Raw genomic sequence first — 56,587 nt, forward strand, 5'->3', positions numbered from 1 at the left:
ATATGGTAGCCGCCAACCCCGGTTAATTGACGCTCAACAAATCCAACAAGGTGCATCGTGATGTCTGCTCCTTGGCCTGCGGGGTGTTGGCGCAGATGATGTCGATGTTGAGTTCATAAAGGGCTCGTCCGAACTGCGTCAGGCCACTGGTTCTGTCCTTCTTGGAAGCATGGGTGGTGCGGAAGACGCCATGCTTGTCGCTATAGAAGGCGATCGGCTTGCCCCATTGCTGCAGGTAGGCCTTCGTCGCGTGCAGATAGTCGAAGGTGTTCTCCGATCCGGCGAAGCGTAAGTGCAACAGCTTGCCGGTGGCATCGTCGATATAGACGAGCAGGGCGCATTTGGGACCGCGGTTCTCGAACCACCAATGAAGCGAGCCGTCGATCTGAACGAGTTCGCCGAAACAATCGCGCCGGCCGCGCGGCTGGAAAACCCGCTTCTTGCGCTCGCGTCGCGACACCCAGAGGCCGACTTCCATCATCCACTGACGCAGCGTCTCCTTGCTGACGGCAATCCGGTGGCGTTCCAGCAGCTTCTCGGCGGCCAACGTAGGTCCAAAATCCCCGTAATGCTCACGCACCAGATCGAGCACCAGGTTGCGGAAATCCTCGCTATGACGCCGGTTGCTCGGACGGCCGCGCTTCTTCGACACGAGACCGTCGGCGCCGTCCAGGTCATAGGCCTGCAACAGCCGGTGGACCTGACTGCGGCTGAGACGAAGCAACGCGGCCGCCTCGACGACGGTCAGGCTGCCACCGCGAATCCGCTGTATGAGTTCAAGACGATGCAATTCCTTCTGCGACATGGTGATCAAACAAGACATGACGACTCCGAACGCTCATGGTCTCAACCACGCTTCACGTCGCCAGTCTTCCTTCCAAACGTTGACGTTTGACCAGCATCCCGAGAGGCGACGACTGTCGCATCTCTAACTGGCTCATATGTCGCATCTCTAAACTGCCGCTACATGCATACGTCGCATAAGATAGATTATGGAACACGGGGGTCATTTTGCCTGTGTTGCTTTTGGTACCGTAACGACCTTTTAGGCACCCCTGTGGAAACCCTGTAAAAGGTCATTCTGCCTGTTGCTTTTTTGTTTGCTGCGTCGGAGCTTGCCTAGCCAATGCGCCGTGAGGAAACATGCCCATCAATCTACAGTCTTCGTTCCTTCCACCATCGATGCGCGGTGTTGCTGCTGTCGGCTCATATGGAGCGCCACGGTTCTGGGCAACGATCTGGAGTGACGTGCTGAAAACCAAGCTGGAGCCGTCAACACGCCGCAAACATCTGTCAGCACTCGACCGGTTCTACGACGCGGTCGAGCGTCAGCACGGCAAAGATTGTCTCGACCAGTTCATTGCAGATGCAGACGCTGACGCCATTGAGGATTGCCTGATCGGCTTCCTGGCCCAGCTCCGAAATGAAGCCGCCGTCAGCCAGATCGACAAGTCCTCCACTTGGATATCAGCCATCAGCTTTGTAACGGACATGCTCCGATACTCCGGCAATGCATCGGGCGTAAGAGCCTCAGAAATGGAGGCAAAGCTCCTCCGGCTGGATACGTTGTATCGGCAACTTGCTCCAAACCCGGAAGCTCAGGACACGCCGATCCGTGCGTTGCCCCCACGGGTAATCGAAGACCTCTATGAAATCTTCCGACCAGACTCGCCGCGAAACCCGTTCAAGACGGAAACACTGCGTTGGCGAAATCTCCTGATCTTCATGCTGTTGCTGCGGCTTGGTTTACGTCGCGGCGAAGCAGCGTTGCTCCATGTGGCGTCGTTCAAGGAGGACTTCGATCCAGAGATCGGAAAAGCCGTTCATTGGTTGGATGTTGAAGAGACGAATGACGGCGATCCTCGCTACGAGCAGCCTAGCCTGAAAACGGAAGCATCGCGGCGGCAATTGCCACTCTCGTCTGAAATTGTGGAGTTGACGCAGTATTACGCTGGAAACTTCCGTGGTCGGGTGAACTACCCGCACCTCTTGATCTCCCAAAAAGCCAAACCACTGGCTTTGCGATCCTTCGGAAAAATGTTCGATGTGGCGACTGAGGCCCTCTCGGAGTCAGCGAAACAATCTTTGAAAAAACAAGGTCTTACTAACGTTTCCTGTCATGATTTGCGACATACGTCTGCGGTGGTCAGAATGCGGCGTTACCAGGACTCGGGATTGGACGTGGACAAGGCCCAGGAGAAGCTTCGCGTATTCTTTGGCTGGAAGAAATCGTCGGACATGCCCCGCCTTTACGCCAAGGCGTATTTTGAGACCAGCCTTGCCGAAGTCTGGGACGAGAAATTTGACACTTTTGTGGATGCACTGCGTCGCACGATCCCGGAGAACAATCATCAATGAGTAGAAGCGCCGTCAGCCTGGAGCCAGTTCTTCAGGACGAGATCATGCGTCTGGTTGTTACGTTGCCTCCGCTTCCGCCTGTGATCAGATACTTCGATGATTTCGACAATGAAATGAGGTCACTTAGGTTGGTGACCAATACCGACCACATCACCCTCAAATTAGATGGTGGCAACCATCTAATTGACCTCGACTTCATCAATCCTGCACAGCAGATATTGAAGCATGTCTTGGTCGATTGGTTCTCTCGGGTCGATCCGCACACGATCGCGGCGTACGCTCGACATCTTAGAAGCTACGGGCTTGGTCAAGGTCTAGCTTCTCTCCTTTACATGACCGCAGCTTCCTCTTTTGACGCACGAGCGCACTGGAATGCCGTTATTCTGCCTAGCAGTACCTCAGAGCAGAGTTGGGGTATCCGCGCCTATCTCCATTCGCTCTGTCGTTTGAATATCGGCCACTGGTCGCCACCTGCAGCATCCATCATTCGCGGTCTGAAAAGCCCCAAAGTCGACAAATACCGCGTCGTTCGCGCGGGTGAATGTTTTTTGCCACTCGATCAGCAGGCCATGATCGTCAACCACATCGACAGCATGTGCGGTAAGCTGGCCGTCGACCGCACGTCTCTCGACAATGAAGAGCTTCGCGACGCTTGCATGCTGGTCATGTCTTTCCAGTACGCGTTCCGGCCGGGCCAGATCGCCCGCATAGAACTTGCTGACGTCCGGCTCTTCTCGACGGGCGCGGTGCATGTTGCGGTGTCGATCATCAAGCAGAGGGACAACAGCAAGCGCATCCGCATTGCCCGCAAGGTCAAGCGCGAATGGGGTCCGCTCTTTAATGAGCTAGTCAGAAGGCGCGAAGCGGGAGTGCTTCAGCCGGAGGAGGGGGTGCCCCCTCGCCTGCTCTTCGGCCTCACCCCACAGGGCGTCAGCCGCGCCATCATGGAACTGACAGAAGAATTGACTGGTGACGCCTGGTCGCCTACCGATTTGAGGCACACAGCCGCCCAACGTCTAGCTGATGGTGGCATCTCTCATGCCGGTCTCACGGAGTTCATGGGGCAGACCAGCGACCGCATCGCCAACGTCTACTTCGACAAATCGCCCGCGCAGGCGCAACGGATCAACGAAGCGCTGGCGATCTCGCCGATCTATTCGAACCTCGCGAAGATCGCGAAGACGAAGACAATCGACAAGGCGATGCTGCTGGGCCTCCCGTCCGACCAGCAGATCGGAGCCGTGCCGCATGGCGTTCCCATCGCCGGTATCGGGGGCTGCGGGCTCGGCCAGAGCCTTTGTGCAAAGAACCCAGTCTTGGCCTGCTACACCTGTTCCAGGTTCATGCCGCTTGGCGAGCCTGAAATACACGAGGAGGTTCTCGAAAGCCTACGGCCAGTCGTCGTCGAGTTCGCCTCCGCCTCACGGAACAACAAGCAGTCTCCGGCATATGGTCAGCTCAAGGGCACTCTCGATGCGGTCCGACGCGTGGTGGAGGAACTGAGAGCAGACCGAGCAGGAGAGGATCGCCCATGAACCCCTCCTATGCCGAATATGTCGCAACGGCCAAATCGTTGGGGGCAGAGCGCGGGCTGATCTGGGACCTTGTCTTTGACCAGCACGGGAAGGTGAGCAAGGACACGCGTTGGAACCTGACGGAGCTCGTCGGAATGTTTCCACCGCCGACCATGTGGCTTGGTCAGGTTGGTGTCGATCAAAACTCGTTCGCGGCATTAAACAGGATCAGGAAGCGGATAAGGCAACAAGAGTTGATCCCTGCCCCAATGCCGAAGGTCTGGCGGGACCTTTATCAAGCCGTTCTCATCCATCAGCTCTTGGTTAAGAAGACAAAACCAATGAGCGCCTTGAAGGTCGCTAACCCGATCCGGCAGCTCGCTCCGGTCGCAGGCGATACGCCACCGTGGGCAGTGACGCCTGATCAGGTTCAGCAGGCCTATAATGCGTGCTTGCAGGGACAGGAATCCGGCAAGGTTGCACTCGACTTTACCACCATGGTTCGCAATATCCTCGACGGTCAGAAGCTCGCCGACACCCCGGCCCTCGTCCGGTTTTGCGCTCCCTACCCGACCGACGAAGCACAAGCGGCCCAACAGCAGGCGGATTCCGTCCGGAAACGCCAGAACGCGCACGGGGGTCGTCAGAGCCTGCGGCGGGAGTTGACGGAACGGAAGTCGTCCTCGAAGCTGCCAGACGAACGTGCCTTTTGGGAACTGGTCAGGATCGTCTTCACTGAGACACCACGCACCTTCTCCGATGTAATCCGCTTTGCCGCCTTCAAAGTCCAGATCATCATGGGCTTCCGGATTGGCGAAGCGGCTCTTCTTCCCGTGGACTGGAAACGATGGCGCGAATACCTGGATGCGGATGGGCGTCCCGCCGGGGAACGCGGTGGCTTCTCAAAATCGCTGATGATCCGACACTTCGCTGAGAAACAGGAAGAGGACGAAGGCCGTGATGGGCTGTCGTTCTACGAGAATACTCAGCATGTGCCGCCGATGTTCGAGGATGTCCTGATCGAAACGCTCGACCACATCGAGAAAATCACCGCTCCTTTGCGCGATAGGCTCAGGCTGCAGGCCGAAACCGGAAGGGTGTTCCCAGAGTACACCGAGGACGCCCTCATCCCCGCTTGGGAAATGTATGTACGGGTTACCGGCAACGTGAAATTTACACGTCCAGCATTACCCGAACCGGCCGTCGATAATTACCGGGAAACTTACGATCCCGACGTCCTGCGACACTTGCGAGATCATCAGCTCGCCTCGTCAGGTTTGTTCAACATTGCTCAAAGCCGATGGCTCTCTGCAGATCAAAAAAGCGCTCTGATCAGAGACGTCAACGGGATTCGCAGTTCAGGGAATATCGACTGGTCGACGGCGCGAATCCGTGTCGGCGACATGGAGGCCCACCTTGAGGCAAGTCGTGCCACCAAGAAATCTGACACGATGCCGACGACCCTGACTGACGGAACTCAGTTATATCCTCACGATCTACTCTTCATTATGCCTGTCAGAAACCTGATTGAAGGTAGGAACGATGGTCTGCTTGATCCGACGCTTTATTCTGCAATCGGCCGGATCGACAGTGGCGGTCTGAACAACGCGATCAGCGGCAAAGGAAGCGGTGACACCCTGTTCGAGCGGTATGGCCAGACTGATGAAGACCGGGCGCTGCGACTGACCTCGCACTCCCTTCGACACCTCCAGAACACTGAACTGTTCCGCCTCGGCGTCGCCGACACGATCATCACCAAAAAGTTCAATCGGCGTAGCGTCCAGCAGAGTTACGTTTACGACCATCGTAGTCTCGCCGAGGACCTTGCCGATATCGATCTTCCGCCGGAAGCCGAAGAGCGCCTTGGTGACAAGGCATTGCAGGTCTTCAAGCTCATCTCCGCGAACAAGGCCCGTGGTCCCGTCGTCGATGAGTTCCGTCGCGTCCAGCGCGAATACGGCGAGGAAGCAGCCTTCGACTACCTGAATGCCGAGGCGGACGGACTGCACGTCACGCCCTACGGCCTGTGCATGAACAGCTTCACCAGCGACCCCTGCCCCAAGCACCTCGAATGCTTCAACGGGTGTCTCCACCTGGCGCGGACGAACGTCATCAGCGAGCAGGAAAATCTGGAACGGATGCGGGACAAGTTCGCGACGGTGATCATCACACTGGAGGCCCTGCCTGAGGGCCGTCGCAACATCGGCTGGGCGAACCAGCTCACCCACGCCCGTATTCGGTACGAGAACATCGTGAAGGCGCTCGGCACGGAGCCGGGAATGCAAGTCTTCCCTGACGGCACTGACCTGTCCGTCACGGCCGAGCAGAAAGCTGGCACCACCATTATCGACACGATGAAGCGCCTGAGGGACCTCGATGATTGATAAGAGCCAAGTCCTTGAGGAACTGCTGGAGGCGATGATCGCCGAGGACGAGGACATTACCGTCCGCGCCGTATGCAGGCGGAGCGACGGTGTGTTCAAGCACGCGACCGACATCACCCGCAACGAGGCCCGCCATGGGATGGTGAAAGCTGCGATCACCAAGCAGGAAACCATCCGGACAGCCGTTAACCGATCCAGTAAGAAGTCCCGCGCGGAACTGGAGAAACTGGTGGCCATGAAGAATGCGGAGATCGCGCAGTTGCAGGCCGATAAGGAGCTGCTGATCGCTTCTCACCGTGCCATGATCCTTGCCGTCTCCGAGATGGGTGGCTTCGCGACATGGAAGCGGTTCTTCGAGCGATATCAGGCCACTGTTGATCGGCTGGAGGAAATGCGTAGCCTTCCCGAGGTCAACGTCATCAGCCTCTCGTCCCGGAGGGAGACCTGATGGCGCGAGGGACGGGCAAGAGCGGCGTCGAGGTCGCGCAGGAGCATGTCGAGGCTCTCCAAGAATATCTGGAGAACCTCGGTGACCAGCCGCTTCCCCGTTACGGCGGCGTCGAGCTGAACAAGAGCGCCATCGCCAAGGCCTGCGGCTTCGACCGGCAGGTGTTCCGCACCAATCCGAGGTGCGCCGAAATCCTGAGCAACGCAGACGACCGTGATCGCAAGGCCAACCTGACACGGCTCGAACAGGCGGAAGCGGACCGCGAACAGAAAGCCAAGGTGGACGGTAACCAGTTGGCGCTGGAAGAGGAGAACCTTCGACTGAAGGCCGAGAACGCTTCCCTTCGCCGCGAGTTGGACCGCATGAGGCGACTGAGCGCGGTGATCGCCGAGACTGGTAGACTTCCATGATTGGGTGTTTGAAGTCTGGTCCTCGGAGCCGCGCCGTCGTGGCCCCGACAGGCCGTGGGAGCTGGATCGCAGTGAATGAGGCACAGGGACCCGCGACGGCACGTCGTGGGTGGCCGCAGTGAACGGAGAGCCAGAGCCCATGGCAGGGGCCAATCAACGACGGGGTGGCGCAGAGGGGCAGACGTTCCTGGTCCTTGGTGAGCGTTCTGAGCAGTCTTCTTGGGAGCTGTCCATCACGTCCGTTCACGCCAGCCGGTTCGGCGACCACGTCATCATCGGCCGCGACGATACCGAGCAGCTTCGTCGCGCACTCGTTCTCTCGAAGAGGTCGCCGCGCGATCCGGCCGTTGGCGAGACGTGGCGTGTCACGGGCGCGATCCAACTCCATCCCGAGTATGGCCCACAGCTCCACGCCGAGGTGGCTTTGCCCCTCGTGACCAAAGGGCGGGCTATCATCCGCCACCTTGCCAGCGACAAGCGCTTCGTCGGGATCGGTTGGGCGACGGCGGAGAAGGTCTGGGAGCGCTTCGGCGAGACTATCTACGACATCATTCGGGATCGCGATCTCAAGGCCCTCGCGGAGGTCGTGGGCGCAGATCGGGCCGTCGCCATTGTCGACGGGTTCGGCATGCTCGCCGAGGAGGTCGAAATCTTCCGCTGGCTGGATCGATACGGCGTCTCGCCTCGTGTGGCGGGTGCTGCCGCCCGCGTCTGGGGTGTTGGAGCCATCGACCGCATCAAGGCCGACCCGTTCACGATGACATTGCTGGAGTCTTGGAAGGACGTCGACGCGAGAGCGCTGCGGCTGGGCGTTGCCCTGGATGATCCGAGGCGGTTGACGGCCGCCGTGGAGGAGGCGTTGGCGATCCGCTTCCGGGCAGGGAGCATGGCCTCCCCTTCCCCGGTTCTGAAACCTCTGGTGAAACGTCTGCTCGCACCTTGGACCGGCGATCCGACGACTGCCATCGATCTGGCCTTGAACAGCGGTCGCGTGGTGTCGCCAACCCCTGATCTTCTGCAGTCGAGAGCCTGCCGGTTCATGGAGGAAGAGGTCGCTCGACAGATCGGCGAGCGAATTGGTCGCGAAGTTCCGGGGTTCGAAGGCAAGCTGGTTGTCGAGGCAATGGCCAAGGTCGAGGCGGAGATCGGCTACGCCCTGGCCGACGCGCAGCGCGAGGCGGTCTTCATGGCCACGACCTGCGGCGTCTGTGTGATCAGCGGCGGCGCGGGCACGGGTAAGACGACCGTGGTCCGGGCGATCCTTGCCGCACTGGAGGCCATTCGCGACAATCTACCCGCTTCACAGCACCACGGCATGGAACACCTGCAAGTGGCTCTGGCGGGCCGCGCCGTCAGGCGGATTAGTGAAGCGACAGGTCGCCCAGCGAGCACTCTCTCGCGGCTGGTGCACGACATAGAGGATGCCGGTCGTCGTATCGAGGCGGGAACCGTCATCTTCGACGAGTCCTCGATGCTCGATACCCCATCAATTTATAGGGTGCTCGCTCAGTTGCCCATCGAGGTCAACCTGATCTTCATCGGCGATCCCGGCCAGCTCCCGCCTATCGGACCCGGTCTGCCCTTCCACACCATGGTCGAGGCGAAGAGCATACCCTCGGTCACTTTGGACATCGTACACCGACAGGACGACGCCACCGGCATTCCGGCAGTCGCATCTGCCGTGCGTACCGGAAAGGCGGTCGGTCTGCGGCGCTTCGATCCGAACGTTGCACTGACACCTGGCGTCTATCTCTTCCCAGCATCGAAGGACGACATGGCTGGAAAAACCATAGCGGCCTTCCGCGCGATGTGCGGGCGGGTACCAGCCTATGGCAAGACGGCCGCCCTGCACGAGATGGACGTCCAGATACTCACACAGGTGAAGAACGGCCTCGCCGGGTCGAAGGAGCTGAACCGCGCCATCGAGATCGAGTACATGGCCAGGCAGGCGAAGGTCGAGGACTGGGGTCTCAGCGTCGGATCGAAGATCATGTGGTTGAAGAACGACTACACCAAGGCTCCTCAGCTTGACCCCGAAGGAATGCCCGTTCTCGACAAGGTTACGGGCGATCCGGTCTGCGCGGGGTTCATGAACGGCTCTCTGGGCGTCGTCACGAAGCCCCATCCCAAGGGTGCCTGGGTGCGGTTCGACGATGGCGCTGAAGACGCGATCACCACCGCCGACCTTGAGAAGCTGACCCATGGATGGGCAATTAGCGTGCATAAGGCGCAGGGATCGGCCTTCCGGCGGGTGATCATTCCCGTCGTCCAGTCGAAGCTGCTGGACAGGACCATGCTTTACACCGCCATCACACGTTCCGTAGAGACCTTGGTGCTGGTCGGCGATCCAGACCTGCTCAACGAGGTCATCTCCAAGGCTCCGAGGGCCCTTGATCGATGCAACTGCTTACTGCTGGAAAATGGTGACACCGGCGCAACCTAATGTTGTCGATCCTCACGGAATCGCTAATATCCACCCCATTTAGGGGGGCGGATATGGTGGGCAATGGTGGTGATCTCTTAGGGGCAATCGAGGAGCCGGACGAAGCGCCAATCGAAGCGCAGGAACTCATCCCCGAAGAAACCCCTGAAAAGCGGCCGGTGAAGCGGCGACTTGGAAATACTCTCGACAAATGGGAGGTTCCGCTCGTCAAGGCGATGCTCGACAGGAAAGAGTATAACGACCAGGACATTCTTGCCTACTTCACCCGGCCGACCAGAACGGTAAACCACCGCCTGATCAGTGAGATTCGATCCGAAAAGAAGCACAAAGCGGTCAAGGCGGCCCATGGGGAAGCCCTCAATGAATTCCTGGCTACGTGGCCAGACGTAGATCATGAGACGGGCCTTAGCGTTCGAGGTGATGAGCTTCTCATCAAGGCTCGCGAAGCAATGATTGCAGCCGTACATATCTTCAACAGCGCTGGTCTTACATTCCGGGCCGAGTTGTTCGTGGTCAGCGCTATTATCTCTTGGACCTACCTCCTGCATGCTTGGTACAAGCGAGAGGGCGTCGAATACATCTACAAAGGGAAGAAAACCCCTCAGGGGCAAGACAGACACTGGGACCTCAGCCAGTGCCTCGATACTGGCAAGTGCCCCCTCCCCGAGGGCGTCAAGACGAATTTGCGCTTCCTTATCGGATTGCGAAACGAAATCGAGCATCAGTCCACCACTCGAATTGACGATGCCGTCGGAGCGGAACTGCAGGCCTGCTGCCTCAACTTCAACGACGCGCTGAAAAAACACTTTGGACACCAGTTTGGACTGGAAAAACGCCTGCCAATCGCTTTGCAGTTTGTCTCGTTTGGCATGGATCAGCGCACGGCACTGAAGAAGGCGTCGAGCTTACCTACGCACGTCTCCTCCTTTATAGCCGCGTTCGAGCATGACCTGACTGATGAACAGGTGAAAGACCCGGCATTCAGGCTGAAAGTCGCCTTCGTCCCCATTGCAGCCAAGAAGGCGGCAGGAGCTGATCAGGCTGTCGTGATGGTTCCGCCGGGATCGGACCTCGCCGACAAGGTCGAAGTGGTCTTCAAGGAGGTCAACCGAACCCGCTATATCCGACAGGAAATCCTGGAGAAGGTTGCAGAGGCAGGATTCCCTAAGTTCGGGTCTGGCGCTCACACCAAGCTAATGAACGCGCTTGATGCGAAGAATCCCGCTAGGGGATACGGTTGCGTTGGTGACTACAAAGCGCATTGGGTTTGGTTCGACAGATGGCTCGAAACGGTCTTGGAGCATTGCAAGGCCCATGCCGCCGAGTACCGATGATTGAAGGCGCTCGGTCGCGATCCAGCTATCAGGATGGCCTGCCTGCGGGAATTGGCGCGGCGGCCTCAACTGCCGCATCTACCAGTTCGAGGAACCCATCCACAAAGGACAGGAACTCGGCGAGGAAGGTGGGCGACACATCGAGCGCCTTGTCTCCGAACGTGAAGTGCTGATCCGCCGCCCGGAGTCCAAAATGCACCGTTCGCGTTGCACCGCCCTCGGTAATCGGCTGGGGCCGATTGCGCCCGCTCCCGTACAGCCGGTCCTCGACGTGTTCAAAATGGTTGCGGGCGTCCTTCAACAGTGAGAAGTCGCGGGAATCGACGTGGGACTTCACCTCGCCTCCCATGCGGTCCGCCGCCATCTTCATGAAGGCGACGATGCGGCACGCAGCCGTTAGAAAGAAGTGAAGCTCAACCAATGCAGAATCGTGTTCTCCAGCGCTCCAACGCGCCATGAAGGCCGCGTGTCGTTGTTCTGCGGCGCTACGATAACGGGGAACCCATCTCGATACGTCACCGGCAGCTCCACTCGGGTCCACCGTCTGAAATCCAGAGAACCGCCGCAGCAGTTCTCGCATCGCCTCTCCAGCATCTGACGATGTGACGCCCAATATGCGCCGGACAGATTCGGGTAAGTGCGTCATCTTTGAACAAGGTCAGTCACGTTGACTCCGAGACCGCTCAGGATGCAGTGCGCAAAGATCATTAGCGGACTCCCATAGCTGCTCCAATGCTGCTCGATCTTACCTCGTTCTTCTTCGCAGGCCGTGATCTCAGCCATTGGCAATACGACGGGTTCCCGGCCGGGAAAGGACAGAACCAGATAGACGGCTGCAGCTTCGATCATCTCCCCCTCCAACCGCAACGAGCATTTAAGGAGGAGATCATACTTGCTGAAATGTGCGTTGTCACAAGCACAAGCAGTACCGTAGTTGCAATTACCAGCAGGCAACGGAGTGCAACAGACGCACTCTAAACGTTGAGCAACAACGCGCTGCTGTGTTGCGTCGCTGGTCTGTGGCAGAAGCAACAAACCTACGTTTTTGCGCAGCGCAACACCACTTGTCCCGAATTCGTGGATTAGCCCGCCCCAGATAGCCCACAACTGCGGGAAATGTCTTTCACTCACTCACCCAGCTACAGAGCCGAAATTGCACTCTTTGGAACTAAACGCTGTGATCTAAAGTGGTCGTAAGTCGCATCGGATCAATGACTTATATAGGATCTCTGATATGGGACTTTATGCGTCTTCCGCCGACGGCCGGTCGATATCGAATTCCATGCGCATCATGTCGTAAGCCGGCTCGACGTGATCCGGCGTCTCCGCGCACACGGTCTCGTAATCCATCGGCACATGCATATGCGTGAGCACGGCGCGTTTCGGCCGCAGCCGGTTGATCCACACGAGCGACTGCACCAGGGACAAGTGACTCGGGTGAAATTTGTACTGCAGCGTGTCGATGACGAGCAGATCGAGTCCGCCGAGCTTCCCGACCGTTTCTGCCGGAAAGTCGCTGACGTCGCTGCAATAGGCAAAACCGCCGATACGGAAGCCGAGCGAATGGACGTTGCCGTGAAACTGCATCAGCGGCTCGAACGGGATCGGCCCGCCGGCGCCATGGATGGTCAACGGCGGCAGGTCGTCGGGAATAACGTATGGCTCGACGATCGGCGGATAGCCGCTGCCCGGCGGCGACTCCAGACAGTAGCGGAAGCCGTCGCGAATACGGGCCATCGTGAACGCATCGGCCCAGACCGGCACGCGCCTGCGATTCTCGATGACGAAACCGCGCAGATCGTCGATCCCGTGCAGATGGTCCGCATGGGCATGGGTGTAGAGCACGGCATCGATGTGGCGTACATTCGCCGCGATCATCTGGGCGCGGAAATCCGGGCCGGTGTCGATCACCACGGTCGTCTTGCCGCCGTCCGGCGCAAACTGTTCTACGAGCAAGGCCGCTCGCATGCGACGGTTGCGGGGGTTCGACGGATCGCAGGCGCCCCAATCACCGGTGATGCGCGGCACGCCCGGCGACGAGCCGCAGCCCAGAATGGTGAAGACCCGCCGAAACGCCATTTCAAAGCCTCGGCATCTTCGAGAAGATCCTGAAGGCGTTTTCAGTGGTGATTTCGGCAATCTCCTCGCTGGAGACGCCGATGGCTTGCGCCAGCACCTCGGCCGTGTGCGCCACGTAGGCCGGTTCGTTGCGCTTGCCGCGGAAGGGCTTCGGTGCCAAATAGGGCGCGTCCGTCTCGACGATCATCCGATCGCGCGGGACTGTCCTGGCTATGTCCCTCAGTTCCTCGGATTTCGGGAATGTCAGGATCCCCGAAAAGGACACATAGCCGCCGAGCTCGACGCCGATCCGGGCAAGGTCCGGGCCGGACGAGAAGCAATGGAGAAGGAAGGGGAAGGCGCCCTTCCCCGATTCCTCTGTTAGAATGGCAGCCATATCGTCGTCGGCCGACCTGCTATGGATGACGAGCGGCAGTCCGGTTGTTCGCGCTGCCGCGATATGCCGCCTCAATCCCTCCGCCTGCGCGTCGCGCGGCGCGTTGTCGTAAAAATAATCCAGCCCCGCCTCGCCGATCGCGACGACCTTGGGATGGGCGGAGAGCCGAACGAGATCGTCGGCCGTCACGTCCAGTTCCTCATCGGCATTATGCGGATGCGTGCCGACGGAACAGAAGACGTTCGGATATTTCTCGGCGATCGCGAGGATCGTGTCGAAACGTTTCACCCGGGTCGAAATCGTCACCATCTGCGCCACGCCGGCCTCGCGCGCGCGCTCGATGATTGCGTCGCGTTCGGCCTCAAAATCTGGAAAATCGAGGTGGCAATGGGTGTCGATCAGCATGCTTTCGTCTCGTTCAGGCTTCCGGCGCGACGTAGCGCGGGAAGACCGGCTTGGGTGCTTCGAGCGGCGTTCCGGACACGAGGCGCCCGGCTTCGCCGAGATGGGCGAAATCGCGACGGTCGGCCGGTAGGGCGACGAGATCCAGGAGTTTTCCCGCCGATTCCGGCATGAATGGCTGCAGAAGGATCGCGACCTGGCGAACGACCTCCGCCGTGACGTAAAGCACGGTTGCCATGCGGCTCGGATCGGTCTTCTTCAGCGCCCAGGGCTCCTGGCCTGCGAAGTAGCGGTCGGTCTCGGAAACGACGGCGATGATCGCCGCAAGTGCGCGATGAATGAGCTGCTTGCCCATTTCCTCGCGTGCGGTTTCGATCAGCGAGTCGGCGGCGGCGAGCATCGCCTTGTCTTCGTCGGTCAGCGGCCCACAGAGCGGAATCTGGCCGTCACAATTCTTGACGATCATCGACAGGGAACGGCTGGCGAGATTGCCGATACCGTTGGCGAGGTCGGAATTGATGCGGGTCGCTATCCCCTCCTCGCTGTAGCTGCCGTCCTGGCCGAACGAGACTTCGCGGAGGAAGAAATAGCGGATCTGATCGAGGCCGAAATGCTCGACCAGATTGAACGGATCGACCACATTGCCGAGCGACTTCGACATCTTCTCGCCCTTGTTGAGCAGGAATCCGTGAGCGAAGACGCGCTTGGGAAGCGGAAGACCGGCCGACATCAGGAATGCCGGCCAATAGACGGCGTGGAAACGGATGATGTCCTTGCCGATGACGTGGATGTTTGCGGGCCAGAACTTCGCGCGCGGACCTGTCGGATCTGTCAGATAGCCGGTGGCGGTGACGTAGTTGGTCAGCGCGTCGACCCACACATACATGACATGAGCGGGATCGTTCGGAACTTTGATTCCCCAGTCGAATGTGGTGCGCGAGACGGAGAGGTCCTTCAGGCCCGACTTGACGAAGGAAATGACCTCGTTGCGCCGTTCCGCCGGACCGATGAAGTCTGGATTTTCCTCGTAGTGTTTGAGGAGCTTGTCCTGGTAGGCGGACAGCCGGAAGAAGTAGCTCTCTTCCTCCACCCATTCCACAGGCGTTCCCTGCGGTCCGTATCGTACGCCGTCGCCGCGCAGTTCCGTTTCGTTTTCCTGGTAATAGGCCTCGTCTCGAACGGAATACCACCCGGCATAGGAATCCTTGTAAAGGTCGCCCGCCTCGCCCATGCGGACCCAGATCGCCTGCGAGGCCTCGTGGTGGCGCTGTTCGGTCGTGCGGATGAAATCGTCGTTGGAGGCGTTGAGCAGCCGCGCCATATTCTGGAACTCGGCCGAATTGCGGGCGGCCAGCTCCTGCGGAGAAATCCCTTCCCTCTTCGCCGTCTGCTGCATTTTCTGTCCATGCTCGTCCGTCCCAGTCAGGAAGAAGACCTCGCGCCCGTCAAGCCGCTGAAAGCGTGCCATGGCATCCGTCGCGATCAGCTCATAGGCATGACCGATATGCGGCTTGCCGTTCGGATAGGAAATCGCGGTGGTGATGTAGAACGGGGACGTATCTCTCATAGCGGGCTTCGATATCCTCGGGACAGAAACTATGGGGTGCTATTACCGCATCGCATTCGGGTAGGAAACCGGTAGATCACGTTGAATTTAGGCCGGAGCGACCTGACCATGGCCGTGAACCGTCTTCGAGGGGGAAAATTCGGGCTCCGCGGAAACCTCCCATACCCTTCTCCACCCGGAGCGCAAGAGAAAGCTTCTCTCCAGCCGCGGGGCTTCCCGCGATATCAGACGGGATTGACACGAAAGATCGTCTGGAACAAAACAAAAACAAACGGGGGGAGAGTGTGTGCTCAACGAACTCAGACGAAAATTCGAGAAAGCGTCGGCGGGCTATGCGGCGATGCATTCGATCAGCCGTGATCCGGATTGGTTTATATTGAAACTGCAGGAGGAAATGGGGGAACTGACGCAGGCCTGGAACAACGCCACAGGACGGGGGCGCGACCGGGAGGTCTCCCCGGAGACGCTGCGCCAGTCAATCGCCGACGAAACGGCCGATCTCCTCGGCCACGTTCTGCTCTTCGCCCACCACAACGATATAGACCTGGCTGCGGCAATCGAGCGAAAATGGAAGTTCGCTCCCGACCTATAGAGCTTCCTTGAGATCATCGAGGAGGGAAAGGACCGTCTGCTTGCGGTCGAGGTTATAGGCCGCGCTCAGCGTCAGGCGTTCGCCAACGGTGCTGGACAGCCTGGCGAACCGTTCGGCCGCGCCGACGTCGCCGGCGATCGCCGCCTCGCGAGCCATCCGCATGATGCGCCCCGACAGCAGCGACGAAAAGAAATCGAAGATCGTTTCGCTGTCCTTGCCCGAAAGCACGTCGGCCAGCTTGTGCATGTTCTTGCGAACGGCCGGGCCCTGCCCCGCCAGAATGTCTTCGAAAGCCTCGGCTATATCCAGCCCGCCATAATTGACGAGCTTCAGCGCCTCAGAAACGCTGCCGTTTGCGGCGGCGAGAACGCGCTCTGCATTCAGACCCGCGAGATCGAGCCCGAGATGCGCAAGCGCCTGGCGCAGGGCTTCCGTGTCCAGAGGCTTCAGCCGCAAAGGCAGGCAACGCGAGCGGATGGTCGGCAGGAGTTTTCCCGGCGCATGGGTGAGCACCAGAAACAGCGAACGGCGCGGCGGCTCCTCCAACATCTTCAAAATGGCATTGGCGGCGTTGCGGTTGAGATCGTCGGCCGGATCGATGATGACGATGCGCCAGTTTCCGGTGCCGGACGTCTGGCCGAAGAACTTGCCGGCACGGCGAACCTCGTCGACCGTGATCGCGCCCTTCGTCCTGCCCGTCTTTTCGTCCACTGGGCGCGCGAGATGCAGGAGATTGTGCGATGCGCCCGAACCGAGCTGTCTCGTGACGATAGAGGCGGGATCAGGGTCGGCAAGCCTTTCGGGGGCGTCTGCCGGATCCGGATGGCTCAGGACATGATTGGCGAAGCGGAAGGCGAGTGTGGCCTTGCCTATCCCCTCCGGCCCTTCGATCAGGATCGCGTGATGACCCTTTCCGGACCGGTAGCTCTGTGCGAGAAAGGCTTCCGCCTCCCGATGACCGAAGAGCTTGCTGTTCATCACGGGAGCAAGCGCGCCCTCCAGCACACCTGGCTGTTCCGGGGTCATGACGTCGCTTCCACATTCGAGGGTTGCGGCTTGCCCTCAAGCGGCAATAGCGCCTCGACGAGACTCAATACTTCGGCAGCGATCGCGGTCGGCGGACGGTTGGCATCGACGACGCGGCATCGCTCCGGATCGGCCGCGGCAATATCGAGAAAGGCTTCGCGCCGCTTTTCATGCGTCGCCAACTGTTCCTTTTCAAATCGGTCGGGACTGTCGTTTGCGGCGCGGCGGCGGGCGCGCTCCAGCCCGACCGAGGCGGGAAGATCGAAAATGATGGTGCAGTCGGGAATGACACCGTTCACCGCAACGCGTTCCATGGTCTCGACGAAGGCCGGTTCCAGATTGCCGGTCACGCCCTGATAGACGCGCGAGGAATCCATGAACCGATCGCAAAGGACGATCGTTCCTTGCTGGAGCGCCGGCCGGATCACCTCCTCGACGTGGTCGCTGCGGGCGGCCGCAAAGAGGATCGCCTCCATCCGGACTCCGAAGGACTCCGCCGCGCCCGAAAGAAGGACGTGGCGAACGGCTTCGGCACCCGCGGAGCCTCCCGGCTCGCGCGTGGTGAGCACGCGGTAGCCGCGCGCGCTCAGCGCTTGCGCAAGAAGGCGCATCTGGGTCGACTTGCCGGCCCCCTCTCCCCCCTCGAATGTTATGAACAAACCCTTGGTCAGCGACACTTCAATTCCCGGATCGGCGTGCATTATCGTCTCTGTTTAGCCGATCGGTCCCGCGGAAGGAACCGTCGCAAAGCGCATTTGTCACAGCCAGAAGAACAGCAGTTCCTGCAGCGCGTCGAGCGCCCGGCTCGTGAGCGTTCCGGACTCGACCGCCCTCGCCGTCTTCACGGGAACTTCCCGCAGCAGCTTGTCCCCGTTCCAGAGCTTGACGACGCCGACCTGCTGACCGGCAGCGACGGGTGCGTTGAGCGGCCATTTGTAGACGATGCGTGCCGTCAGCCGTTCGGGATTTTTTACCGGCAGCAGAACGTCGACCGGGCCGCCCGCCACGAGCGCCACCCGGGAATCCGCACCGCCGTAGACGCTCGCCTCTCCGATGGTTTCACCATCTGCGAAAATGCGCCGTTTCTCGAAAGCGGTCATCGCCCAATCCAGGACCCTGCGGCTCTCGTCGATTCTCTCCTTTTCGCTCTCGAGGCCCCCCATCGCGAGAAAGACCCGGCGGTCGCCCCGTTGCATCGAGACGGCGAGCGAGAAGCCGAAACCCTCCGCAAAGCCGGTCGCCAATCCATCGACGCCGACATTCGCGGCGATCAGAGGGTTCTTGTTGCGCTGAAGGATCTTGTTCCACTCGAATTCCGGCTGCGAATAGAGCCGGTAGTAATTCGGGTGCGCCTCGTACAGGTGCCGCGTAAGGGCGACGAGTTCGCGCATCGTGATCTTGTTTTCCGGATGCGGCAGCCCCGTGGCATTCCTGAATGTGGCGACCGGCAGCCCCAGCTCGCGGGCCCGCTTGGTCATCAGTTCGGCAAAAGCAGCCTCGCTGCCAGCAATTCCCTCAGCCAGGACAATGCACGCATCGTTGGCGAGTTGCACCGTTGCGCCCTGGATGAGATCCGCAACGCGGATCCTGGATTTGATCGCGGCGAACATCGTTGCAGTGCCGGAGGGGGCCCCGCCTGTACGCCACGCATGTTCAGAAACCTCGAAACTCGTCTCGGACGTCAGGTCGCCCTTATCCAGGGCTTCGAAAACCACCTCCATCGCCATGAGTTTGGCGAGCGAGGCAGGCGGGACGGGTGCATCCTCGTCGCGTGAAAAGAGCACTGTGCCCGTCTCGGCATCGACGAGATATATCTGCTTCGCTTTGGTGTCGAAGGCGGGCGTCTGTGCGACCGCTGGTCCCGAAACGATGGCCGCGAGGAAACCTACGACCGCAAGCCACTTCATGCGCATGAGAAACTCCGGTTCTGCATGGGCATATCAGCGCGAAAAGCCCTCTTCAACCGGCGTCAGCGCGAGTCGGCGTTTCGGTACTGGCGCTTCGCATAGGCGAGAATGGACTCGGGGGTCAGCGGATTGCGATCGACCATGATCGCCTCGAAGGGCGAAGGCTTGTCGCTGACGCGAACTTCGACATAGGCCGCAGCATAGGCCATGCTGCCATCCGGCAGCGGGATCAATTGCGGGCGCGACGTAGGCATGGGGCCGATCTGCGGCAGAACGACGAATTCGCCGAAGGCGCTTGGTGCCGCCGAGGCCTGCGCCGGCTTTGCGAGCGCGTTCACCGGCACGCCGGCATCGAGCGTCGATCTGTTCGGAACCGGAACGGCGCGGAGATTCGGAACCATGTCGCGCAGCGGCTCGTTGGAAGCCACCATCACGCCTGAGGCGATCTGCCCTTCCGGCATCACGCTCGGGCCACGGTCGCCCTTCCTGACGTACGAAGCCATGAGGTAGGGCATGTCATTGCCTTCGAGGGGCGCACGACCGACATATTGAACGCGAACATTGGCGCTTCCCTTGCGCTTGATGTCCAGCAGGTCGGCGGTTTTCGAAGAGACGTCGATGATCCGGCCGTATTCATAGGGGCCGCGATCATTGACACGCACGATGACGGACGTGCCGTTCTCCAGGTTGGTCACGCGCGCATAGCTCGGCAGCGGAAAGGTCGGGTGAGCGGCCGAAAGGTGATGCTTGTCATAGACCTCGCCATTGGCCGTCAGCCGGCCATGGAAGGCAGACCCGTACCAGGAGGCCATCCCGCTCTTGTTGTAGCCGAAATCCTCCTTCGGCTGATACCACTTGCCTTTGACCTGATAGGGTTTGCCTACCTGGTAGCGGCCACCGCCCTTGGGAATGTTGTTTCCGGTAGCGACTCTGGGGCTGGCTTTGACGCCATAGACGGACTCGGCGAAGTATTCCTTGCTCCGCGACTTGGTCTTCTTGACGCTCGACGTCGACCCGCAGGCCGCAAGCACCGCGCAAAGCAACGGAACCGCTGCGAGACGGAGCCCCCTCACAAGATATGCCGCACCGTTATTGGATGTCATCTGTCCCACAAGATCATTCGCAAAGCCGCACCCGAAATCCGCTCCTGCAGCGCTCGCGCATCCGACCGAACGCGCAACGATCGTCGCAATCGTGCAGTAGTTCCCCCCGCGAGAATTTCGCCGTCCCGAAACGGAACAGTCGAACAATCATGACAACAACAAGGCGAAATTGCGAACCGGAGGACGAACGGAGGCTAAAAAACGCTCGCTATGGTTTACGAAACGGAAATGAGTCGCTGGACCATAGTCCGGTAGAGCGCGCCAAAGGTCCGAAACCCGTTGCCGGGTTTCCCTGCCGATACATATCGCAATAAGCACCCGCGCGGCTCGTCGGCCGCGGGGTGCGGCGGCCTCAGAGCTGGCCGAAGCTTCCCGTCGGTGCAGCTCTGAGGCTCCGTCCCCCGTTGGCGTGCTGCCCGTGCTCCGGCCCAACGTCCGAGAGGATATCGCAATGGACGACAGATACGATTATGGGCCGCCGGAGCGACGGGCGGCAACCGGCCTCCCCTTAGGCATAATGCTCCTGTCGATGTTGGCGATTGCCGTTTATCTGCTTGCCGGAGCGGCGCTGCTGGACGGCAGAAGCCGGGACGTCGCGGCCTACGTCGCCCGGGCAGGCGACGAAAGTCCGACTGCGGCGCCGGACAGCGGACTCCGCCCGTGACGATGGCCCCACAACCGTGCCACGGGCGTATGCGGCGCGGCACGCCTCGAATGCAAGCAAATGCTCCGGAGCAAGTTGACGCTGTGATCAAAGCTGCTAAAAAGCCAGCCGTTGGTGAATGGGCAGCAAACCCGGTAGCGATCGCCGGTTTATCGAGAACTCGGAAACGAATTTCACGAAGCTCCGCAATCACCTGGAAGAGTGGCCGAGCGGTTTAAGGCACCGGTCTTGAAAACCGGCGTGCGTGAAAGCGTACCGTGGGTTCGAATCCCACCTCTTCCGCCATTTCGGAATTGATCCGGGCACGCCGGAATTCCCAGCTTCTCGTCACTGATGGCCGTCTTCCCCACCCGCAAGGCTCGTGGCTGCCCTGCCCTTCCGACGCTTTGCGTCACCTGCAGGAGCGGAAGAAGCTGCTTTGGGACTCCATCGCGAAGGGGCGATATTCGGGTGGGTGAATTGCAGCGTGCCCTACCGGGCGGCAAGGGTGAAGCCGGCAAACGGAATGCACTGGCGCGCGGGGCCGAAAAATCTTATACAATGGGTGACCAGTGGGGTCGTAGCTCAGTTGGGAGAGCGCCGCAATCGCACTGCGGAGGTCGAGGGTTCGACTCCCTTCGACTCCACCATCTCGCTTTGTGCCGTTGCGATTCTTGCTAACACCTTGAATGGAAAGGTCGTATTGGCGGTTCGATAACCCGATTTCCGCGAGTAGCGAACAGGCTCCGCGAATACCAGCCTGAGGACTGCCCTTTTGAAGGGAAGGTCTCCATTATCGTATATATCCCAAGGGCTTGCTAATAAAGCGAGCGCCGGTTCGATAAATTCTTCCAGCCGGCGTGCCGGGGGCACGATTCGAGCTATCTTCTCTTCGAGAAGCAACTTCTCCCGTTCCAGCTTCTCGATCTTGTCCTCATAGGCTTTTATTACCGTCGCGTTTCCAGTCTCGATGATTCGGTCGAGGAGCGTCTGTATTTGCTTCTCGACACTACGGAGTTGGTTTTCGACCTGGCCCTTGCCCTGATGAGCTTCGGCAGCCCGCATGTTCCACGCATCAATGAACATCGTTTTAGCCAATCCAAACAGCTCGCGCGTCGGCTGAAGGCTCTGCAAAATCTCCGCAAACCCGCCCTCTATTTTGTCACGAGGGATTGATTTGCGGCTATTTTCGCAACCTTCTGTATCGCAAAGGTAGTATGGATAGTATTTGGAGCGGCCCTTCGACCAGCAAGCGGTCATTACGCGGCCGCAGTCATCGCAGAGGACGAAACCGCGCAGCGGGAAATCCTGATTGATGTCCTTCCGCACGGGAGCCTTCGGATTTTCGTTCAGGCGCTCCTGAATCCGCTCGAACGTCTCCAGGCTGATTAAAGGTTCATGGTGCCCTTTTCGTGGTGACACGCCCCACGCCGGCATACCGACGTAGCCCGCATAGATAATATTCGTTAGTAGGCGCTCAACCCGGGTGTAGTACAGTTTGCCGGTACTCGTGTCTTTAGGGAACGCAGGCCTTGCATCTAAGAAGTGCTTGAACTCGCCCTTTGACTGCAGATGCCCAGAAGCGAAGCTTTCCAGAGCCTCAACGAGAATGGACGCGACTGGCTCGACTCGAACCAAAATCTTCCCATGCTCTCTATCCGCGGCGTACTTATAGCCTATCGGCGGGGCGAACACCGCATAACCCCTTTCAAGTCTTGCTGTCATCTTCTGGATTACTTGACGTTGATTCTGGGACCGTTCAAGCTCTCCCGTAGCGGCGAACATCGTCTCGACGAACCTTCCCTCCGGGGTGTCTTCTAGTTTTAGGTTCAAGCATACGACGTCCGCTCCGCGCGTCCTAAACTCGCGGCGAAGCCTCCAGTGAAACTCCGTATCGCGCGCAAATCGCTTGAGATCATCGAAAATGATGACGTAGGGCTTCCCTGGTTGGGCATCGAGGTAACTCAAGAGTGCCACAATGCCAGGACGTTTCATGAAATCACCGCCACCCGTGATGTCATCGGGGAAAACAGCCGCGACCTCTAAGTCGTTTTGGTCAGCAAATTGGCGGCAACGGTGCTCCTGGCTCTCTAAGCCATGGCCTTCAATTTTCTGTCTCGGACTGGATACGCGGCAATAGATAATCGCTTGCGGCTTGCCGGTCGGCTCTACGCTTTCCTTTTTCATTCTGCCTCCAGTACGCCCACGGGGCTCGAACAAGTTGATTGTCTTTACGGTAGGATTTCTTCGGTTTTACCGCATGGAAGGCCATATCCGCTTCCACCGCGCCATCCGCGGGATTCTGTCGGTAGACTCCCTGCAGCGGGTGAACGCCGAAACCGAGCTCAACGAACGTCATGACGATGGACCACAGCGACTGGCCTGGACCTCGTAACCTTTCAATTCTGCGTACTGGCGGCAACGGTGCTCCTGACTCTCCGGGCCGCTCCCCTCAATCTTCCGTTTTGTTCTGGATACGCGGCAATAGATAATCCCTTTCGGGGCAACTGCCGCCTCTTCATTTTCCTTTTTCATTCTGCCTCCAGAACGACCAGCGGGCTTGAATATGTCGATGGCCTTATACGATCGGCTTTCTTCGATTTTACCGCATCGAAAGCCCTTGTTGCTCCTACCGCGCCATTTGCGGAATTCTGTCCGTAGACTGCTTGCAGCGGGTGAACGCCGAAGCCAAGCTCGACGAAGGTCATGACGATGAACCATAGCGACTGCGTGAACTCTTCCTTCTGCGCGGCGCTCAGGTCCGCAGCGTCGAACCAGGCCTGATACCTTTCGACATCCACGGTTACGATGGGCCGAGCCGACGTAACGAAGCCGTCGGTAAGGTCGTTTCTAACAAGATTGCTTTCGCCTTTGTTTGTGCGGTTTCTCTTATCCTTCATGATGCAAGCCTTCCCACCGCCGACGGTGTCAAAGCCTCTCCCGTGCATACTTAGGACGCGGCGCTTTCCTTTGCGCTCCGACTCCGACCCTCGCATTGCCGACCCCTTTCTGGTTAGGTGCGCCTCTCTTTTTTTGAGAGTCCGACGTTCTATTTTCGTACTGCAAGGCTATGTGTGATTCTGGACCATCCGTTCCAAAGATGCGTTCCTGTCTGTTTAGCGGCGCTATCGTCATTCACGTTAATCGCTGTTCGACTAGAAAGGCGGCCCGGGCAGTCTAAGGCTGGTCGCTGATATTGGAGTTCCTGCCCGAATTTCACGTTAGCCAATACTAATAGAGGAGACGGGAGAGAGTCAATAACCCATTGAAATTACAAACGAAGTCTTGAATTTTTGTTCGATGGACACCTGATGGTCTGAGCTGGAAACGTCCAACGATGTCTCGAATTTTCTTCTTCGGATGGTCTGAGTCTTTCAATACTTGTCGCTACCGAACTCTCGCAAAAGCTGCCACTGAAGCGGCACGAATTTCGCGACCTCGAGTTCAGCTCTAGGACGAGCGATAGACTCGATGGCAGTATGACGAATCGCCTCGCGTCTATTAATTGTAAGAGCGTTGGCGAAGACTACTTCGCCGACATTACAGGGTGACACGCGAAGGAATTGGAAGACGTCGTTGAAAAGTCAGCATAAATCGAAAGACTCAGCTCAATGAGCCTCGAGGCGGCAATAGCCAGGCGATATCCGTTTCCGGGCAAAGCTGGAGACGCGATTCGAGAACGAACACTTCGCCTGTGTCGGGATCATATCGCGTCCGGCCTCGCCGACAACAACTGTGAGCAACGGCTGTGCTCTGACGACCACTCCGTATTCTGGCAACAGTTTTCTGAAGTGCTCCTGGCGCATCAACTGAAAGCATCCGGATTGAAGCTGTCCCACGCCGCGGAAGGTGCCGATTTTCTGATCGAACATGGCGGTCAACGCATATGGATTGAGGTGATTACGCCTGAGCCAAAAGGCCTGCCAGACGCCTGGATAAATCACACCGTCGGTAACGTAGTCAGCTTCCCACACGAGGAATTGCTCCTGAGATGGACTGCTGCTCTAAAGGAAAAGGCGGAGAAACTTCTGGGGTGCGTCGATCGAAAGACTGGTGAACGGGTTCCAGGGTATCGGGATAAAGGAATAGTCCGGGAGGGCGACGTCTACGTTGTCGCGGTTAATGGGCGTCTGCTGCGTGGATTCGGAGGTGTGATGCCTGAGTTGAACGGTATCAGCCAATATCCTTTGGCGATAGAGGCAACGCTTGCGGTTGGCCCACTACAGATCAGGATCGATCGCGCGACATTGAAAGAACTTGGCGCTGGACATCAACACCGGACACGCGTTCGCAAACCGTCAGGCGCTGAAGTGCCGGGGGACACATTTCTGGACCCGACTTTCTCCCCTATCAGCGCGATCTGGGCCGTCGATGTCGATGAGATTCTGCTGCTTGGCGAACCCCGCCCGATGGTTGTCGCCCACAACCCATTGGCGTCCACACCTCTGCTTCCGAGGTTTTTGCCTGCCCAATCCGAGTACTTTGCCGATGTTCGTGACGATTACTATGAAATCCGACGCGAGGATGGGGTCTTGGTTAAGTAGGGACCTTCCGCGTCGAGGGCCCCTGGAAAAAGCCCAGGAGGCCGGTGCCGGTGGCTCTGCATCCACGGCACTCGTTTGGATACCGCGAGGCATGAATGGTGAAAGCAATTGAAGGACTGTAACAGAATGATCGCTGACCACCTGCAAGGGCTGGAAAAATTCGAATCCGGCCTTTGGAAGATCGCCGACACTCTTCGTGCGAACTCCAATCTGGCTTCGAACGAATATTTCATGCCTATCATGGGCTTGATTTTCCTCCGCCATGCGACGAACCGGTTCTATGAGGCAAAGGCTGCGATCGATGCAGATAAGGCAGCAGGCAAGATGCCGGATCGCCCGCTGGTCGATGCGGACTTCACTCGGCGTCGCGCCCTGAACCTTCCGGAAGCCGCGCGATTTGACGTTATTCTCAAGACTCCAAAAGATGGAAATCTTGGCGCGGCACTGACCGCGGCCATGGATGCAATTGAAGACGCCTTTCCGCCCTTGTCGGGTCAGTTGCCGAGAGACTACGGTCGGTTCGACGCGAGCGTTCTGGAAGAGATGATGCGCGTGTTCGATACCGAGGGCTTGCGCACGGCTTCCGGGGACGTCTTCGGACGCATCTACGAATACTTCCTCGCCGAATTTTCGAAGCAGGGCGCGCATGATGGCGGCGAGTTCTTCACGCCCCCCTCCATCGTGCAGACGATCGTGAACGTGATCGAGCCTGATCACGGTACTATTCTCGACCCTGCCTGCGGCTCGGGTGGTATGTTCGTACAATCAAGCCACTTCATTGAGGATGCCGGTCAGGACACGATGAAGCGTGTCACCTTCTTCGGTCACGAGAAGAATGAAACGACTGCCAAGCTTGCGCAGATCAACCTTGCGGTCCACGGCCTGCAGGGCACGATCCGTGCCGGAAACGAAGCCATCACTTACTACAAGGACCCGCACGAACTTGCCGGCAAGTGCGACTTTGTGATGGCCAATCCGCCATTCAATGTCGATGAAGTGGATGCGGAGAAGGTGAAGGGCGACAAGCGCCTGCCTTTCGGACTGCCGGGCGTGAACAAAACCAAGAAGGTCTCTAACGCCAATTACCTCTGGCTGTCCTATTTCTACAGCTATCTGAACGAGAGCGGTCGCGCTGGCGTTGTCATGTCTTCGCAGGCGTCGAGTGCGAGCCGCGACGAAGCTACCGTGCGCCAGAAGCTCGTCGAGACTGGCGCGGTCGATGTGATGATCGATATTCGTGGCAACTTCTTTTACACTCGCACGGTACCATGCCAGCTGTGGTTCTTCGACCGTACGAAGGAAAAGGACGAAGCGCGGCGCGACCATGTGCTGATGCTCGATGCGCGGCAAATCTTCCGCAAGGTCTCGCGCTCGGTTTGCGATTTCAGCCCCGAACAGCAGAAGAACATTGCAGCCATCGTCTGGCTCTACCGAGGCCAACAGGACCGGTTCCTGACGCTGGTGGAAAGCTATCTGGCCGAGGCGGTCGAGCTTGGCGCGGAGGCTTGGGAGCCTCTACGGGCCTACGAGGCGGCGCTCACCAAACTCAACGATCTGTTGGCCCCCTTCGCTAGGATGAAGCGCAAGGATGATTCGCTGGCTGGGCCGTGGGACGAACTGAGGCGCGCGCAGGCAATGCTCATGGCGGATGTTGAGGCGTTCGGTAAGGAGGCCATGGCGCAAGCCAAGGCATGGACGGGCGCTCCGCGGGACAGTGCTGGGCTGAATATCTCGCGGACTGCTCTGCATCCGCTGGCCGAACACTGCCGAGACTTGACGAAGCAAGTTGACCTTGCCGCTAAGCTAGCGGGGCGAGTGATTGACATTGCGGTGAAGGAGTTAAGCGCGCGGGATTTCGGCACCTGGAATAATGCTGAAGTAAGCCGGGCACGTAAGGCGCTGGACGAAGCCCGAGCGATGGCCGTGGAGGCACTTCGACAGACACGCTATTTCGTCAAGCAGGCCGACTGGTTGCAAGAGCGGTTCCCGGATGCAGTGCTATGCGATGTCGAGGGGTTGGTGAGGCTCGTCCATCGCGCCACGATCCAAGCACATGACTGGAGCCTTACACCGGGCCGCTATGTCGGCGTCGCACCGGACGAGCTGGACGAGGATTTCGATTTCGAGGAGGCCTTGCGCGCCATCCATATCGACCTCAAGGGGCTGAACGAGGAGGCAGCCGAATTGGCCGCGCGGATTGATAAACACTTCGTGGAGTTGGGGGCGTGAGTTTGCGTGAGTGCACCCTTGGAGAAGTGGTTCGGTTCCAAAGAGGGCATGATCTGCCGGATCAGGACCGGAAGCCCGGTGACGTGCCCGTTATTGGCTCGGCAGGGCAAAACGGGTGGCACAATGAAGCCAAGGCGAAAGGACCGGGTGTATCGATTGGCCGAAGCGGTGCATCCATCGGGAAAGTCACCTACACCCCCACGGACTATTGGCCTCATAATGCCTGTCTTTACGTGACGGATTTCCTCGGTAACAACCCACGTTTCGTCTACTACTTCCTCAAGACTAAAGACTTGACGTCGCTTAACTCGGGCGCGGCTCAGCCATCACTTAACAGAAATTTCGTTCACACTGTTCAGGTGCGGGTTCCGGGTGCCAATGAGCAGGCGGCGATCGTCTCCATCCTCGCCACCTACGACGACCTGATCGAGAATAACAGGCGGCGAATCGCGTTGTTGGAGGAAGCCGCGCGAATGCTCTACCGCGAGTGGTTCATCCACTTTCGTTTTCCAGGTCATGAGCACATCAAGATCGTTGATGGGTTGCCGGAGGGCTGGGAGCGAAAGACGCTAGGGGATGTGGCTGATACCAATAGGGAGAGTTATCAGGCAAAGGGACTTCCAGATGAGATCACCTACATCGACATCTCGTCTGTGTCGCAGGGCAGAATTCTATCGAAGACGCGATTGTTATCAAATGATGCCCCCGGACGAGCGCGCCGCAAGGCCAAATCTGGGGACATAATCTGGTCGAACGTTAGGCCGAATCTACGCGCTTATGCCCTAGTCCTAGAACCATCGGAGACAGATGTCGTCTCAACCGGATTTACGGTGCTGTCAGCCCGAGAGGTTCCTTTCACCTGGCTCTATATGTTCGTGACCACCGACCAATTCGTAGGGCACCTCGCAAACCACGCGACGGGTGCAGGCTATCCTGCTGTTCGCCCAGATGACTTCGAGCGTGCAGTTGTTGTCGTGCCACCAAAGACTCTTATGGCGCATTTTCATGAATCGATCGAACCGAACTTTCAATTGATTTCGAAACTTGAGCAGCAAAACCAGAAGCTTGCTCGGGCCCGGGACCTCCTTTTGCCCCGCCTAATGAGCGGGGAGATTGCGGTGTAACCGAGCGGCGAAGGTGGCGAAAGTAACGTTCGAAAGCCTCCCTATCAACCAATCTGGGACGACAGATGGATGAAGAACCTGATGTCAACCTCCGCGGTACTGGCGTAGACACAGGCGGAGGTCGTACGTCTGCCGCCAAACAACTTGCGCAATTAGTACTCGGCATTAAAGTCTCGCAGGATGGTTGCATCTCGAAGTTCCGGCGCAAATGGGCAGACCGGCACGGAAAGGCAGCTTCCGGAGAGTACGATTTTCGGTGGAAGGTGAATGGCAGTTACTGGCATTAACAGCGAAGATCGGCTGGTGCAGAAAACTTTCGCCGAGCATTTGAAAGACAAGCTCGGCTGGGAGACTGTCTATGCCTTCAACGAAGAGACTTTCGGGTCGGACGGTACGCTCGGCCGTAGCAACACCAACGAAGCAGTCCTCACCCGCGACCTTCACGCGGCGTTGCGACGTCTAAACCCCGAACTGCCGACTTCCGCCATCGAAGACGCCGCGCGAGCGCTCAGGGTCAATGACTTCAGCCGCTCGCTGATCCAGCATAATCAAGACTTCGCCCGCCTGATCCGCAATGGCATCCCCGTCTCCTGGCGTGACGCCACAGAGAAACTTCATGATGTCCGCGCACGTGTGATCGACTTTGACAACAAACCTGGATCGAACCGCTTCCTTGCAGTCCGGGAACTGAAGCTTACGGGTCTGCGTACGCCGAACTATAATCGTCGTGCCGACCTGGTCTGCTTCGTCAACGGGCTACCTCTTGTCTTCATAGAGTTGAAGGCGGTGTACAAGAACATCCGCGCCGGATTTGATGGCAATTTATGCGACTACATGGACGAAAGCGTTATCGCCCATGCCTTCCACCACAACGCCTTTCTGATCGTGTCGAATGGTGACCGCGCCCGCTATGGTTCGATTACCAGCGAATGGGATCATTTTTACGAGTGGAAGCGGCAGGACGAAGCCGAAAATGGCAAGGTGGACGCCGAAGCACTGCTTGACGGTATGTTGGCGCATGACCGCCTGCTCGATATTGTCGAGAACTTCATTCTGTTCGACGAAAGCAAGGCAGGGAAGACCCGTAAGGTGGTGGCGCGCAACCATCAGGTTCTCGGTGTAAACCGTGCGGTGGCGTCCGTCGCCTATCAGGAAGAGCTGAAGCGAGAATTCCCGCCCGAAAAGCGGCTTCGGCACCGCGTCATCGAACTGCCGCTGGACAAGCGCGCCGCTGAAGATCAGAAGCGGCTCCTGGGGGCAAAGGAGGCTGGTTTGCCAGCCTTGCCGTCTTTTATTCCCGAGGGAACGGTCAATATCGTCGAACGTGCTCATCCAGACCTCGGAAGACTCGGGGTCTTCTGGCACACGCAAGGCAGTGGCAAGAGCTACTCGATGGCTTTTTTCGCCGAGAAGGTCCGTCGCAAGATCGAGGGCAATTTCACCTTCCTGCTGATGACAGACCGGCAAGACCTCGACAGCCAGATTTACAAGTCTTTCGTGGGAACCGGCGTTGTGGACAAGGACACACCACGTGCGGCTTCGGGGACAGACCTGCAAAGACTGCTGCAGGAGAACCATCGCTACATTTTCAGCCTGATCCACAAGTTCAATCAGGATGTCGACCCGAAGAATCCCTATAGCGAGCGCGACGACATCATCGTGATATCGGACGAGGCGCACCGCACCCAGTCGGGGCGGCTCGCGCGCAACATGCGTCTGGCGCTGCCAAATGCCGCCTTCATCGGCTTCACGGGTACGCCTCTCTTCAAGCAGGATGAGATCACCAAGCGCATCTTCGGAGACTACGTTTCCAAATATGATTTCAAGCGGTCCGAAGAGGATGGCGCGACCGTCAAACTCATCTATGAGAACCGGGGCGAAAAGCTTGGCGTCGCCCGAGCGGATTTGAACGACCGCATCGCGGCGAAAATCGAGGAGGCCGAACTCGACCCCGATCAGGCCACACTCCTCGATAAACTGCTTGGCAAGGACTACGAGGTCATCACCGCTGACGAACGGCTCGACAAAATCGCGTCGGATTTCGTCGAGCATTGCGCCACGCGGTGGGAAACTGGCAAGTCTCTATTTGTCTGTATCGACAAGATCACCTGCGCCCGCATGCATCAGCGGATCATGCCGCACTGGCAGGCCAAGACCGCGGAAGTCCGCGCAGAACTCAAAGCCAAAAAAGCTGAAGCCCTAGCGACCGCCGACGAAGCCGCCCGTGCCGTGCTGAACGACAAGATTGAGAGTCTCGAAAAGAAGGCGACGTGGCTCGACGAAACGATTGTCGAGATCATCATCAGCGAAGCGCAGAACGAGGTGGCCGATTTCAAAAAATGGGGCTTCGACATAATCCCTCATCGCGCACTGATGAAAAAGGGCTTCGAGACCGACAGCGGTGAACGCGTTGACGTCGAAACCGCATTCAAGGACCCCAAGCATCCCTTCCGCGTGGCGATCGTTTGCGCGATGTGGTTGACGGGGTTTGATGTCGAATGCCTTTCGACCCTGTACATCGACAAGCCGATGAAGGCGCATACACTGATGCAGGCCATAGCCCGGGCCAACCGGGTCTATCCCGGGAAGGACCACGGCCTCATCGTCGACTACAACGGTATGTTGAAGAGTCTCCGCGCCGCACTTGCCCAGTACGCTCTGGGTGAGGATGGTGCTGGCGGCGAGGAAATCGTCGCGCCAATCGAAGAGCGGGTTCAGGCTCTTGTCGAGGCCATCGAGGCAACCGAGGCGCATTTGCGTGGGCTCGGTTTCGATCCGGTGATATTGATCGGGGCGAAGGGTTTCTCACGGATAAAGGGCCTAGCGGACGCCGTGGACGCAGTCTATTCAACCGATGAAACCAAACGCCGCTTTGAAATCATGGCTCGACAGGTCTTCATCCGCTTCAAGTCGCTGCTGGTGGAACCGAGCGTATTCGCTTTTGCAGAACGCCACGACAATATCGAAGCCATCTACAAGAAGCTGACCGAACGGCGCGACACGGCCGATGTCACCGCGCTGTTGAAGGAGCTGCATCGGATCGTCAACGACTCCATCCGGACTGAGGCACTTGGTCAAGACCAGGCCGAGGGCCTGACTTTCGATCTCAGCCAAATAAACCTCGAACGGCTGCGTGACGAGTTCTCCAAGAAGGTCAGCCGCAAAGCGACGACAATTCAGGACATCCGTAGCATCGTTGAGCAGAAGCTTGCGGAGATGCTGGCGCGCAATCCTACGCGCATGGACTTCCAGAGAAAATACGAAGACATCGTTGCCGACTACAACAGCGAAAAGGACCGCACGACGATCGAGGAGACCTTCAGGCGGCTGGTTGAACTTGTTCAAAGCCTCGACGAGGAACAGGAGCGGGCTGCGAGAGAGAACCTCTCGGATGAGGAACTGGCCGTATTCGACTTGCTGAAACGGGACGATCTGAGCAAGACGGATCGTGAACGTGTCAAGCAGGCGAGCCGGGAGATGTTGGCCACGATCAAGCAGCAGCTCGCAAAACTCGAACGTTTTTGGGAAAAGGAGCAGACGAAGGGCGAAGTGGAGACATTAATTCTGGATGAAGTCTTCATCAAGCTCCCGACGCCACCCTTCACGCCAGAGGAAAAACAGCTTGTTGCCAACAACGTCTACGCGCATTTTTGGCAGCAGGCGATGACCGGGGGATATGCAAGATTCTAACAAGCTGACTTGGCTGCGGCCGTAACGACTCGATCGTCCAAAATGACCGCCGAAAGCGGACCGGTCATGCACCAGAGTTTCGCGCCGTAGCAGGTTGAGGCCTACCTGTACCGCCCTACGAAACGCACGACTTTATCGATCAGGTTCTGCGCGCGTTGGAGTGCATCATTCTCGCTGATCTGTGCGCTCGACTAATTCTCCTGCCCCGGGATCAATTCAATCAACCGATACCCGGGTACCTCAGGTTCGCGCCTGCCCTCGGCAAGGCGCTATTCCATTCTCAAACCCCGACACCCGGCGAGGAGATTGTTCGTGTAGTCTCGCAGGGCGTGCGCAGCTTCGTGACGCTCATCGGCTTGAAACTGTTCAATTCTCCCATCTCGCAATTCGAAAAACTCGCCTGTGCCGTCTATAAACGGCGGGGCAATATCGCGGAAGGGACCGCTAAGCATATCTAGTGTCACCACACGCTCGACCTGTCTGGCGTACTCTGCGCAAATTGCGCCTCCCGCCTCCGACTCTTTGATGAACCTCTCCATGGAAGGGTTCACATCCGCCAGTCGGAGCGGCTGTTCTAGTGAAGCGGCCGCCCGGGCGAGTATGGTCTGTTCGTCATCGAGGTTGGATTGCACGAGGCTGCGTGCGACGTAGGCGGCCTCGTCTCCGTCGTATTGGCCTGCGTTCCAAACCAGACATGCAAAAGCGTACCCTCGGTCCTGGTTGCGACGGAACACACGATTTCCGTCTTTCAAGATCGCGAACTCTTTTGGAGGACGCAAAAGATTGAAGTCTTGCTCGCTCATATTGAGCGCCACTAGCGCGAGGGCCGCGGCCAAGCGATAGGTAAGCGCGACTTCGGTTGTCCGAGCATGAAACGCGACAATGTGGGCGGCCGCATTATATTCGATGAGCCGGTGATCATAAACGAGGCTTGCAAATTCCCTCTCCAGTCCGACCAATTCGACACGCCTTACATTCTCATCCGGCTCGCTATGAATTGCACGGATTGCCTCGTTCAACTCCGACGATGTTGCCCTCGCCTCTAAGAGCGCCCCAACCGAGATAGGTTGCCGCGCGAACGTTTCCTTGGTGTCATGCTCGCCGAACTTGACGAAGAGAAGCGGCAGTCTGCTGTCCAACTGGCCTTTGGGATCGATTTCCATTCCTGCGGAAAACTCGATCGACCAAGGTCGAGTTAGGCCATGCAGCGATCTGGGCGGGCGCGTATGTTGATAATAGGCCGGCAAAAGCACCCGCCTATCCAAATCGAACAGCGACACAATATCGGGGAATCCGTCCTCGCGTCGTCGTTCCATTGCCCGGAGAGCCTTACATATTGCGATCGCATAATTCCGTCCCCATCGGGTACCGAAAAAATCGAACCAATGCGTCATTTCGTGGCATAGGACCTGAATATCTTGACGCACATTCATGAGGTTCCCTGCTTGGAGCGCCGCCTCCACTGAGCCTCTCCTGAATACCGCCACCTCAACGATCGTCGAATGAGGGGTGAAGGAGCCGTCCGATTTCTGATTGGGAAACGCTAAAACGTGGCGCTTGCGCTCTTCGATTTTCTCCGCCGAGAAACGGTAATCCGGGTTGCCAATAAACACTTCTTTTGCCCGCTTAGGTTGGCACAATCTTCCGGACCTATTTAGCCGAATGGCTCAGCAGATCATAAGCCCATTTTCTAATGAGCGTTGCGACGAGTGAAGCCGCCTCCTCGATTGGGCGGCGGTCTGTATTAGCTTGAATCTTAGGGAGATTCGTTTGAACCAAGAGCTTACAAGAAGCAAGTTCGTCAGTATTCTAAAAGACGGCGTTTCGCGAACCGAAACATTCATGGCATATCTTACCGAATACCACGGCGCACCTACTCGAACAGAGTACATGTTAACCGCTGATATCGCCCGCGCTTTTCTGGACAAATATTACGAAGTTAGCGTGGAGTTCCTCAATCGTGAACTGGTCTCATCAGCATTAACCAAAAGGCCTGATTGGAATCCCCGCTCCCACTTGGCTCAAAGCGAACCGATGTCGTTGTCGCCGAAAGCGGATTCTTGCCCCGCGCCATGATCGTGGTAAAGATAGGCGTCCGGAAAACGCTCTCACCAATTAGAGCCGACCTTGATGCGAATGCAAGACTAATCGCCGTTACACGGCTCGGCCCTCCTTTGACCAAGTCCAAGCACTGATGCGTGCAGAGGCGACCCCCGTAAAGCTGGGAGCGTCGTTGGTTTTTCACCCCCACTGGATATCGCTGAGGATTTCGATAGTGTTTCGCAATCGGAGCCTGTGATTCACTGTGGTGCCCGCTCCGATTACATGCAGATGAGGAAGATTTGGTGTCGGATCAGGACCCGGCGAAGCCGCGGCAATTTCACTTCGTTCGTCATGGGGATCAATCGTGCACGGCACTCGATTGGGAGACTGGGCCTAGCATCGTCCGTAAAGCTCTGAGCGAAGCTCTCAATGCGCGCAATATCGCGTTTCTCCTCGGAGCAGGCTGCTCCTCGCTGGAAATCGACGATAACCAGCGGGGTATCCCGACGATGGCCCCGTTGGCTTCCGAGTTCTGCAAGCATCCCTTGCCGCCGGACTTCGACGACAATCTCGACCCTATCAAACCGCCCGAGTGGGGGCTTACTTCCGAAGAAGTCGAGTTTCTCAAAGTGAGAGGCGCAGCCCTACAAGAAACCGAATACACGTGGAATCTCGAACGGCTTATGGAGCTCCTGTTCAGCCTAGCGTTCATCTACAGGCGCAGCGACAATCCTAAGCATGCCAGCTTCCTTCAGACTGTCGAGGTCATTATCAACAAGGTGAAAAGCTTTCTCTGGGAAAGGTGCACAAAAGGGGAGTTCGCCTCCGGAGACAACGCGGTCCTGGACGTGTACGAGAGCTTCTACCGCCGCCTGGTGTTGCGGGATAGGTCGTTGCCCCGGCCATGGATTTTCACAACCAATTACGACCTATTCAACGAGCGCGCGATGGATCGCCTCGGTTTGCCATATGCCAACGGGTTTTCGGGAGTTGTCGAGCGTCGATTCAATCCTGCCACTTTCCGCTACGCCCTCGCCGAACAGCTCGACGTCACGAGCCGGAAGTGGTCCGCCGTCGACGGATTTGTGTATCTTTGCAAGCTGCACGGCTCGTTGAGCTGGACAGAGGATGACCACGGCCTGTTTCCCATCCGCGAGCTTTGGCCGCAGGATGGTGCGTCCAAGGTTATGATCTATCCGACTCCGGCTAAGCAGAATTCGAGTCTCGGCTCGCCTTATTCTGACCTTTTCCGCGAGTTTCAAAGCCGTGTCGTACGAGAGCAGAGCGTACTGATTACGGCCGGTTTCGCGTTCGGTGACGAGCATCTAAACAACATCATCTATCAGGCACTGACCATTCCGACGTTCAGGCTGATCGTGTTCGCAAATCCCAACGCCAAGGGAGAGATCGCCAAGCTGCGCGGACTCTGTGACGAACGCATCTGGATCATCGGCGGCGACGGTCCCGACGAGAAAAACCCCGCCCACTACTTCAACATGATCGTCGAGCACTTCATGCCGCAGAGGCAGAGCGACAGGATTGACGACGCGGTTCGCCGGGTCATGGAGACCATGGGAGCGAAGAAAGACGCAACAGATGGGTAATGACGATCGCCGGCGCGCCATCGGAAAAGTGATATCCGTCTCCGCGGACCGGTTTGTAGTCGAGGTTCACGCCGGAACCGACAATTTTACTGTCGTCGGATTCGATGGCGTTCACTACGTCGCACGCCTCGGATCGTTTCTAATGATTCCCACGCCTCCCGAGTATGTCGTGGCGGAGGTCGTGGGCTTACGGGAAAGGGACGGCCAGTCCCGTGACGGCGGAGAAATGGAAAAGGCAAGTGCAGCCAAGTTTCTCGATCTCGTCCCGGTCGGGATGCTCCCCATGGCGAGCGACGGAAAGTTCCGCTTCGGCGTCTCGGTTTTCCCCTCGCTTTTCGCCGACGTCTTGTATTCGTTGGACGCTGAACTAGATCGCATATTCGACACTGAGAAAGACGCGGAGCCGTCGACGGGCGAGGATGGGGGACCGCCCACGCCACCCAAAGCGACCCGCTTCCGCAATCTGGCCATCGGCAAGTCCGTCATCTTCGAAGATTACCAGGTCAAGGTCAGGATTGACGACTTTTTCGGCGGCCACGTGGCGGTGCTTGGCAACACCGGGAGCGGCAAGTCGTGCACCGTCGCATCGGTCCTGCAATCGCTCTTCGAAAAAGCGGACGAGCATCGCGCCCGAGGCGCGACATTCGTCGTCCTTGACGTAAACGGCGAGTACCATGAAGCATTCAGTGAACTGGGAATCCGGGCCGAGATCGGAGTCAAGCGGCTTATCATCGACGGGACGTCTGCCGCCGGGGCCTTCCGACTGCCCCATTGGTTCCTCGACCTTTCGGAATGGGAGCTCCTACTGCAGGCCAGCGAGCGAACGCAACTCCCTATCCTACGGATGGCACTGGGTTTGGTTTCGCTGTTCGGCCAAGCTTCGGGAGCTCAACTCACGAAGATCAGAAACCACATCCTCGCGACCTGCATCACACAGATATTGGGTGACGAAACACCGCCGGGGGCGAAGGAGACGCGGATTCGCGGTATCCTACAGCGATTTCGCACGACTGAGATAAACGCGGGGGTCCTGGACCCGGACATCAAGGTCAATTTCGGCAACATGCCGGGACTGGCGAATGCATATACATACCTCGCGGGCTCCAACGGTGCGGGCGGTTTCATTGACCCGGCGATCAAATTCCCTGACTACGAAAACATACCTTTCGATTTCATCGCGCTTGGAGATGCGATCGATCTGGCCCTGCTTTACGAGGAGGCTCACGGAAACCGGCAAATCCGAGATTACTGCTCGCAGATGGTCACCCGCTTCAAGGCGCTGGAGAAACGGCTTGATTACGAGTTTCTCCGGCATACATCCACCGATCAGGTGTCGCAGTCCGAATTCCTTGCCGGGTTGCTGGGCCTGACTGCCGCTCAAGGGGACGGATACGTCAAATCGTCCCAGATCGTCATTCTCGACATGAACGCCGTGGAAGACGAGGTCGTGGAGCTCGTCAGTGCCGTACTCGCGCGGATTGTGTTTCGGCTCCTTCGGCACGCTGAACCACGCAACCACTTCCCCGTGCATCTGTTGCTTGAGGAGGCTCATCGCTACGTGGCTTCGACGCCTTCGCGATATGCCATGGACGCCGGGCGCATCTTCGAGCGCATTGCCAAGGAGGGCCGGAAATATGGGTTGTTCCTCCTTGTCGCATCGCAGCGCCCGAGCGAATTGTCCAAGACCGTGCTTTCCCAGTGTTCGAATTTCGTCGTTCACCGAATTCAAAACCCTGATGACCTGTCCCAGATCAGGCAGATGACGCCTTTCATTTCCGACAGCGTCTTGAAACGGCTGCCTTCGCTTCCGAAGCAGCACGCGCTCGTCTTCGGCAATTCCGTCAATCTTCCTACGACGTTCAAGGTTCGCCGTGCTGACCCGGTGCCTGCAAGCACTGATGCTCAGATCGTCGATCTATGGTTTCAGGAAAATGGACGAAAAACCCTACTGACGCTCGAGTCGACGTCGGGCGCAGAACAATAGATGCAGCTTCGACGGCCCAATCGCGCGATCCCAAACATCGCCGCTCAGCGGCGACCGCCACCTTCTGGCCAGTTGACGAAGTGGAAAACCGATGCCTCGGCAGAATGAGAATCCAACCCGCAGGCTAAAGCAAGACGTGGTCGTTAAGGCGATATCCGGGATGAAGCTCGAGCACCTATCAAATGAAATGGCGCGGCTGGGTTGGGAGATTTCGTTCGTCGGAGAACTCGCTGGGTATCTGAGGCGTGCGAACGGTTTAGTGATTCAGCACCCGGACGCTAAGAAGGAAACCCGCAGAGAGGCCTTTCTGGACGGGGTAGAGAAGCTCATCGAGGAAAAATGCCCGGAGGGTCTGCTCGAAATCCGTCGATCGAGGAGGCAGCTCCGGTTCTCCGAGGACGGATATCGGCGAATCCTTGGGTTTACTACCGAAACGGATTGGTATCGCCTCGAGCCGAATCAAAGGGTGTCGGCCGCCCTCCATCGTGCGATGGAGGACGTAGACGACGCCCTCGATTTAGCGAGGCAACAAGTCGCTGCCAATAAACATATGAACTTCGGTACACCAGTAGTTCGCGACGAAGAAGGTCGGCCAGTTGACGTCGAAAGCCCGATTGACACGACGATGTCGGGCCTCGCAGCAACACTCATGATGACGGCATACCAGGAAGGATGGTTTCAAGGTGACATCCTAGTACTGCCGAATTTACCGGCCGTCGATGTCAATGACACGTACAAGGCGGGTAGCGCCCTCAGGCTCGCCGGCCATTGGGAGCAATGGGAGTCAATCGAAGAATCCGCGAGATTTCTTGGACCTGACCTTGAGCTGCTTTCCAAAGACCAACTACCGCCTGAGGTCCCGGAAGTACACGACCTAGCTTACCGGTACTCTGTCCCGCACTTCCAATGGTTCAATCATGCTGCTCAATGGCGGACGGTGGACCAGTCGCGTCAAAGCCGAAACGAAATCGATCGACATCCGCTTAAACCCATTCCAAGGAGCTTAGAGGAGAGCCCGGCGCTCGCGCCGCTCGAGTTCGTAAGCGAAAATGAAATACACGGACACGCGGGGCTGAACAATCGTCTCGGGTTAGAAACCGGCAACAGCAAACGTCTGTATGGTGGGCTGAGAATAGTCGAATGGTTGCGCGGGTATGCGGTTTTGAGTTTGTTGGCTAGGCAGCGCTTTGATGAAAACAGAGAGCACCTGCAAATCTGGAATCTGAAAGAGCTTTCCGCCGCCCTGTGCAAGGGTGGCTTGCAACCTAATAAGGCGACCGTGTTCCTTGAGAACGCAACATTCGGAAAAGCGCGAAACGACTTGTTTGATAGTCCGCTTCTGCGTCTGCACGACGGCCGCATAATCTTGATTGCGCCTTGCGCCATCGACAGCAGTCCAGCGGAGATTGTTACGTCTGTATTCGCACGGCTGGGCTTTCAGGTCGATGGTGCGGATTTCGAAGACAGAGTGCGAGAGCTGTTTGAAGCGAATGGCATTCCGGTAAAAGCTTTCAAAACTAAGATTGCCGGTGAAGAGTATGAATATGATGCGATCGTAAACTGGGGCGACCACGTCTTTCTATTTGAATGCAAGAACCGCAGCCTTCCGGGTGCACGAGCAATTCCCGCCTATTACTTCCAGATGGAGTTGGCCGAAAACGTGCATCAGATTACGAGGCAGCGAGATGGTTTGCTAGCATCGCCCCAAATGCTGAACGATCACTTCGGTCCCGGAACCTCCGAAAAACCAATCACGATGGTTGTCCTGCGCAACCTACCCTTTTCAATGGGTCGCCAGAGAGATGGAGTACATTTTTACGACTTTTCGGCTCTGCAACGGTTCTTCCATTCACGATCCTTGACTATGACGTACGGCCCGTTGCGAGCGTTGGAGACGTTCGAGCACACAGCGCTCTGGTCGGGGACGGAGCCTTCCCCCGAGGACTTGCTCAGGGAACTGCAGGAACCCTCTCAGTTACGGATAAACCGTTTTCATACGAGAACTATGCCGCGCATTATTGGGTTAGACACAACGACTGTCGCCTTGGATGTGGCATTCGTGCGCGAAGAATTTACAGTCGAAACAATGAAATCGTGGAGGGCAGAACAACTTAAAGCTGTAGCCGCTTTGCCTGATCCGTGAACAGGAGTTCGGCCGCAATGTTGGCAGAAAATCTAAAATACCGCGGCAGACCCACCTAGACTATTTAATTCTCCAACGCCCATCGGCAGTGTGCTTTTATTCCCGGAACCTCCATCGCCGCAGCGCCGCATAGACTTCCTTCTCGATCGCGTCCTTGTCCGTACCCGATAAGGCATCTTCGGCCGCTTTTCGAACCCAGGATGGATCGCGGGTATCGTACCCCAACGGGTCATCGGTAGCTGGCATGGAGGGGTCTTTCGAAGCTGGCCGCTCCGTTTCGGTCGCCGTTTTTGCCGGCGCAGCGCCTAATCGTTGTTTGGAGACCAAGATGCGTCGCCTGAGTGGACGAAACCCGACCTCGTCGAGACCAGACCCAAAAGAGCGGCCTTCAGCGCGTTGCTCCTGTCCCGGCTTCGACTTGATCGATCGGGTCCCTTGCCTCTTTCGAGATCGTCGTTTTCTCGGCATGTCTACGTACCCATGCTACGCGGACGCTTTGCAAGGCTGACTGTCGGCCGGCGACGTCTTTCAACAATCTCCCGGACCTCGTCGCCAGACAGCGATTTCGCTTGGATCAATCGTCCGGCGATCTCATCCAATGCGGCGCGTCCGCCGAGGACGATCTCCTTTGATCGCTCGAACTCGTTGGCTATGAGGTCGTGCACCCGCTTCCGCAATTCGGGATCGCTGGCACGAAGGGCATCAAAGCGATTCCGGACGTTATCCGCAACCATCAGCGTGTGTCCCATGCCGAGGCCGGCCTCCAAGAGAGTTGCCGTCCTGGTCACGGTGTTCAGGTCGGCATTGTGGGAACCGGCCGCGCCGTCGAAGAAGGCTTCGAACACCACGGTTTCGGCTGCGATGCCCCCCAAGGTCACCGCTATATCGTCAAGGTATCCAGCCCTGGTCCTGCGCATATGCCGCGGCATCGCGTAGGTCGCCCCGCCGACCTGATCGCCATTTCCGGGTATGGCGTAGCTGGCGATTTTAACGCTCACCAGTTCACCGAACCCGAGCTCAACGGCGACAAGCGCATGCCCCGCTTCATGGACAGCGACGGAACGAAGGTAATCCGGCGGAAGCTCGGGTGCCGGCGGCAATTCGCCTACGATGTGCGTGCCGGCGAGGTCCTCCCTCCGCCTTCTTGCCGATCGTTTTGCAAACCGCACCAGTTGCTCGATGTCGGCTCCGGAGTAGCCCTCGGTCGCGAGCGCGAACTGCTCCGCCTGGTTCGGATCGAGGTCAATCCCGCTGTGATACTTCAGGATCGAACGCCGGGCTTTCTCGTCCGGCAGCATTACCTCGAAATGCTGGCCGAGCCGGCCCGAGCGGCGGAGTGCCGGGTCAAGCTGTTCGGGGTTGTTGCACGCCGAAACGACGATGACACCCTTGCGGCGGTTGAACCCGTCCAGCAACTCGAGAAACGCCGCGATCACGGCGCGCATGTAGTTTCGATTACGGTCGGTTTCGCTTCGGTCTCCGACCGTATCGACCTCGTCGACGAAAAGGATCGCCGGGGCTTTTGCCTCGGCCTCCTCGAAAGAAGCACGCATCGCCTTCAAGTGTTGATCGAGGGCACCCGCCGTCTGCCAGGCGGAAACCGAACCGTAAATCACCGGGATGCCGCAGGTTTTGGCCAGTGCAGCGGCGAACATTGTTTTGCCCGAACCAGGTGGTCCGGAAATCAAGACTCCGGAATCGACGTCCTCCCACTGAATTCGTCCAGCCTTGTAGTCCGCCAGGTCGATCGCGAGATCGCGCCCCCAATCGAGAAGCGGTCCGAACCCGTGCATCTCGTCGAGCGTTGGCCCGTCGGGTTCCTCCGGTACAGCGGACGGGAGGGCACGTGGATGCTGTCGCAACCGCTCCAGCGCGGCGATCGGCCCACGACGAGTGTGGAAAGCCTGGTCTAGTTGAGACCAAGACTCCGAGAGCAGAATATCGACGTCCCTTTCGGTCACGGGAATACCGAAACGTCGCAGCGCGGCCTCGGCCTGCCTTCTCGTCGGAGGCCTGACATCCACGACGGCATCCGCAAGAAGCCACGCTTCAGTGTCGAGCTGTCGGCCGGCCTCCACGAAAAAAATCGCCTGGTCCTTATTCTGCGCCACGATTTTGTCCCGGTGGCGATGTTCGTCCCAAGCGCTGATGCAAGGATTGTAGTCTCGACTATCCCAGAGCCCCAACAGAAAGACCTCAGCGGCGCGGGAGTAAATCGGCAAGTAGCAGTCGCGCTGGACTTGCAGGATCGCGATGAACTTCGAGTTCTTTCGATTCCAACGCCGAAGCGCCGCCGCAATACCGCAATAGGCCAGGAAAACCGGCAGGGTGACATAAGGATCGTCGTTCGGTTTTGACAGCTTCCATGGGCAGCGAGACCGCTTGTCGGAACGCCTAGTCATCGCGGCGTTCTCCCAGGTCGATTACAAGACTCGGATCAAAGTCGGGGACCGGTTCATCGGGATATCCGCGCGGATTGCAGATCACCCGGGTGTCGACGATGGTGTAGTCGCTTCTATTGTGCAGATGACCGTGAACCCAGGCGATCGGTTGGTACTTGGCGATATCGGGCTCGAGATTCGAGACGAAGCTCGGCGTCAACGGTTCGCCGACGAATTCCGGAGCGAGAGATAATATGCTGGGCGAGTGATGTGTCACGACGACCGTCGGGCCGCCGTATGGCTCATCAAGGGTGGTTCGGATAAAGTGCTTGTCGAAGTGATTGAAGCCGCTCGCGTGGCCTGACGTAAACCGCTGGAACGGTTCTTTCGAAACCTTGATTTTGCGAAAGTCGTTCAGTTCGTTCTGCGCGCAACGCATCGCCCAGGACATGTTGCCGTAAAGATTGAAGTCACTCCACAGCGTCGCGCCAACGAAACGAACCCCGCCAAGGGTAACCGCGCGGCGGCTCAGCACATGGACGTTCGGGAAGCGATCGGAAGCCGTGTCCAGCGCTTCTTGCAGCCCCTCGACGATCGAACTGCGGTAGTACTCGTGATTGCCGGGGACCAGAATTACCGGCATGAACTGCGACACGTGTACGCCCAAATAGATGACGCTCTTCGCCGGCCCTCGGTCGCAGATGTCACCTGCACAAATGCAGACATCAGCCTCGGGAACTTCCAAGGGAGCGACTTTCTCGTCAAACTCGGTGTGAAGGTCTGAAAAAATCCAAGCCTTCATGACCTGCCCCTGTTGCATTTATCGAAGTGCGCAGGATCAAGTGGCGTCCCCAGCCTATACCAGCGGGAGAACGTCCTCGCGAGACCGGCTTGCGGGTCGAGGTAGTAGAGCTCGCTGGAAAAACACGGCTTCCCGTCGTCAATCCCCGGGTGTCCGCTCGGTCTGCCAATTAGGCAGGGGACCGTCCGTTTTGCCAAAGCCCATTGGTCAAGCCGAACTGTCGGAAGCGGCACGACCGTCCGGTCGCCAATAACTTCCAGGTCGTCGGCCAGGGACCGAAAACGGACAACAAGGTCGGCTCGGCTAACGCCGAACCAGTTGTTGAAAAAATCGTCTTGCATCTAACACCTCGCCTTGAGGCCTCCCTGGGCACCGCAACCCGGATGGCTGGAACCGCACTGACCGCAGCGGTCGGCCCCGTGATTCGTTTGATCGATGTCCTTATATAGGTGTTTTTTACCGTAAATCAGAGTCTTTTTTTCGTACAGTACGTATTAATTGACATGGATGCCGGATGCCGGTTTTTCGACGCCATGGCGACGTTGTTGACGGCTGATCTGATACGTGCGGCCCGAGCCCTGCTCGGGTGGAGTCAGCTCGAACTTGCGCACAGATCGGGCGTGACGCAAAAAGCGCTCAGCGACTTCGAGCTTGAAAAGAAGCCGCTAACCGCCAAAGCCAGCGACAAGCTGCGGACGGCACTCGAGACCCACAACGTCCAATTTATCGCTGTGAACTCCGAAACGAGTGGCGAGATTGTGGGAGGGGGCGTCCGCTGGCGTCCGGACCCTCCACGCATGGATATCAAAATCCTCTAGGCTAGTAGATCACGATGTCAGTCCGGAAGCTCTGATGCGAGCAGATCGCCGGCCGTGGATCGAGTTGCGCAATGCACAGGTATCGATTCTGATTCGGCGTCTCGACTTTGTGGAGCGTCCAGCATGCAATGTGCTTCGGCACTATCGGCGAGGCCGGGGCGTTTGCCGGAGCCGCGAATGATCCTAACGTAGGCTCGTGTGTTTTAAGACGTCCACCCACGACGACATTTCAACGACCGCCAGCCATAGTTGGTTCGTACTTTCTCCCGTTCGGTCCACCATTCCCCTCTTTTGTTCAGCCCGGAGACCTAGGTGACAGAACTTACCTGGGGCAACTTCGACCGATGCCGGACGTCAGGCTGCCAGGGCTCGGTCGATGCCGAGGCTCGGCTGCGCTTGCCAAAAAAGCTGATTTGAGAGAAAGTTTTAGTCTGACCCGTTCGAGGTCTGGGCAACTCCCGCGAGTGGAGAAAAACATGCCTGTTAAATCTTTGGTGGCAGCCGTAATTTTTTCCCTCTTCGCCCTTTCGGGGTGCGCCAGCACAGGCTCGACCAACACGACCTATACCCAGTGGTACGGGCCCTATCCCGAGCCTGAATTCGACGTTCTTACGCCGGGCGGACTGCGGCTTGCCTATTAGCATGGCGTAGGCGAGCGACTGGGCCGGCCGCTGTAAGTGAGCGTACGCCCCTGCCCCCAGATTCCGAGCGATCGCCATCGCACGCCGGATGGAAAGCGGACAGGCATTCAGCAGCAAGCGGTATTCACGGAATTTTAGGCACTTGCGGAACACATATGGAACAGATAGGTTCTGTTCTTGATTTGTTTCGCGATTCTGGAGTGACGCCATGCTGACCCGCAAGCAACAGGAATTGCTTCTGTTCATTCATGAACGAATGAAGGAATCCGGGGTTCCGCCGTCCTTCGACGAGATGAAAGATGCCCTGGACCTTGCCTCCAAATCGGGCATCCATCGTCTGATCACCGCACTCGAAGAGCGCGGGTTCATTCGCCGGCTACCGAATCGCGCGCGGGCCCTCGAAGTCATCAAGCTGCCGGAGGCATATGCCGGCGCTTCGCAGGTCCGCCGCGGCTTTTCGCCGAGCGTGATCGAAGGCAGTCTGGGCAAGCCTGCGGCCCCGCCCCCCGCACCGAAACCAGCGCCCCCGGCCGAGATCGCGTCGGTCGCTGTCCCGGTCATGGGCCGCATTGCCGCCGGCGTGCCGATTTCCGCAATCCAGAACAACATGCACGATATTTCCGTACCGGTCGAAATGATCGGCAGCGGCGAGCACTACGCTCTCGAGATCAAGGGTGATTCGATGATCGAGGCCGGCATCCTCGATGGCGATACGGTGATCATCCGGAACGGAAGCACTGCCACCCCCGGGGATATCGTCGTCGCCCTGATCGACGACGAGGAAGCAACTCTGAAGCGTTTCCGTCGCAAGGGCGCCTCTATTGCGCTCGAAGCCGCCAATCCGGCTTACGAGACACGGATATTCGGTCCGGATCGGGTCAAGATCCAAGGCAGGCTTGTCGGCCTCATCCGGCGGTACCACTAGCCTCCCGACGAGGTGTGCAGGCGTTTCCCACGGAAGTACGCAATTTCAAAGCGTTAGAAGTGGGCGCATTGCGCCTTGGGGCGCTATGGCCACGCCTCCACAGAACCGAAGCCATATTTATACAGAATAAAAAAGACCCTATTCCAAATGTACCCTCTTGCGGATTGCGGGCAATCATTCTAAATCCGCGCCACGATTTGAAAATCGCAAATCGTAGAGGCCTCGTGGCGGAGTGGTGACGCAGAGGACTGCAAATCCTTGTACCCCGGTTCAATTCCGGGCGAGGCCTCCAAAAAACCACCCCTATTCAGCTTTGTTACCGACAAATCTTACCTGCGTCAGACGAAGGCGAACTCCGCGCCCGCAAAGACGAAGTTGGCAGCGCTGAGGTCGGCAGCGTGGATGCCGATCAGAGTGACCTGATCGACCGTGCCATTCAACTGCAGGACAGCGTTCCCGTCAGCATCGTTGCCGATGTTGGGCAAAAAATCAGCGAAGTCGTCGTAGCCATAGCCAGCGATTTGGATGACGTCCTTGTCCAATTCGAAGTCGAAGATCTCATCCCGACCACTGTTTCGTGAAAACAGGAACTGATCGGCACCGGTCTCGACCGCGAAGCCTGCGGTCAGTCGACCATCACCCCAGAGCTGATCGTTACCGGTGCCGCCGATCAAGAGGTCGTTCCCACCCGCGGTGTCCACGCCGACCTCTGCATCGCCATACAGGACATCATTGCCTTTGCCTCCGTCGAGCAGGTCGTCGCCGCCACTGCCGCCACGTGAGAAAAGAATGTCTCCAACGAGAAAGTCATTGCCCGAACCACCATAGAGGTGGTCGTTGCCGCCAATGCCGGATTCCACGACGCCCTGGTCGAGGCCATCGCCGTAGAGTTTGTCATGGCCCTCTCCGCCCTGGAGTCGATCGTTCCCGCCAACGAAAAAATCGCCCAGGGAGAAAGCGTCGCCCGAGAGACTGTCGTCTCCGGCGCCGCCGTCGAGCCAGTCGTCTCCACCACGTCCGCTGAGGCAATCGTAGCCATCGCCATAGAGTGTATCGTTGCCTTTGCCGCCCGAGAGACGATCATTCCCTCCGGCGACGATAGCGGAATCAATCGCATCGATCTGGAAGGCATCGCCGTACAGCGTGTCGTCGCCGGCGCCGCCGTCGAGCTGGTCGTCGCCACCACGCCCCTGATTGGAGATCGTCCAAGCGTCGCCGAAGAGCGTGTCGTTGCCCCCAAGGCCGTCAAGGCTGTCGCGGCCACCCTGCCCCGAAGACAGGAAGCCGCCGATTTCGGAGACTCCTAGGCTATTGCCGGTCGTGAACGGGTCTCCGAAGATAATATCCGGATCGTTCGTTCCGAAGATGTGGTTGTCCAGCCCGAGCCAAGGGGCGATGCCACCGATCAGATGCGCCATTTTTCTCTCCACAGTGCTGTAAAGTAGGCGATGCTCGTCTTGGGAAACCCGGACGGCCTTCGCGGCGCCGACTTCGTCGGGCTCCGTCGGAGTGACGAGCTAACGCTATGAAAATACCGACTTCCTACGGAAGACCGTTACACCCTTTTCCTGAAAGCGCTCCAATGTTGCCGAACGTGATGTTCCTGTCTATTGACCACTTTGGATTAACTACAAGTTGTACTTTGCGGCGACACTCAGCGTCCGGATACTGGAAGAAGGACGAGCTCGCCCACGCTCCCGAAGACGTCCGCGAAGGGCGAAACCTCGAGGATCGTGTGGTCTCGTGATCGGCGGTTGTGATATAGCGGTCCGTCGGCCGGCCTCATCGGGAGGGCGGCACTCGAAGCGCGACGTGATGGATATTCCTTGGGGCTACATTCAGCGCCACTTCGATTGGCTCGGGCATGTGGTCGAGGGCTTCTGTATTGCAGCAGTCGTCGCCCTCCTGTTCGTGGCGATTGCGCCGAGAAGGCTGGCGCTGATCATCGGCCTCGCCTTCGCCATCGGACACTTTCACGGCCGCGAGAAACGTGATTTCGAGATCAGCGCAAAGCTGCTGCCGCCTCACCTGGAGGGCTATGAAATGTGGAGGTGGAGTTGGGATCAGGCGACCGATTTCTGGCCCGTCGCTTTGGTCCTCGCCTGCGTCATTGTCGCCCTCCTGCCCAAACGGCGTCGAAAGCCGCGCAATTCCGACGACTGAAATGCGTGCATCCGGATGCTGGCGGGACTCTTGGCAAGGCCCACCTCTCAGGACCTGCCGGACGAGTTCGGCTTGCTGCGCCATCGGGCCCACCATACGGCCAGCTTGCGCCGCCGTCGGCGCATCGAGGGAATATCGTGCGAAAGCACGAGCAGGCCCAGAGGAACCATCCAGAAGCCCAGGATGGGCAGAAAACCGAGCAGACCGCCGAAGACGAGCAGAACGCCGATGAGCACGCGCAATGCCGGCGAATTGGGCAGGCTCATCCGCCATTTGCCGAGCACAATCTCACGCGTCTTGGGATCGATGCCAAAATGCTTCTTCGCCATCACTCTTCTTCCGTACCAATGACCCCACAGTTGGTGCCTTCTCCACAGGGCGGCAACCGCCTACCGACATTTTTTTTGAAAAACCGCTTGGCAAATCGGAAAAGCATTTGTATTAGCAGCCTCACTTCTGCGGCGCAGATGATCCCTGGTAGCTCAGCGGTAGAGCACTCGACTGTTAATCGATAGGTCGCCGGTTCGAATCCGGCCCGGGGAGCCAGTTTCCAAAGCCCTGCACCTCGCGGTGCGGGGCTTTTTCTTTGAGTATTTTCAAGCGCTTAACCGATCATGGCAAATGCACCAAGCCTCCAAGGGTTCGGTGCTGGCTTGCTTTTTGGTTACATTTTGGCTGCTTTTCGGACCACACAGGCCGGCAAACGGGGAATTCATAGGGTCCGAAGCTATTGCGCGTTACGCAATGAGAAACGCCGCAAGCGGCATCTATCGCTATTATCGCCGCGTGCCGAGTTGCACACGAACTATCACGCGGCATGGGAGAAGGCGCGGATCAGGAGACGAACGCCACGAAAGGCGGAATGCGGTCTCCCTTTGAGCCGGAGACAAAGGAGGTCCAGCAGGCGACGCTCTTTTGAGCGTTATTTCTTGCCGAGATATTCCATCACTTTTTCGCGGTTCGGCCCAGCTTCACGGATCGCCTTCAACGCCTTCTGCCGCGTCACCTTCGCCGTTCTCATGAGGTAGGCCACCTCGTGCTCCTGTTCGGAAACGAGCTCGCGGTCGCGGCCTTTCTTCTTCGGATTATCTGCCATGCTTTCCTCTTCATCGACGGTCTACCACGAGCCGCCCGACAACCATCTATTGCTGAGATAGTCCTTCGCTTTCACCCCGGCAGGGTTTCCTTCACGGAGGGCCTCCTGTACCATCCTTCTCCTATAGGCTGCACTTTTCTCATCACTTGCGACCCCATGCCCCTCAGTGGAAACGAGATCGCGGTTACGATCCGGCTCCTTGTCATTATCTGCCACTCTTTTTCTCCATGTACTTGGATGAAGAATAGGAGCGGATCACGCTTCGGCAAGGGCGGGCTTATGACGCGTTTCTAGGTGATGTCATAGTCCGGGGCGCGCCGTCGACCGGTAAGGATTTCACCGTATCAGGGACGTCCACGGCTCAATCAGTGCCTCGATGTTCTCAGCTTCAGATTTCCTCTTTGCTCAATTCAACTCGAGGTCCGGCGCGGCATTCCTGCTGCGCCGGGCTTTTGCATTCGAAGAGCCCCGCATCAACGCCGCAACTGAGCGCGGTCTCGCCGGCTGGCCTCGTGCTGGCCGGACATGTCGCCTCTTACTTCAAGCGCTTGAGGAGTTCCTGCGCCACGGCGGGGGCCGAGGCCGGATTTTGGCCCGTGATCAGTTCCCGATCGGTGACGACATGCGCGCTGAAGGGCGCATCGGACTGACTATAGCGAGCACCTGCTTGCGTGAGAGCATCCTGCGGATAGAACTTCATCGCGCCGCCGCCGAGCAATCCCTTTGCCAGTTCCTCTTCCTCATTGCTGATCACAGTGAGGTTGTAGCCGGCATAGATCCATTCACGGTCTGCTTTCGCTGCGCCTTCGGTTTCCAGCTGTGTGGTGAAAGCCTTCGGGTCCCGCAGGGTCGAGATGAGCGCGATGGGGCCATGGCAGGCGAGCGCGGTCGTCTTGCCCTGTTCATGGAAATGCGTCAGCAACTTGCCGAGCTCAGGGCTGACAAGAAGATCCTGCATCGGGGCATGGCCGCCAGGGACGTAGACCGCGTCGAAATGGTCGTAGCCGATCTGCTCGACCCGCGCGAGGCTGATTACGGGCGAGGCAGTGTCAGACAGCAAGCCGATTTCCTCAAGCTGCGCTTCGCTCGCCTTCATCGCAGCTTCGTCTCCGCCGAAATACATCTTGTCGATAGAGGTCTTGTCGATGGACGGCGCCGTGCCCTTGGGGGTGGCGAAGGTGATCTCGTGACCGGCATCGAGCAGCGCCTCGACCGGCTGCATCAGTTCGTTGAGGTAAAAGCCGGTCTGGAATACCTTGCCGTCCTTCAGGTCGAGATGGTCTGAATCGGAAAGAACCACCAGCACGTTTGCTGCATGGGCGCTGGCGGCGCTGAAACCGAGGGCAAGGGTGATGGCGAGGCGACGCAGGTATTTCATCGTCTGTCTCCGAATGCTTGAAAATTGCGTTGTGAGGAGTGTGTTGCGGCTGTGTCAGCCGGCGATCTTCGCCAGCCGATGCAGCGAGAAATCGGCGAAATAGTCGCCGACGCCGCTGGCCAGAAACCGCTGCATGGCAGCGCCTTCCAGGTGGGCCCGCCATTGTGCTTCGCTCTCCCAGCTTTCGACGAAGATGCGAATGCGGCCGTCATCGAGGGACTGGTGCAGTTCGTAGCGCAGGCAGCCGTCCTCCATGAGAGTCTCGGCGACGAGCTTTTCCTGGACAGCCCCAAGGGCCGCCTCCTTGCCGGCTTTGGCGGTAGTCATGGCAATGATGGTGAGCGGAGAGTTTGACATCGGACGCGCTCTCTCAGGCAATCGTATTGACCAGGCCGCCCTCGGCGCGCAGTGCTGCGCCGTTGGTGGCCGACGAACGCGGGCTGGCGAGATAGGTGATGAGGTTTGCCACTTCTTCTGCCTCCACCATCCGCTGCAGGATCGAAGCGGAGCGCGCAGTGGCGAAGAATTCGGCTTCGATCTCTTTGATCGGAGCGGAAGGATCGGTCGCCTGGCTGCGCAGGAAGGTCTCGATGCCTTCCGAACGGGTCGGCCCCGGCAGCACCGCGTTCACCGTGACGTTGGTGCCGCGCGTCAGTTGCGCCAAGCCGCGCGAGACGGAGAGTTGCGCCGTCTTGGTGGTCGCGTAGTGGATCATGTCGGGCGGAATGGCGAGGCCGGACTCGCTTGAGATGAAGATGATCCGACCCCAGTTCTGCTCCAGCATGCCAGGCAGGTAAGCGCGCGACAGGCGTACGCCGCTCATCACGTTCACCTCGAAGAGATGGTTCCAGTCAGTGTCGGTGATGGCGCCGAAGTCCTTGCTTTCGTAAATGCCAAGATTATTGACCAGGATGTCGACCGACGGCGCGGCGTTGGCGATGGTCGCTGCGCCATCAGCGGTGGCAGCGTCTGCGAGAATGCCGGCAACGGATTCCCCGCCGGAGGTCTTGATGTCGGTGATGGCTTTGTCGAGCTTCGGCCGGTCGCGGCCGGTGATGATCACATTCGCGCCTTCGCGGGCGAGCGCGCGGGCGATTTCGAGCCCGATACCAGCGGTGGCGCCGGTAACGAGCGCGGTTTTATCGGTCAGTTGCAAATCCATGACGTGGCTCCTGATTGTGTCCGAACGCAATCTATGATCTGAGAGCCTGAGGAACTATTGCCGCCACTGGACATGCACCTGTGAATGGAGATCATCAGTGCCGCGCATTTTGATGGAACGCTCTGGCGAGATGGAGGTGTTTGCGCGAGTGGTGCAGGAGGGCGGCTTCTCGGCAGCCGCGCGCAGCCTCGACATCACGCCATCGGCAGTCAGCAAGCTGATCGCGCGTCTGGAGGCAAGACTTGGCACGCGCCTTCTGATGCGCACGACCCGCGCGCTAACGCTGACCGAAGAAGGCGAGGCTTATCATCACGCCGCGCTCAAGATCTTGCAGGCTCTGAACGATGCTGATCAGGAAGCGTCGGGCGGCGCCGTTCGTGGCCGGCTTCGGGTGAACGCCACCATTCCGTTCGGCACCATGTTCGTGGCGCCGGCGATGCCCGCCTTCATCGCGCGGAACCCCGATTTGATCGTCGATCTCAGCTTCGCAGACGGTATCGTCGATCTCGTCGCGGAAAAGACCGACGTCGCCATTCGCATGGGCAACCTGCCGGACAGCGGCCTGATCGCGCGAAAGCTCGGTCAGAGCAGACGAGTGGTGTGCGCCGCGCCTTCGTACCTGGAACGCAAAGGAAAGCCCCAGACGCCCACCGACCTTGAGCGTCATGACTGCCTGACCTTCAACTTTCGCCGCGAGCGGCCCTCATGGCCCTTCCGGTGGGACGGCCGGGAGATCGCCCAGGCGGTCACCGGAAGCCTGGTCGTCAACAACGGTGAGACGATGAAGCAGATGGTGCTGGCCGGAGTCGGCGTTGCACGGCTCGGGCTGTTTCACGTCGCCGCCGACATCGCCGCCGGAAGGCTCGTGCCTCTGCTCGAGGACGGCAATCCAGGTGATCTCGAACTGATCCACGCCATTTACGTCGGCGGTGGACCATTGCCGCATCGGGTTCGAGCCTTCATTGAATACATGATCGAGGCATTGGAAGAGTCACCCCTCCTGAAGGGCGGATAGGTGTTATGCGGGGCCGTCTAGTCGAGGTCGGTCTGGATCCAATGCGGCGAATGGTGGACGTCTATAGTCTGTAAGCGCCCTGGTCCGAGATTTTCGAACCGGTGTGGGATGCCAGCCGGGCCAAACACAGCCTGACCGGCAGTCGCGTCGAGGACAGTGTCTCCAACGAAAAAACGGGCCCGGCCCTCGATCACGACAAACACCTCGTCATAGGGATGCACGTGAAGACGTGGGCCTTCGCCAGTGCGGTTGGTGCCGTAAGCGAGCACGGTCACCGGTGCTCCGAGTGTGTCACCCGGCAAAGAGCCACGCCAGGGACCTTCAGCACCCGGATCAAAAAGCGTTGCATGAGCAGGCGCGCTTCCGCTTGGCCTGACCGAATTGACGTCGAAATCTTTGCGCGTCATGTCATCTCTCGCGAATTGTCCATCTCTGTGTGTCACAGTTCAGTATGAAGTCAGCCGGCCTATCCAGAGCCGCGACCGAATTGCCCTGCATCGCGGCTCCAATCTCCGGATATCTGGCGCAGCAAGTGCGCTACGTGATCGTCCCTTCCTTACGTCGGTGAAGCCGCTCATGCGCTGTTCAGATGGAGGATGTTGCCGTCGGGATCCTTGAACCAGACCATCTTGAACCCGTTCGCATCGTGGAGCCCGTCTTTGTATGACACGCCCTCCATCTCATAGCGCTCGAACGTCACACCCTTGGAACGCAAGTCGGCAACGATGGCGTCGATGTCTGGTCCGCAGTCCCACACCACGGCATTGGCCTTGTTGGTGCCGGCAAATTCCGAACTGTAGACGACCAGATACGTCGCGCCCCGTCTTGTAGACCAGCACGCCTTCCATGCCTTCGTCGTTGAGTTCAAGCCCCAGTATATCACTGTAGAAACGCCTCGCCCGATCGATGTCGCTCACCGCGACAATGGCCGAGGAAGACTTGTCGTTGAGTGCGTTCATGGAATGTCTCCTTGATTGACGTCCAGAGGACGCATGACCTGCTTCGGTTCCGACACCGAAGAGGGTGGTCTCGGCAATTATCCAGAAAGTGACACAAACGAATGAGGCTGCATCGGCGATGCCAAATGTCCGCTATTCGGCTCCCGGCCCCAACGGTCGCTGCCAAGATCGCATACGGTCGCTTCGAGTTCAGTCGCGCGATAGAGGCCATAGCAGACTTTCACGAGCAAACATTCCTGGCACATGGCGCTTGGATACCAGCGAGGAACACCGACGGCGGTGAGATCTCGCGTTCGAACGATACCTCGTTCTCGCCAAAGCGACAGCTCGCTCTCTGAGAGCTGGTTTCGGGCGTCTTTGGCGTTGACACGGTTAGTGGAATCGAGAATTCGTAATTCGCGGTTTCATCCTGCCCGGCGAGCCAGCTTTCATTTTTTCGGGCTGATTTTTCTCGTAGGTTTCCTCATGCGTATCGCATGGCTTTTCCTGGTCCTTGCGATCGCGACCGAGGTCGTCGGCCTGACTGTGATGAAGGCGGCATCCGGCTCCGGCACCTATTGGGGGCATATCGTCATGTATGCCTCGATCGCGCTCTCCTACGTCTTCCTGGCGCGAGCGGTGAAGACCATTCCGGTCGGCGTCGCCTATGCGGTCTGGGAAGGATCGGGCGTCGCCGTGATCACGCTCGTCTCTGTTTTCGTTTTCGGCCATGCGCTTTCCGGTCGCGAGATGCTGGGCCTTGCGATGGCCGTCGCGGGAATACTTCTCCTCAATGCCGGCAGGAGCGATGCCGCGGAAACCGCCGCATGAGCGCGTCGGGTCTCTCCTTCGCATTCGCGGTCGTCGCCGGTGTGCTCGATGTGGCAGCGAATCTCGCCTCGACGAAGTCGAACGGCTTTGCCCGCCGCGGCTGGGGTACCCTTTCGATCGTCCTGGTGCTTGCGGCCTTCGCGCTCCTGGCGGAAGCGATCAAGGACATGGACCTGGCGATCGCCTATGCCATTCTCGGCGCAACCGGAATCTTCGGTACGGCCATCTGCGGCCGCCTTTTCTTCGGTCAGAGGCTGAAACCGATCGGCTGGCTTGGACTGTCACTGATTTTCGGCGCGGTGCTGGTGCTTCACACCGCCTGACGCGGCTGTCCATCTGAGCCTGAGCGCTTGTTCCAGGGGCGAAGCGACGGGCTGCCTGCCCGGCACCAGCAGCTGATCATCGGTTTACGAGGCGCATTCCGGCATGATCGGCTGCCGGCTTGTCCAAGGTCAGCGTTTCGGCGCAGCCTGCCAAGCGCCCGCCGTGGGCGATCAGCGCATCGGAGAAGTCCCCCTTCGTCGTCCGGTAGGTGGCAAGCGCCAAATAACCGGCATCCGCTCGATCAACCACGATCTCACGCGCCCGCAACAAAGTTTCAATAACGCGAGCAACGGCTTCGCGTGGCATCTTATATGAGCGCGTTAAGACCCCGACGGTTTCGACAAGAACGACCTGCGAGATGTAGCCCGGCGCCTCGGATGTGAAGCCGTCAATGATCTGCGAAGCCAAAGGCGACTGGGCGGTATCATCCTGCGCCAGGTAACGCACCAGCAGGTTCGTATCGATGCCGATCATTCGCCGGTGAATCCAACGGATATCGCTTTCTGCATATCCTCGAGACTGACTGGCCTGTCCGGACGAGGAACGATCCCCTTGAGCGATTTGATCGAATGGGAAGCGGGCACAACGGCGTAGTGGCCGTCCTCCATACGGATGAAGTCCACACGGTCCCCGGCGGAAAGACCCATATCGGCGCGGACCTTGGCCGGGCATGGGATGTAGGGTCAAGATTGCAGGGGTCGAGGGCGGTGCTGATGCTTGACAGCGCCTGACGGCTGTCCGTCGGATCCTGAGCGCTTGTTCTTCGGAGGCGCGGCGACGGCTGCCCTCCCCGGTACCAGCCGATCGAGAAGCGCGAAATAAAGCCCATAGGGCAGGATCCGCAGCAATTTGACCAAGTACGTAAATCGTTTCGGGAAGGTGATCTCGAAACGCGAAGACTTCAGCCCCGCGCATATCCGCTCTGCCGCCTCCTCCGTGCTCACCAGCGCGGGTCTCGGGAATCCGCCTTTCGGCACGGCCTTCGTATCCACGAAGCCGGGACAGATGACTTGCAGGCGGATGCCGATACGATCGAGATCGAATTTCAGGCTCTCCGCCATGTTGATGAGTGCCGCCTTGCTCGCACCATAGGCGGCGCCCATCGGCAGCCCCCCATAGCCGGCCACCGACGACATGATCGCGATTTGTCCATGCCCCTTGGCCTTCATATGTTCGACAAGCGGAACGAGGCAGTTGACGACCCCGTTGAGATTGACCGCGAAGCTTCTGTCGAAGGCGTCTCGGTGCAGGTCGTCGCCACGGACCGGCAGGACGACGCCGGCGTTGAGCACGGCGAGTGCCACCTGCCCGTGCTCGTATTCGATTTTTGCCAAGAGCCGCTCCATGTCCTTCGGATCGGTGACGTCTCCATCGAGAACGATCATCCGCCCTGCTCCGGCCGCATCGTGCTGAAGATCTACCAGCTTCTCGTGACTTCGCGCCGTGACGACCACCGAATAGCCTTCCTCGGCCAATCGAAGCGCCACGGCGCGACCGATTCCGGAACTCGCGCCGGTGACCCAGGCCAATCCATGTTCGGGGCGGGCGGTGAATACGGCTGTCATCTTTTCCTCGCTCGTCCACGGGGGTTCTCACCGGGGCCACCGCATAAGCGGCCGGTCCCATACCTCTCCGGACGGCAAGCGCCTGCCCCGCAATCTCCGCTTCCCGCCCGTCGATTGACGGCAGAGACGTTTTTTGCCCGGGACAGGAAAGCTGCGAAACGCTATTCCTTGCCTGTAAGACAGAGTGAGCCGAAAACACGCCAATATTTCGGCAATCCTACCCATGAAACCAAATGTTTATCGGCTTGCCGTCGACCGAGGTTAGTGCTTGGCTAATGCCGGCACCCGTTCCGTCTAGCGCGAGGTTTTCAAAATGCCTGTTCTTCCGTCCGTGCTCGAAGCAATCGGCAACACGCCGCTGATCCGGCTAAAGGCCGTTTCCGAAGCGACCGGCTGCAACATTCTCGGCAAAGCGGAGTTCCTCAATCCCGGGCAGTCCGTGAAGGACCGGGCGGCGCTCTGGATCATCCGCCAGGCCGAGAAGGCCGGGCAGTTGCGACCGGGCGGCGTGATTGTCGAAGGTACGGCCGGCAATACGGGGATCGGCCTTGCCGTTGTGGGCAGCGCACTCGGATACCGCACCGTCATCGTCATCCCCGAA

Annotated in this window: 51 protein-coding genes, 4 tRNA genes and 3 pseudogenes (1 of these 58 cut by a window edge); 30 read left to right on the forward strand and 28 right to left on the reverse strand. The window is 58.5% G+C overall.

All coding sequences use genetic code 11. The features are described 5' to 3' along the window. Positions 1-34: 34 nt before the first annotated feature. Positions 35-823: pseudogene (locus ACFHWW_RS23010) on the reverse strand (ISNCY family transposase); the annotation flags it as partial. Between the two features lie 320 nt (positions 824-1,143). Here ACFHWW_RS23010 and ACFHWW_RS23015 point away from each other — a divergent pair. From ACFHWW_RS23015 to ACFHWW_RS23045, 7 genes are all read left to right on the forward strand, one after another. Beyond that, complete coding sequence (locus ACFHWW_RS23015; protein ID WP_379941000.1) at positions 1,144-2,358, forward strand: tyrosine-type recombinase/integrase; 1,215 nt, start codon at positions 1,144-1,146, stop codon at positions 2,356-2,358. Further along, positions 2,355-3,893: a tyrosine-type recombinase/integrase gene (locus tag ACFHWW_RS23020; protein ID WP_379941002.1), complete on the forward strand. Its 1,539-nt coding sequence runs from the start codon at positions 2,355-2,357 to the stop codon at positions 3,891-3,893. The genes ACFHWW_RS23015 and ACFHWW_RS23020 overlap by 4 nt, the downstream gene beginning before the upstream one ends. Then, complete coding sequence (locus tag ACFHWW_RS23025; RefSeq protein ID WP_379941004.1) at positions 3,890-6,256, forward strand: hypothetical protein; 2,367 nt, start codon at positions 3,890-3,892, stop codon at positions 6,254-6,256. The genes ACFHWW_RS23020 and ACFHWW_RS23025 overlap by 4 nt, the downstream gene beginning before the upstream one ends. A gap of 34 nt (positions 6,257-6,290) precedes the next feature. Further along, a complete protein-coding gene (locus ACFHWW_RS23030; protein WP_379941006.1) occupies positions 6,291-6,704 on the forward strand; it encodes a hypothetical protein in 414 nt (137 codons plus the stop codon). Beyond that, positions 6,704-7,114 (forward strand): hypothetical protein, encoded by a 411-nt coding sequence (locus ACFHWW_RS23035; protein WP_379941008.1) that lies wholly within the window; start codon positions 6,704-6,706, stop codon positions 7,112-7,114. Before ACFHWW_RS23030 ends, ACFHWW_RS23035 begins: the two co-directional genes overlap by 1 nt. A 139-nt stretch (positions 7,115-7,253) precedes the next feature. Next, positions 7,254-9,557 (forward strand): AAA family ATPase, encoded by a 2,304-nt coding sequence (locus ACFHWW_RS23040; protein ID WP_379941010.1) that lies wholly within the window; start codon positions 7,254-7,256, stop codon positions 9,555-9,557. A gap of 53 nt (positions 9,558-9,610) precedes the next feature. Then, positions 9,611-10,891, forward strand: a complete 1,281-nt coding sequence (locus ACFHWW_RS23045) for a DUF3644 domain-containing protein (RefSeq protein WP_379941012.1) — start codon at positions 9,611-9,613, stop codon at positions 10,889-10,891. A 28-nt stretch (positions 10,892-10,919) separates the two neighbouring features. Here ACFHWW_RS23045 and ACFHWW_RS23050 read toward each other — a convergent pair whose 3' ends face one another. The 5 genes from ACFHWW_RS23050 to metG form a co-directional block, all read right to left on the reverse strand. Next, a complete protein-coding gene (locus ACFHWW_RS23050; RefSeq protein ID WP_379941014.1) occupies positions 10,920-11,471 on the reverse strand; it encodes a hypothetical protein in 552 nt (183 codons plus the stop codon). A 62-nt stretch (positions 11,472-11,533) separates the two neighbouring features. Further along, positions 11,534-11,740 (reverse strand): hypothetical protein, encoded by a 207-nt coding sequence (locus ACFHWW_RS23055; RefSeq protein WP_379941016.1) that lies wholly within the window; start codon positions 11,738-11,740, stop codon positions 11,534-11,536. 393 nt (positions 11,741-12,133) lie between these two features. Next, entirely contained in the window at positions 12,134-12,970 is an 837-nt protein-coding gene (locus ACFHWW_RS23060; protein ID WP_379941018.1) for an MBL fold metallo-hydrolase, read from the reverse strand. A gap of 1 nt (position 12,971) precedes the next feature. Continuing rightward, a complete protein-coding gene (locus ACFHWW_RS23065; RefSeq protein ID WP_018094908.1) occupies positions 12,972-13,751 on the reverse strand; it encodes a TatD family hydrolase in 780 nt (259 codons plus the stop codon). A gap of 13 nt (positions 13,752-13,764) precedes the next feature. Then, positions 13,765-15,315, reverse strand: coding sequence for a methionine--tRNA ligase (gene metG / locus ACFHWW_RS23070; RefSeq protein ID WP_379941021.1), 1,551 nt, complete (start codon positions 15,313-15,315; stop codon positions 13,765-13,767). A 286-nt stretch (positions 15,316-15,601) separates the two neighbouring features. Here metG and ACFHWW_RS23075 point away from each other — a divergent pair, with 286 nt between their 5' ends. Continuing rightward, positions 15,602-15,907, forward strand: a complete 306-nt coding sequence (locus ACFHWW_RS23075; protein ID WP_275598115.1) for a pyrophosphatase — start codon at positions 15,602-15,604, stop codon at positions 15,905-15,907. Here ACFHWW_RS23075 and ACFHWW_RS23080 read toward each other — a convergent pair. Genes ACFHWW_RS23080 through ACFHWW_RS23095 form a run of 4 tightly spaced genes read right to left on the reverse strand, consistent with a single transcriptional unit; the run spans position 15,902 to position 19,943 of the window. Beyond that, complete coding sequence (locus ACFHWW_RS23080) at positions 15,902-16,933, reverse strand: DNA polymerase III subunit delta' (RefSeq protein ID WP_018094911.1); 1,032 nt, start codon at positions 16,931-16,933, stop codon at positions 15,902-15,904. The two genes, ACFHWW_RS23075 and ACFHWW_RS23080, sit on opposite strands and share 6 nt — an antisense overlap. Next, a complete protein-coding gene (gene tmk / locus ACFHWW_RS23085; protein WP_379941024.1) occupies positions 16,930-17,634 on the reverse strand; it encodes a dTMP kinase in 705 nt (234 codons plus the stop codon). The genes ACFHWW_RS23080 and tmk overlap by 4 nt, the downstream gene beginning before the upstream one ends. 57 nt (positions 17,635-17,691) lie before the next feature. Further along, positions 17,692-18,846: a D-alanyl-D-alanine carboxypeptidase family protein gene (locus tag ACFHWW_RS23090; protein ID WP_379941026.1), complete on the reverse strand. Its 1,155-nt coding sequence runs from the start codon at positions 18,844-18,846 to the stop codon at positions 17,692-17,694. Between the two features lie 56 nt (positions 18,847-18,902). Then, complete coding sequence (locus tag ACFHWW_RS23095; protein ID WP_379941028.1) at positions 18,903-19,943, reverse strand: septal ring lytic transglycosylase RlpA family protein; 1,041 nt, start codon at positions 19,941-19,943, stop codon at positions 18,903-18,905. Positions 19,944-20,394: 451 nt separating this feature from the next. Between ACFHWW_RS23095 and ACFHWW_RS23100 the strand changes: the two genes are divergently transcribed. From ACFHWW_RS23100 to ACFHWW_RS23115, 4 genes are all read left to right on the forward strand, one after another. After that, positions 20,395-20,607, forward strand: a complete 213-nt coding sequence (locus ACFHWW_RS23100) for a hypothetical protein (RefSeq protein WP_379941030.1) — start codon at positions 20,395-20,397, stop codon at positions 20,605-20,607. Positions 20,608-20,802: 195 nt separating this feature from the next. Then, positions 20,803-20,892: transfer RNA gene (locus ACFHWW_RS23105), tRNA-Ser, on the forward strand. Between the two features lie 268 nt (positions 20,893-21,160). Further along, a tRNA-Ala gene (locus ACFHWW_RS23110) sits at positions 21,161-21,236 on the forward strand. A 346-nt stretch (positions 21,237-21,582) separates the two neighbouring features. Next, complete coding sequence (locus tag ACFHWW_RS23115; protein ID WP_379941032.1) at positions 21,583-21,762, forward strand: hypothetical protein; 180 nt, start codon at positions 21,583-21,585, stop codon at positions 21,760-21,762. 27 nt (positions 21,763-21,789) lie between these two features. Here ACFHWW_RS23115 and ACFHWW_RS23120 read toward each other — a convergent pair. The 3 genes and pseudogenes from ACFHWW_RS23120 to ACFHWW_RS23130 all read right to left on the reverse strand — a co-directional run. Then, a pseudogene (locus ACFHWW_RS23120) lies at positions 21,790-22,773 on the reverse strand (recombinase family protein); the annotation flags it as partial. Continuing rightward, the gene (locus ACFHWW_RS23125) at positions 22,691-22,945 is read right to left on the reverse strand and encodes a hypothetical protein (RefSeq protein ID WP_379941034.1); all 255 of its coding nucleotides are present in this window, start codon (positions 22,943-22,945) and stop codon (positions 22,691-22,693) included. The pseudogene ACFHWW_RS23120 and the gene ACFHWW_RS23125, both read right to left, overlap by 83 nt. 172 nt (positions 22,946-23,117) lie before the next feature. Beyond that, positions 23,118-23,486 carry a hypothetical protein gene (locus ACFHWW_RS23130; RefSeq protein WP_379941036.1) on the reverse strand — a complete coding sequence of 123 codons (369 nt, stop codon included), beginning with the start codon at positions 23,484-23,486 and terminating at the stop codon, positions 23,118-23,120. Positions 23,487-24,197: 711 nt separating this feature from the next. Between ACFHWW_RS23130 and ACFHWW_RS23135 the strand changes: the two genes are divergently transcribed. From ACFHWW_RS23135 to ACFHWW_RS23150, 4 genes are all read left to right on the forward strand, one after another. Continuing rightward, positions 24,198-25,130 (forward strand): hypothetical protein, encoded by a 933-nt coding sequence (locus tag ACFHWW_RS23135; RefSeq protein ID WP_379941038.1) that lies wholly within the window; start codon positions 24,198-24,200, stop codon positions 25,128-25,130. A 126-nt stretch (positions 25,131-25,256) separates the two neighbouring features. Next, positions 25,257-27,359 carry an N-6 DNA methylase gene (locus ACFHWW_RS23140; RefSeq protein WP_379941040.1) on the forward strand — a complete coding sequence of 701 codons (2,103 nt, stop codon included), beginning with the start codon at positions 25,257-25,259 and terminating at the stop codon, positions 27,357-27,359. Next, on the forward strand, positions 27,356-28,483 hold the full coding sequence (locus tag ACFHWW_RS23145; RefSeq protein ID WP_379941042.1) for a restriction endonuclease subunit S: 1,128 nt from the start codon (positions 27,356-27,358) through the stop codon (positions 28,481-28,483). The genes ACFHWW_RS23140 and ACFHWW_RS23145 overlap by 4 nt, the downstream gene beginning before the upstream one ends. Before the next feature lie 267 nt (positions 28,484-28,750). Beyond that, the gene (locus ACFHWW_RS23150) at positions 28,751-32,173 is read left to right on the forward strand and encodes a type I restriction endonuclease subunit R (RefSeq protein WP_379941044.1); all 3,423 of its coding nucleotides are present in this window, start codon (positions 28,751-28,753) and stop codon (positions 32,171-32,173) included. A 269-nt stretch (positions 32,174-32,442) separates the two neighbouring features. On the opposite strand, the gene ACFHWW_RS23155 is transcribed toward ACFHWW_RS23150, so the two are convergent. Then, positions 32,443-33,786 carry a hypothetical protein gene (locus ACFHWW_RS23155; RefSeq protein ID WP_379941046.1) on the reverse strand — a complete coding sequence of 448 codons (1,344 nt, stop codon included), beginning with the start codon at positions 33,784-33,786 and terminating at the stop codon, positions 32,443-32,445. Positions 33,787-33,943: 157 nt separating this feature from the next. Between ACFHWW_RS23155 and ACFHWW_RS23160 the strand changes: the two genes are divergently transcribed. From ACFHWW_RS23160 to ACFHWW_RS23175, 4 genes are all read left to right on the forward strand, one after another. Further along, on the forward strand, positions 33,944-34,249 hold the full coding sequence (locus ACFHWW_RS23160; protein WP_379941048.1) for a hypothetical protein: 306 nt from the start codon (positions 33,944-33,946) through the stop codon (positions 34,247-34,249). 269 nt (positions 34,250-34,518) lie between these two features. Further along, positions 34,519-35,820, forward strand: coding sequence for an SIR2 family protein (locus tag ACFHWW_RS23165; protein WP_379941050.1), 1,302 nt, complete (start codon positions 34,519-34,521; stop codon positions 35,818-35,820). Next, positions 35,813-37,804, forward strand: a complete 1,992-nt coding sequence (locus tag ACFHWW_RS23170) for an ATP-binding protein (RefSeq protein WP_379941052.1) — start codon at positions 35,813-35,815, stop codon at positions 37,802-37,804. The genes ACFHWW_RS23165 and ACFHWW_RS23170 overlap by 8 nt, the downstream gene beginning before the upstream one ends. 160 nt (positions 37,805-37,964) lie before the next feature. After that, positions 37,965-39,947 (forward strand): hypothetical protein, encoded by a 1,983-nt coding sequence (locus tag ACFHWW_RS23175; RefSeq protein ID WP_379941054.1) that lies wholly within the window; start codon positions 37,965-37,967, stop codon positions 39,945-39,947. 470 nt (positions 39,948-40,417) lie between these two features. Here ACFHWW_RS23175 and ACFHWW_RS23180 read toward each other — a convergent pair whose 3' ends face one another. Continuing rightward, the gene (locus ACFHWW_RS23180) at positions 40,418-42,349 is read right to left on the reverse strand and encodes an AAA family ATPase (protein WP_379941056.1); all 1,932 of its coding nucleotides are present in this window, start codon (positions 42,347-42,349) and stop codon (positions 40,418-40,420) included. After that, positions 42,342-43,130, reverse strand: a complete 789-nt coding sequence (locus ACFHWW_RS23185) for a metallophosphoesterase (RefSeq protein ID WP_379941058.1) — start codon at positions 43,128-43,130, stop codon at positions 42,342-42,344. Before ACFHWW_RS23185 ends, ACFHWW_RS23180 begins: the two co-directional genes overlap by 8 nt. Before the next feature lie 545 nt (positions 43,131-43,675). On the opposite strand from ACFHWW_RS23185, the gene ACFHWW_RS23190 reads away from it, so the two are divergent. From ACFHWW_RS23190 to ACFHWW_RS23205, 4 genes are all read left to right on the forward strand, one after another. Then, the gene (locus ACFHWW_RS23190; RefSeq protein WP_379941059.1) at positions 43,676-43,948 is read left to right on the forward strand and encodes a helix-turn-helix domain-containing protein; all 273 of its coding nucleotides are present in this window, start codon (positions 43,676-43,678) and stop codon (positions 43,946-43,948) included. A gap of 476 nt (positions 43,949-44,424) precedes the next feature. Then, on the forward strand, positions 44,425-44,589 hold the full coding sequence (locus ACFHWW_RS23195) for a hypothetical protein (RefSeq protein WP_013844460.1): 165 nt from the start codon (positions 44,425-44,427) through the stop codon (positions 44,587-44,589). A gap of 208 nt (positions 44,590-44,797) precedes the next feature. Next, positions 44,798-45,514 (forward strand): transcriptional repressor LexA, encoded by a 717-nt coding sequence (gene lexA / locus ACFHWW_RS23200; protein ID WP_379941060.1) that lies wholly within the window; start codon positions 44,798-44,800, stop codon positions 45,512-45,514. Positions 45,515-45,732: 218 nt separating this feature from the next. Continuing rightward, positions 45,733-45,806 (forward strand) — tRNA-Cys (locus ACFHWW_RS23205). A 46-nt stretch (positions 45,807-45,852) separates the two neighbouring features. Here ACFHWW_RS23205 and ACFHWW_RS23210 read toward each other — a convergent pair. Further along, positions 45,853-46,932, reverse strand: coding sequence for a calcium-binding protein (locus tag ACFHWW_RS23210; RefSeq protein WP_379941061.1), 1,080 nt, complete (start codon positions 46,930-46,932; stop codon positions 45,853-45,855). 397 nt (positions 46,933-47,329) lie between these two features. On the opposite strand from ACFHWW_RS23210, the gene ACFHWW_RS23215 reads away from it, so the two are divergent. Then, on the forward strand, positions 47,330-47,677 hold the full coding sequence (locus ACFHWW_RS23215; RefSeq protein ID WP_379941063.1) for a hypothetical protein: 348 nt from the start codon (positions 47,330-47,332) through the stop codon (positions 47,675-47,677). Between the two features lie 47 nt (positions 47,678-47,724). Here ACFHWW_RS23215 and ACFHWW_RS23220 read toward each other — a convergent pair whose 3' ends face one another. Beyond that, positions 47,725-48,006 (reverse strand): hypothetical protein, encoded by a 282-nt coding sequence (locus tag ACFHWW_RS23220; protein ID WP_100674270.1) that lies wholly within the window; start codon positions 48,004-48,006, stop codon positions 47,725-47,727. Positions 48,007-48,148: 142 nt separating this feature from the next. On the opposite strand from ACFHWW_RS23220, the gene ACFHWW_RS23225 reads away from it, so the two are divergent. Beyond that, positions 48,149-48,223 (forward strand) — tRNA-Asn (locus ACFHWW_RS23225). 376 nt (positions 48,224-48,599) lie between these two features. Here ACFHWW_RS23225 and ACFHWW_RS23230 read toward each other — a convergent pair. From ACFHWW_RS23230 to ACFHWW_RS23245, 4 genes are all read right to left on the reverse strand, one after another. Beyond that, positions 48,600-48,773: a DUF3606 domain-containing protein gene (locus tag ACFHWW_RS23230; protein ID WP_100674268.1), complete on the reverse strand. Its 174-nt coding sequence runs from the start codon at positions 48,771-48,773 to the stop codon at positions 48,600-48,602. 535 nt (positions 48,774-49,308) lie between these two features. After that, complete coding sequence (locus ACFHWW_RS23235; protein WP_379941065.1) at positions 49,309-50,151, reverse strand: type 1 glutamine amidotransferase domain-containing protein; 843 nt, start codon at positions 50,149-50,151, stop codon at positions 49,309-49,311. A gap of 54 nt (positions 50,152-50,205) precedes the next feature. Further along, the gene (locus tag ACFHWW_RS23240) at positions 50,206-50,508 is read right to left on the reverse strand and encodes a putative quinol monooxygenase (RefSeq protein ID WP_379941067.1); all 303 of its coding nucleotides are present in this window, start codon (positions 50,506-50,508) and stop codon (positions 50,206-50,208) included. A 13-nt stretch (positions 50,509-50,521) separates the two neighbouring features. Beyond that, positions 50,522-51,313, reverse strand: coding sequence for an SDR family NAD(P)-dependent oxidoreductase (locus ACFHWW_RS23245; RefSeq protein ID WP_379941069.1), 792 nt, complete (start codon positions 51,311-51,313; stop codon positions 50,522-50,524). A 97-nt stretch (positions 51,314-51,410) separates the two neighbouring features. Between ACFHWW_RS23245 and ACFHWW_RS23250 the strand changes: the two genes are divergently transcribed. Then, positions 51,411-52,328, forward strand: coding sequence for a LysR substrate-binding domain-containing protein (locus ACFHWW_RS23250; RefSeq protein WP_379941071.1), 918 nt, complete (start codon positions 51,411-51,413; stop codon positions 52,326-52,328). Positions 52,329-52,345: 17 nt separating this feature from the next. On the opposite strand, the gene ACFHWW_RS23255 is transcribed toward ACFHWW_RS23250, so the two are convergent. The 3 genes and pseudogenes from ACFHWW_RS23255 to ACFHWW_RS23265 form a co-directional block, all read right to left on the reverse strand. Further along, positions 52,346-52,735, reverse strand: a complete 390-nt coding sequence (locus ACFHWW_RS23255; RefSeq protein WP_100674263.1) for a cupin domain-containing protein — start codon at positions 52,733-52,735, stop codon at positions 52,346-52,348. Between the two features lie 167 nt (positions 52,736-52,902). Further along, positions 52,903-53,196, reverse strand: a complete 294-nt coding sequence (locus ACFHWW_RS23260; protein WP_379941237.1) for a VOC family protein — start codon at positions 53,194-53,196, stop codon at positions 52,903-52,905. Between the two features lie 13 nt (positions 53,197-53,209). After that, positions 53,210-53,287 (reverse strand): annotated as a pseudogene (locus tag ACFHWW_RS23265) (VOC family protein); the annotation flags it as partial. Positions 53,288-53,752: 465 nt separating this feature from the next. Here ACFHWW_RS23265 and ACFHWW_RS23270 point away from each other — a divergent pair. After that, the gene (locus ACFHWW_RS23270; RefSeq protein ID WP_026168588.1) at positions 53,753-54,097 is read left to right on the forward strand and encodes an SMR family transporter; all 345 of its coding nucleotides are present in this window, start codon (positions 53,753-53,755) and stop codon (positions 54,095-54,097) included. Next, positions 54,094-54,420 carry an SMR family transporter gene (locus ACFHWW_RS23275; RefSeq protein WP_379941074.1) on the forward strand — a complete coding sequence of 109 codons (327 nt, stop codon included), beginning with the start codon at positions 54,094-54,096 and terminating at the stop codon, positions 54,418-54,420. Before ACFHWW_RS23270 ends, ACFHWW_RS23275 begins: the two co-directional genes overlap by 4 nt. Positions 54,421-54,496: 76 nt before the next feature. Here the strand turns inward: ACFHWW_RS23275 and ACFHWW_RS23280 are convergent, their stop codons facing one another. The 3 genes from ACFHWW_RS23280 to ACFHWW_RS23290 are packed head-to-tail and all read right to left on the reverse strand — an operon-like array spanning position 54,497 to position 55,986. Beyond that, positions 54,497-54,895 (reverse strand): PIN domain-containing protein, encoded by a 399-nt coding sequence (locus tag ACFHWW_RS23280; RefSeq protein ID WP_275598114.1) that lies wholly within the window; start codon positions 54,893-54,895, stop codon positions 54,497-54,499. Beyond that, positions 54,892-55,098, reverse strand: coding sequence for an AbrB/MazE/SpoVT family DNA-binding domain-containing protein (locus tag ACFHWW_RS23285; protein ID WP_379941227.1), 207 nt, complete (start codon positions 55,096-55,098; stop codon positions 54,892-54,894). Before ACFHWW_RS23285 ends, ACFHWW_RS23280 begins: the two co-directional genes overlap by 4 nt. A 6-nt stretch (positions 55,099-55,104) precedes the next feature. Then, entirely contained in the window at positions 55,105-55,986 is an 882-nt protein-coding gene (locus ACFHWW_RS23290; protein ID WP_275600034.1) for an SDR family oxidoreductase, read from the reverse strand. 313 nt (positions 55,987-56,299) lie between these two features. On the opposite strand from ACFHWW_RS23290, the gene ACFHWW_RS23295 reads away from it, so the two are divergent. Next, positions 56,300-56,587 carry the start of a cysteine synthase A gene (locus tag ACFHWW_RS23295; RefSeq protein ID WP_026168589.1) on the forward strand. 753 nt of this gene lie beyond the right edge of the window, so only the first 288 of its 1,041 coding nucleotides appear in the window; its start codon is at positions 56,300-56,302; its stop codon lies off the right edge, out of view.

The sequence above is a fragment of the Sinorhizobium sp. P24N7 genome, assembly GCF_042436655.1.
GTDB lineage: Bacteria > Pseudomonadota > Alphaproteobacteria > Rhizobiales > Rhizobiaceae > Sinorhizobium > Sinorhizobium meliloti_A.

Excerpts from the sequence above, each read along its gene's own strand:
- ACFHWW_RS23095 (WP_379941028.1), bottom strand. The coding sequence starts at position 19,943 with ATGACATCCAATAACGGTGCGGCATATCTTGTGAGGGGGCTCCGTCTC.
- ACFHWW_RS23230 (WP_100674268.1), bottom strand. The coding sequence starts at position 48,773 with ATGGCAGATAATCCGAAGAAGAAAGGCCGCGACCGCGAGCTCGTTTCC.
- ACFHWW_RS23185 (WP_379941058.1), bottom strand. The coding sequence starts at position 43,130 with ATGAAGGCTTGGATTTTTTCAGACCTTCACACCGAGTTTGACGAGAAA.
- ACFHWW_RS23130 (WP_379941036.1), bottom strand. The coding sequence starts at position 23,486 with ATGAAGGATAAGAGAAACCGCACAAACAAAGGCGAAAGCAATCTTGTT.
- ACFHWW_RS23275 (WP_379941074.1), top strand. The coding sequence starts at position 54,094 with ATGAGCGCGTCGGGTCTCTCCTTCGCATTCGCGGTCGTCGCCGGTGTG.
- ACFHWW_RS23290 (WP_275600034.1), bottom strand. The coding sequence starts at position 55,986 with ATGACAGCCGTATTCACCGCCCGCCCCGAACATGGATTGGCCTGGGTC.
- ACFHWW_RS23175 (WP_379941054.1), top strand. The coding sequence starts at position 37,965 with ATGAAGCTCGAGCACCTATCAAATGAAATGGCGCGGCTGGGTTGGGAG.
- ACFHWW_RS23170 (WP_379941052.1), top strand. The coding sequence starts at position 35,813 with ATGGGTAATGACGATCGCCGGCGCGCCATCGGAAAAGTGATATCCGTC.
- ACFHWW_RS23140 (WP_379941040.1), top strand. The coding sequence starts at position 25,257 with ATGATCGCTGACCACCTGCAAGGGCTGGAAAAATTCGAATCCGGCCTT.
- ACFHWW_RS23280 (WP_275598114.1), bottom strand. The coding sequence starts at position 54,895 with ATGATCGGCATCGATACGAACCTGCTGGTGCGTTACCTGGCGCAGGAT.
- ACFHWW_RS23125 (WP_379941034.1), bottom strand. The coding sequence starts at position 22,945 with ATGACGTTCGTTGAGCTCGGTTTCGGCGTTCACCCGCTGCAGGGAGTC.
- ACFHWW_RS23210 (WP_379941061.1), bottom strand. The coding sequence starts at position 46,932 with ATGGCGCATCTGATCGGTGGCATCGCCCCTTGGCTCGGGCTGGACAAC.
- ACFHWW_RS23040 (WP_379941010.1), top strand. The coding sequence starts at position 7,254 with ATGGCAGGGGCCAATCAACGACGGGGTGGCGCAGAGGGGCAGACGTTC.
- ACFHWW_RS23135 (WP_379941038.1), top strand. The coding sequence starts at position 24,198 with ATGAGCCTCGAGGCGGCAATAGCCAGGCGATATCCGTTTCCGGGCAAA.
- ACFHWW_RS23245 (WP_379941069.1), bottom strand. The coding sequence starts at position 51,313 with ATGGATTTGCAACTGACCGATAAAACCGCGCTCGTTACCGGCGCCACC.
- ACFHWW_RS23100 (WP_379941030.1), top strand. The coding sequence starts at position 20,395 with ATGGACGACAGATACGATTATGGGCCGCCGGAGCGACGGGCGGCAACC.
- ACFHWW_RS23060 (WP_379941018.1), bottom strand. The coding sequence starts at position 12,970 with ATGGCGTTTCGGCGGGTCTTCACCATTCTGGGCTGCGGCTCGTCGCCG.
- ACFHWW_RS23080 (WP_018094911.1), bottom strand. The coding sequence starts at position 16,933 with ATGACCCCGGAACAGCCAGGTGTGCTGGAGGGCGCGCTTGCTCCCGTG.
- ACFHWW_RS23195 (WP_013844460.1), top strand. The coding sequence starts at position 44,425 with ATGCCTGTTAAATCTTTGGTGGCAGCCGTAATTTTTTCCCTCTTCGCC.
- ACFHWW_RS23035 (WP_379941008.1), top strand. The coding sequence starts at position 6,704 with ATGGCGCGAGGGACGGGCAAGAGCGGCGTCGAGGTCGCGCAGGAGCAT.
- ACFHWW_RS23090 (WP_379941026.1), bottom strand. The coding sequence starts at position 18,846 with ATGCGCATGAAGTGGCTTGCGGTCGTAGGTTTCCTCGCGGCCATCGTT.
- tmk (WP_379941024.1), bottom strand. The coding sequence starts at position 17,634 with ATGCACGCCGATCCGGGAATTGAAGTGTCGCTGACCAAGGGTTTGTTC.
- ACFHWW_RS23270 (WP_026168588.1), top strand. The coding sequence starts at position 53,753 with ATGCGTATCGCATGGCTTTTCCTGGTCCTTGCGATCGCGACCGAGGTC.
- ACFHWW_RS23255 (WP_100674263.1), bottom strand. The coding sequence starts at position 52,735 with ATGACGCGCAAAGATTTCGACGTCAATTCGGTCAGGCCAAGCGGAAGC.
- ACFHWW_RS23150 (WP_379941044.1), top strand. The coding sequence starts at position 28,751 with ATGGCAGTTACTGGCATTAACAGCGAAGATCGGCTGGTGCAGAAAACT.
- ACFHWW_RS23055 (WP_379941016.1), bottom strand. The coding sequence starts at position 11,740 with ATGATCGAAGCTGCAGCCGTCTATCTGGTTCTGTCCTTTCCCGGCCGG.
- ACFHWW_RS23030 (WP_379941006.1), top strand. The coding sequence starts at position 6,291 with ATGATCGCCGAGGACGAGGACATTACCGTCCGCGCCGTATGCAGGCGG.
- ACFHWW_RS23180 (WP_379941056.1), bottom strand. The coding sequence starts at position 42,349 with ATGACTAGGCGTTCCGACAAGCGGTCTCGCTGCCCATGGAAGCTGTCA.
- metG (WP_379941021.1), bottom strand. The coding sequence starts at position 15,315 with ATGAGAGATACGTCCCCGTTCTACATCACCACCGCGATTTCCTATCCG.
- ACFHWW_RS23215 (WP_379941063.1), top strand. The coding sequence starts at position 47,330 with ATGGATATTCCTTGGGGCTACATTCAGCGCCACTTCGATTGGCTCGGG.
- ACFHWW_RS23235 (WP_379941065.1), bottom strand. The coding sequence starts at position 50,151 with ATGAAATACCTGCGTCGCCTCGCCATCACCCTTGCCCTCGGTTTCAGC.
- ACFHWW_RS23065 (WP_018094908.1), bottom strand. The coding sequence starts at position 13,751 with ATGCTGATCGACACCCATTGCCACCTCGATTTTCCAGATTTTGAGGCC.
- ACFHWW_RS23020 (WP_379941002.1), top strand. The coding sequence starts at position 2,355 with ATGAGTAGAAGCGCCGTCAGCCTGGAGCCAGTTCTTCAGGACGAGATC.
- ACFHWW_RS23015 (WP_379941000.1), top strand. The coding sequence starts at position 1,144 with ATGCCCATCAATCTACAGTCTTCGTTCCTTCCACCATCGATGCGCGGT.
- ACFHWW_RS23045 (WP_379941012.1), top strand. The coding sequence starts at position 9,611 with ATGGTGGGCAATGGTGGTGATCTCTTAGGGGCAATCGAGGAGCCGGAC.
- ACFHWW_RS23050 (WP_379941014.1), bottom strand. The coding sequence starts at position 11,471 with ATGCGAGAACTGCTGCGGCGGTTCTCTGGATTTCAGACGGTGGACCCG.
- ACFHWW_RS23240 (WP_379941067.1), bottom strand. The coding sequence starts at position 50,508 with ATGTCAAACTCTCCGCTCACCATCATTGCCATGACTACCGCCAAAGCC.
- ACFHWW_RS23220 (WP_100674270.1), bottom strand. The coding sequence starts at position 48,006 with ATGGCGAAGAAGCATTTTGGCATCGATCCCAAGACGCGTGAGATTGTG.
- ACFHWW_RS23025 (WP_379941004.1), top strand. The coding sequence starts at position 3,890 with ATGAACCCCTCCTATGCCGAATATGTCGCAACGGCCAAATCGTTGGGG.
- lexA (WP_379941060.1), top strand. The coding sequence starts at position 44,798 with ATGCTGACCCGCAAGCAACAGGAATTGCTTCTGTTCATTCATGAACGA.